The sequence below is a fragment of the Streptomyces sp. NPDC060232 genome, assembly GCF_042726555.1.
Classification (GTDB): Bacteria; Actinomycetota; Actinomycetes; order Streptomycetales; family Streptomycetaceae; genus Streptomyces.
In genome coordinates this window covers 1-55,543 of sequence record NZ_JBHXAG010000021.1, presented here as the reverse complement: position 1 = coordinate 55,543, position 55,543 = coordinate 1, and the positions used below count along the sequence as shown (strand labels likewise).

Here is a 55,543-nt window from a genome sequence, read left to right as displayed (position 1 = left end):
GGACCACACTTGGATGTTTCCACAGGATGGAATGATGATTTCGCCATACAGAATGTAGCTACCGTCGCGGGAGTCGGGCGGATAACTTCACGAGGACGTCCGCCACCAGGACAAACCACCTCTGACCGGCGGCGTCGGCCCCGACCCCAGCGCTGGGGCCGACGCCGACCGCCGGGTAGGCTGCTCCCTTGCCTGCCAGCACCGAAAGGACCGCGCCGTGCCGACGTCCAGCGCCAGCACCACCGACGCTTCCTCAAAGACCCCTGCCGCCAGCGGTGGCGTCCAGTCCCTTGAGCGCGCCTTCGATCTGCTCGAACGTATGGCCGACGCCGGGGGCGAGGTCGGCCTGAGCGAGCTGTCCGCCGCCAGCGGTCTGCCTCTGCCCACGATCCACCGCCTGATGCGCACGCTGGTGGCGTGCGGATACGTACGCCAGCAGCCCAACCGACGGTACTCCCTCGGCCCCCGCCTGATCCGCCTCGGCGAGTCCGCGTCGCGCCTCCTGGGGACCTGGGCCCGCCCCTACCTCGCCCGTCTGGTCGAGGAGACCGGCGAGACGGCGAACATGGCCCTGCTCGACGGGGACGAGATCGTCTACGTCGCCCAGGTGCCGTCCAAGCACTCGATGCGCATGTTCACCGAGGTCGGCCGCCGGGTGCTGCCGCACTCCACCGGTGTGGGCAAGGCGCTCCTGGCCCACACCCCGGCCGAGGAGGTACGGGCCCTCCTCGCGCGCACGGGCATGCCGGCGGCGACCGAGAAGACCATCACCACGCCCGAGGGCTTCCTGGAGGCGCTGGAGCAGGTCCGCAGGGTGGGCTACGCGGTCGACGACAACGAGCAGGAGATAGGAGTCCGCTGCCTCGCCGTGTCGGTGCCGAACTCGCCGACCGCCGCCGCGATCTCCATCTCCGGTCCGGCCGGCCGCGTCACCGAGGCCGTGGCCGAGTCCTTCGTCCCGATCCTCAAGAACGTCGCCGACGAGCTGTCGGTGGCCCTGTCCAACCAGACCCCCGCGTAGGACCGTCACACAGCCGTACGAAGGCCCCGGCCGCCCCTCGCTTCGAGGGTGCGGCCGGGGCCTTGTCGTACGCCCCCCGCACGGGCTGGGCACGGCGGTCCCGGTCCGGCGCTGGGCCGACTGCTGGTCCGCGATGGCGGGGCACGCCCCGGCGGGGCAGCGTGGTCGGCAACTGCCCCGCCTCCCCGCCCCGAGGTCCGCCCATGGCCCCGAAGCCCGTCACGGCGCCGAGCCCGCCCGATGCCCTGCCAGAGCCCGCCGCCGTCGCGGGGCGGCGGCGGGCTCTCGTCTGGCTGGCCCCCGTCGCCGCCGCGTACGCCGTCGCCCAGCTGCTCCTTGCCGTGCCGGGCACCGGACTCGGCTGGGACGAGACCGTGTACGTCAGCCAGGTCGCGCGCGAGGCTCCCGCCGCGTTCTTCAGCGCCCCGCGCGCCCGCGGAGTCACCCTCCTCGTCGCCCCCGTCACGGTCCTCACCCCGTCCGTCACGGCCCTGCGGATCTACCTGGCGCTGCTGTCGGCGGCGGCGCTCCTGCTCTCCCTGTGGGTATGGCGGCGACTGATCCCCGCGCCGGTCCTCGCCCTGGCCGGGGCCCTCTTCGCCGGCCTGTGGACGACCCTGTTCTACGGCCCGCAGGCCATGCCCAACCTCTGGGTGGCCTTCGGGGCGCTCCTCGCCGTCGGCTGCTTCCTGCGGGCCGCCCGCGACCCCGGTGACCGCATCGCGCTCGCCGGGCTCGTCGCCGGGATCTGCCTCGCCGCGCTCATGCGCCCCTCCGACGCGGTCTGGCTCGTCCTGCCCCTGGTGTGCGCCGTCCCGGCCGTGCGCGCCGGGCGGCGGCCCGCGCTGCTCGCGGCGCTCGCGGCGGGTGCGCTGCTCGGAGGCGGCGAGTGGGTCGTCGAGGCCGAGCTCCGCTACGGCGGCCTCCTCCCCCGGCTGCACCGCGCCGGCGAGATCCAGGGCGGCCTCGGCTGGAACCCGGCCTTCGGCCACCACCTGCGCGCCCTGGGCGGCCGTACGCTCTGCCGCCCGTGCGACGTGCCCTGGTCCCAGCCCGTCACCGCGCTGTGGTGGTTCGCGCTGCCGCTGCTCACCGCGGGCGGGCTCGTCACCGCGTACCGGACCAGGCGGCTGCGCCTGGTCCTCGTACCCGCGGCGGCCGCGCTGTCGCTTGCGGCGCCGTACCTGCTGCTGGTCGGGTACGCGGCGCCCCGCTTCCTGCTGCCCGCGTACGCCCTGCTGGCCCTGCCCGTCGCCCTGTGCCTGGCCCGGCTGTTCACCCGGGCCCGCACCCGCCCGTTCGCCCTCTGGACGCTCTGCCTGGCGCTGGCCGCGCACTTCGCGCTCCAGCTCGCAGTCACCGCCACGCTGGGCGCGCGCAGCCGGGCCAACCGGGCGGCGTTCACCGCCGTGGTCGCCGCACTGCACCGCCAGGGGGTGCGGCCGCCCTGCGTGGTCAGCGGCGAGGAGGCCGTCCGGGTGGCGTTCCGCGCCGGGTGCGCCTCGCGCCAGGTCTACGGGGGCCACGACGGCAGCATCACCCCCGACGGGCTCGCCGCTCTCGCCCGCACCCGCCCCACGGCGGTGCTGGTGGCGGGCGGGGCGGCGCCGCCCCCGTGGGCCCGGGGCTGGCGGCCGCTCCCCCTGCCCGACTTCCCGGGTCTGCGCGGCCACCTCGCCTACCTGGCTCCTTCGGCGCGGCCCGCCCAGGTCGACGAGCCGGCGTCACGCGGGAACTGACGCGGTGAGCCGGCCGTCGGCCATCGTCGCCGTACGGTCCACCCGCCCCAGGTGGGCGTGGTCGTGGGTGACCAGCACGGTGGCGGTGGAGCGCTCGCGCGTCAGGGTCACCAGCAGGTCCAGCACGGCCGCGCCGCGCTCGTGGTCGAGGGCGCTGGTGGGCTCGTCGACCAGCAGGACGGCGGGCTCGTTCATCAGCGCGCGGGCGATGTTGACGCGCTGGCGCTGACCGCCGGAGAGCTGGTGGGGACGCTTGTCAGCCTTGTCGGCCAGGCCCACCGCGTCCAGCAGCTCCAGCGCCCGCCGGCGCAGGGCCTTCGCCGGCCTGCCCGCGAGGTGCGCCATGACCTGGAGCTGCTCGGCGGCGGTCAGCGAGGCCGGCAGGTTCGGCTGCTGGAAGACGATGCCGATCTTCTCCCGGCGCAGGGCCGACTTCTCGGCGGGGCCCATCCGCGTGGTGTCCTCGCCCGCGACGACGACCCGGCCGCGGTCCGGGGTGACGAGGGTGGCGGCGACCGCGAGCAGGGAGGACTTGCCGGAGCCTGAGGGTCCGATGACCGCCGTCAGGGTCCCGGCGGGCACCTCCAGGCCGACCGCGTCGAGAGCGGTGAGCCGGCCCTCCCCGTCGGGGTAGGTGAGCGTGGCGTCGTGGACGAGGAGGGTCATCGGGCGCTCCCGAGGGCGGTCAGCGGGTCGACGGCGGTGATCCGCCGGATGGACAGTGCCGCGCCCAGCGCGCCGAGCGCGATCATGATCGCGGCGGGGAGGAGCACCGTGACGGCGTCGAGGACGAAGGGCACGTCACCGCCGCTGATCAGCGCGCCGAAGCCGGCGGCGAGCGCCGTGCCCAGCCCGGTGCCCACGGCGAGCATCACCACGGCCTGGCCGAGGGCGTCCCGCAGGAGGTACGGGGTGGAGGCGCCCAGGGCCTTCAGGACGGCGATGTCGCCGCTGCGCTGGATGGTCCACACCGTGAAGAACGCCCCTGTGACCAGGGCCGAGATGGCGAAGAGGAAGCCGCGCATCAGCTGCAGCGAGCCGTTCTCGGCCTGGTAGGAGCCGATGGCGCCCAGGGCCTCGTCGACGGTCTGCGCCCTGGTGGACGCGGCCCGGTCGGCGGCGGCGAGGTCCACGCCGCTGCCGGAGACGGCGACGACGGTGGCGAGGGTGTCACCGGAGGTGCCGGGGTTGCCGATGCGCTGCCAGTCGCCGAGGTCCATCCAGACGACCGGCGTGTGGCTATAGGCGGCGGTGCCGGCGACGGCGGCCACGGTCAGCTCCAGCGGCCCGATCCTGAGTGTGGCGCCGGCGGTGAGCCCGCCCAGCTCCTTGGCCGCCTTCTGTGCGAGGACCACCCGCCCCTGCGCCAGGCCGGCGTCCCGCGGCGCGAGGCCGCCGGCCGGGTCCACGCCGAAGACCGAGACCGCGGTGGTGCGCTCACCCGAGACGGCGTTGGCGGTGCGGATCCCGAGGGGCTCCGCCGACCGCACGCCGGGCTGGGCCCGCCAGGCCAGCCAGGCGGACTCGGGCACCTGCGAGTTGGTGAAGGACACCTTCTGGTCCCCGGCGGGCGCGGCGAAGGCCAGGTGTGAGGCGGGCAGGCCGGTGAGGGCCGAGATGTTCTCCCGGGCCAGGCCTGCGGTGAGCCCGGACAGCAGGCCGACCATCAGCGTGATCAGCAACACGACCGAGCCCATCAGGGCGAAGCGGCCCTTGGCGAACCGTAGATCTCTCCATGCGACGAACATGACCCCACCTTGGTCTTCCCTGTGGGGGCGGGGCATCGCGCCCCGGTAGCGACCTGCGCATCGAAGGGCGCACCCGGACATCGAACTTTCGGTTGACCGGGGCCGGCCGGGACCGCTCTACGCTGGTCGGGAGATGACTGCTGCTGCTCCCCCCGCCCCGCCCCGCGCCTGCGCGCCCCCCGCCGCGCCCGCCGCCCGCTCCCTGACGCCCGTGTCGAAGGTGCTGCGACTGTGCCTGCACGCCCTGCTCCTCGGGCTGCTCGCACTGGCCGCCGGCCGCGCCGTCGCCGACTCCGCACCCTGGGCCGGCTGGGTGGTCGTCGCCTGCGCGCTGCTCGCCGCCGTGTACGCAGCCGGCGTACGGACCCCCGCCGTGCACCGCTCCCAGCGGGCGGGCGCGGTGTGGCTGGCCGGGCTCGGGGCGGCCTGGGCGGGCCTGCTGGCGGTCTCCCCCGACGGGCTGTGGATCGCCTTCCCGCTGTACTTCCTGGAACTGCACCTGCTGCGGCTGCGCTGGGGTGTCGCGGCCGTCGCGGTGACCGCCTGCGCCGCCATCGGCGGCTTCCTCGCGCACAGCAGCGCGGCGACGCCGGGGGCCTTCCTGGGGCCGCTGCTCGGCGGGGCGGTGGCCGTGGCGACCGTACTGGGCTACCAGGCGCTGTACCGCGAGAGCGAACGCCGCCGGGAGCTGATCGAGGAGCTGATCACCACGCGGGCCGAGCTGGCCGCGGCCGAACGCGGCGCCGGGATCCTGGCCGAGAGGGAGCGCCTGGCCCGGGAGATCCACGACACCCTCGCGCAGGGCCTGTCCTCCATCCAGCTGCTGCTGCGGGCCGCCGAGCGGGCGCTGCCGGAGGGGGCCCCGGCCCTGCCGCACATCGCGCAGGCCCGTCAGGCCGCGCAGGACAACCTCGCCGAGGCGCGTCGCTTCGTACGGGCCCTCACGCCGCCGGACCTGGAGCACGGCTCGCTCGCTGCGGCGCTGGAGCGGCTGTGCGCGGGGGTGCCGGGCCCGCGGGTGCGGTTCTCGCTGAGCGGCCGGCCGCGGGTGCTGCCCACCCCGTACGAGGTGGCGCTGCTGCGGATCGCCCAGTCGGCGCTGGCCAACGTGGTGCGGCACGCCCGGGCCGGGCGCGCCGAGATCACACTGACCTTCATGGACGCCTCGGTGACGCTGGACATCGTCGACGACGGCGACGGCTTCGACCCCTCGTCGGCGGCGCCGCGCCCGGGCGTCGGCTCCGGCTCCGCCGACGGGGGCTTCGGACTGCCTGCGATGCGCTCGCGCGCGGAGTCGCTGGGCGGGCTGTTCACCGTGGAGTCCGACCCGGGCCAGGGCACCGCCGTGGCCGTGACCCTCCCGCTGCCGCTGGAACACCTGGAGCACACGGAACCCGTGGAGGCCCTGTGACCATCCGTCTTCTGCTCGCCGACGACCACCCCGTGGTCCGGGCGGGCCTGCGCGCGGTGCTGGACACCGAGGCGGACTTCGCGGTGGTGGCCGAGGCGGCGACCGCCGAGCGGGCGGTGGAGCTGGCCGCCCGCGAACCGGTGGACGTGGTGCTGATGGACCTGCAGTTCGGCGCGGGCATGCACGGCTCCGAGGCGACGGCCCTGATCACGGCTCGCTCCGGCGCCCCCCGGGTGCTGGTGCTGACCACCTACGACACGGACGCGGACATCCTCGCGGCGGTGGAGGCGGGCGCCTCGGGCTACCTGCTCAAGGACGCCCCGCCGGAGGAGCTGGCGGCCGCCGTACGGACGGCCGCCGCGGGCCAGTCGGCACTGGCCCCGGCGGTGGCGCTGCGCCTGATGGACCGGATGCGGACGCCGGCGGAGGCGCTGACGAAACGGGAGCTGGAGGTGCTGCAGCTGGTGGCGGACGGACTGTCGAACCAGCAGATCTCCAAGCGGCTCTTCCTCAGCCAGGCCACGGTCAAGTCCCACCTGGTGCACGTCTACGCGAAGCTGGGCGTCGAGTCCCGCACGGCGGCAGTGGCGGCGGCCGCCACCCGCCGCCTGATCCGCACTCCGTAGGCCGCCGGGGCCGGGCGCCCCCCGGGCTGTCCCCGGTGCGTGCCGAGGGGCCCCCTACGCCACCCAGTACGGCCGGTCCACCGACGGGGGCAGCGGGCCGCCGTCGTGGAAGGCGGTCGCGAGGCGGCGTACGCCCTCGTCCAGGCGGTCCGCGGGGAGGGTGTACGGGATGCGCAGGCGGTGTTCGAAGGTGCCCGGGTCCACGCCGAAGCGGGCGCCGCGGCCGATGTGCACTCCGGCGGCCGCGGCTCGTTCGGCCAGGGCGGAGCTGACCGGTTCGCCGAGGTCCACCCAGAGCGAGAGGCCGCCCGGCGGTACCTGCCAGGACCATTGCGGGCTGTGCCGCTGGAGGGAGTCCACCAGGGCCGTGCGCCGGCTCCGCAGCTCGGCGAGCCGTGCGGGCAGGGTGCGTTCCATGCCGGCCAGCAGCGGGAGCGCGACGAGCTGGTCGAGGACGGAGCCGGTCATGTCGGCGCTGACCCGTACGGCCGTCAGCTCGGTGATCATCTTCGCGGTGGCCCGGACCCAGCCGACGCGCAGGCCGCCCCAGTGGGTCTTGCTGAGCGAGCCGATGGTCACCACGTGGTCGGCGCCGCCGCGCGGGGCCAGGGAGGCCAGGGGGGCGGGGGCGGGGACGTCCAGGGCTATGTCGGCGACGGTCTCGTCGACGACCAGCCAGGTGCCGGTGCGCCGGGTCGCCGCGAGCAGCCGCAGCCGCTCCTCCTCGGGCATGAGGGCGCCCGTCGGGTTGTGGAAGTCGGGGATCACGTAGGCCAGCCTGGGCACGGTCTGGCGCAGCGTGGACTCGGCGATCTCCATGTCCCAGCCGGAGTCGGAGACGGCGATGGAACCGGTGCGCAGGCGGGCGTGGCGCAGGGCGTCCAGGGCGTTGGCGTAGGTGGGGTTCTCGGTGACGACCCGGTCCCCGGCGCGGCAGAGCAGGCTGACGACCAGGGTGAAGGCCTGCTGGGCACCGGAGGTGACGAGGATCTGCTCGGGGCGGGTGGGCAGGCCGCGCCGGGTGAAGCGGTCGGCGACGGCGGTACGCAGGTCGGGCAGGCCGAAGGGGTGGTAGCCGGGCGTGCGGGCGGCGTCGATCAGTCGTGGCGCGGCCCAGGTGAGGGCGTCGGCGAGGGCGCCGTCGGGGGCGCTCATGGCGGCGATGGCCAGGTCGATGCCGGGATCGCCGTCGGCGGTGTGGCCGTCGGCGCCGAGGAGGGCGTGGGCGCCGACGGGGCGGTGGCCTTCCGGGAGCTCGGTCCAGGTGCCGGAGCCGCGCCGGCTGCGGACGTAGCCGCTCTCGCGCAGCAGGTCGTAGGCGCCGGTGACGGTGGCCCGGCTGGCGCCGACGGCTTCGGCGAGTTCGCGTTCGGCGGGCAGGCGGACGTGCAGGGCGATGCGGCCGTCGAGGATCAGCGTGCGGACGGCGTCGGCGAGCGCCCGGTAGCCGGGTCGGGCCAGCACCCCGGCGGGGAGCAGCGCGGCAAGTTGGCGGCTGCCGATGGTTCTGTCCACTGTCTGGACCACTCGCCCGTTCGCCATGCCAACCTCCCCTGATTGGCTCTGACGGCCAGGCCAATCGAGGACCAGACTCGCGGTATCGGCCCCCGACGGGCAAGGAGACCCCCGAGATGCTGACCGACCGCGACGCGCGTGCGCTGCCGGCCGCCGCCGGGAACCGGATCGCCCGGCCGCTGCGGATCGGGGCCGCACCGGCCTCCGTACGGCGCACCCTGGCGCGCCGGCCGCAGGTCCGCGCTCAGGAGCGAGAATCGGTGGCATGTCAGCCACCACGCACTCCGGTTCACCCGTGATCGCCGGTCTCCTCCTGGCCGCCGGCGGTGGTCGCCGGCTCGGCGGCCGCCCCAAGGCCCTGCTGCCCTACCGCGGCCGGCCGCTGGTGGAGAACGCCGTGCGGGTGCTGCGGGAGGCGGGCTGCGGCCCGGTGCACGTGGTCCTCGGCGCCTCGGCGGCCGAGGTCCGCGAGCGCGCCGACCTGAGCGGCTGCGTGGTCGTGGACAACCCGGACTGGGCGGAGGGGATGGGTTCCTCGCTGCGGGTCGGCCTCGCCTCACTGGCCGGTACGGACGCCGGTGCGGCCCTGGTCTCGCTGGTCGACCAGCCGGGCATCGGCCCGGCGGCCGTGGCCCGGGTCCGGGCGGCCTACCGCTCCCCCGCGAGCCTGGTGGCGGCGTCGTACGGCGGGGAGCGCGGGCATCCCGTGCTGTTCGGGGCGGACCGCTGGGCGGACATCGCGGCGACGGCCACGGGCGACAAGGGCGCCCGGGTCCACCTGGCGCGCCACGCCGCAGAGCTCATGCTGGTGGAGTGCTCGGACGTCGCGGAGGCCTTTGACATCGACACGCCGCCCGACCTGGCCCGACTTCTCTGAGCACCGCGTGACGGCAGTGGCACCGAGGGCCACCGGAAAGTGGAATCTGTCGACTCGGAGAATCTCGACATCAACAAACCATTGAACTTCCACCATGAGGAAATTACTATCCACTGGTCAGAAGCGCCCTGAACCCACAGACGGCGCCCGCGACCGTATTTCGGAGCTCTCCACACCCGACGGCACTGCGTGCCGTCACGCGCGAGCATTCCCCGCGGCCGCCAGGCACCGCCGCTGAAGGAGTGACAGTTATGTCCGCACCAGCGCCGTCCCCGCTGGCCATCGTCGATGCCGAGCCCCTGCCGCGGCAGGACGAAGTCCTCACCGAAGCGGCCCTCACCTTCGTGGCCGAACTCCACCGGCGGTTCGGCCCCCGCCGCGCCGAGCTCCTCGCCCGCCGCGGCGAGCGCCGTGCCGAGATCGCCCGGACCTCCACCCTGGACTTCCTCCCGGACACCGCACAGGTCCGCGAGGGCGACTGGAAGGTGGCGCCGGCCCCGGCCGCACTGAACGACCGCCGTGTGGAGATCACCGGTCCGACGGACCGCAAGATGACCGTCAACGCCCTGAACTCGGGCGCCAAGGTCTGGCTCGCCGACTTCGAGGACGCCTCGGCCCCCACCTGGGAGAACGTCGTCCTCGGCCAGCTCAATCTGATCGACGCCTACGAGCGCCGCATCGACTTCACCGACGCGCGCACCGGCAAGTCGTACGCCCTGCGGCCCGCCGAGGAGCTCGCGACCGTCGTCATGCGCCCGCGCGGCTGGCACCTTCAGGAGCGCCACCTGCAGTTCGAGGGCGGCCCGGCCTCCGGCTCACTGGTGGACTTCGGCCTGTACTTCTTCCACAACGCCAAGCGCCTGATCGACCTCGGCAAGGGCCCGTACTTCTACCTGCCGAAGACGGAGTCGCACCTGGAGGCGCGCCTGTGGAACGACATCTTCGTCTTCTCCCAGGACTACGTCGGCATCCCGCAGGGCACCGTCCGCGCGACCGTCCTGATCGAGACGATCACCGCCGCGTACGAGATGGACGAGATCCTCTACGAGCTGCGCGACCACGCCGCGGGCCTGAACGCGGGCCGCTGGGACTACCTCTTCTCCATCGTGAAGAACTTCCGTGACGGCGGCGAGAAGTTCGTCCTGCCGGACCGCAACGCGGTGACGATGACCGCCCCCTTCATGCGCGCGTACACCGAACTGCTGGTCCGCACCTGCCACAAGCGCGGCGCCCACGCCATCGGCGGCATGGCGGCCTTCATCCCGTCCCGCAAGGACGCCGAGGCCAACAAGATCGCCTTCGCGAAGGTCAAGGCGGACAAGGACCGCGAGGCGGGCGACGGCTTCGACGGCTCCTGGGTCGCCCACCCCGACCTGGTCCCGATCGCCATGGCCTCCTTCGACGCCGTCCTCGGCGACAAGCCCCACCAGAAGGACCGGCTGCGCGAGGACGTCTCGGTGGCCCCGGGCGAGCTCATCGCGATCGACTCCCTCGACGCGAAGCCGACCTACGAGGGCCTGCGCAACGCGGTCCAGGTCGGCATCCGCTACATCGAGGCCTGGCTGCGCGGCCTCGGCGCCGTCGGCATCTTCGGCCTGATGGAGGACGCGGCCACCGCCGAGATCTCCCGCTCGCAGATCTGGCAGTGGATCAACGCCGGAGTCGTCTTCGAGAACGGCAAGACCGCCACGGCCGCACTGACCCGCGAGATGGCGGCCGAGGAACTGGCCGCCCTGCGCGCGGAGCTCGGCGAGGAGGCCTTCGCGGCCGGCAAGTGGCAGCAGGCCCACGACCTCTTCCTCAAGGTCTCCCTGGACGCCGACTACGCGGACTTCCTCACGCTCCCCGCGTACGACCAGCTCATCGGCTGACAGCCCGGATCCGGCCGACACGCACAGCGGCCCGACCCGGCCGGCTCCGCCCCCGCCGCCCACGGCACGGGGGCGGAGCCGTGTCCGCCCCGGCCTCGCCGCCCGCCGCCCGCGGTCAGCGCTTGCGCTTCACGCGCAGCCGCGCGTTCTCGATGAGCGCGCGGGCATGGTCCCTTCATCCATTCGAAGTCGTCCATCAACTCCAGGAGCTGGGCCGGGGCCGCCTCCAGGGCCTTGAACGCCGCCTGACCGAGGCGCGGGGCCAGCACCTGGACCTGGAACCGGCGTTGCCGTCGGGGTCCAGGAAGAGGGCGGAGAGGTTCTTCGGATAGGTGAGGGGCGCGTCGTCCCACTGGTCGGGGTAGTCGATCTGGCGCTGGTCGGGCGCTTGCGCGCCGGCCGGGAGTACCGCCCAGGCGAACCCCGAGCCGTGCGTCCCGAAGTCGATGGCAGCCACAACCCTGGACTTCATGCGTGGCGTCCCCTCGTCCTCCCCGGTGCCTGCGCTCGCCCGGAAGGTGGTCTTTGTTGCACAGGGCGCACGATCTCCGGACTGCCCGTCAGCCGATTTGCCCAGAAGGGGAGTTGGGGTGCACCTGCGGACCTCCGAACCGAACGACCGATCGTTCGTTACTGGTTCGTAACTTGCATGTACCTAGCGGTAACAAGCGGGTCCGTGTCACCTTTCCGATGCCACCGGCCGGCGGTACCCCCACTTTCCCAGCCACACGAACGGCAACGCCGCCGATGCGGTCGTTGCCGGCTTCGGCGTGGCCGAGCGCAGGAGTTCCGCAGTGATCGGATTCCGCAACGTCAGCAAGGACCGGGCCGCCAGCCGGGTGCGACGACTGGCCTGTGCCGCCGTGACCGTGCCGCTCGCCGCCGGCGCGCTGCTGGCCGGCGGTCCCGGGACCGCCGTCGCCGCCTCCGGGACCGGGCCCACCGCCGTGGTCTCCCTGGGCGACAGCTACATATCCGGCGAGGGCGGCCGATGGAAGGGCAACAGCCTGACCAACACCGGCAGCCGCAACGGCACCGACCGGGGCTGGGTCGGCGGCAGCACCTACGACCCCGCCAAGGTCTACGGGGCCACGGCCGGCGGCTGCCACCGGTCCGACTCCGCCGAGGTGCGCAGCGCCGGGGCGATCGCCGACGTCGCCGTGAACCTCGCCTGTTCCGGGGCCGTCTCGCAGAACGTGTTCCGCGCCTCCAACGGCGGCGTCTCCTACAAGGGCGAAGCCCCGCAGGCCGACCAGCTGGCCGCGGTGGCCGCGAGCCACGACGTCAAGGTCATCGCCCTGTCCATCGGCGGCAACGACCTGGGCTTCGCCGACATCATCAAGGACTGCGCCCTCGACTTCGTCATCTGGAACTCGTACTGCTACGACGACCAGCAGTACGGCGTCGACCAGAAGATCGACGCCGTCATGGCCGACGTCGGCAAGTCGGTCGACGAGATCCGGGCCGTGATGCGCACGGCCGGGTACGCCGACTCCTCCTACCGGATCGTGCTCCAGTCCTACCCGTCGCCGATCCCGCGCGGCGCCGAGAACCGGTACACGCAGAGCGACTGGAGCCGGCTCAACACGGGCGGCTGCCCCTTCTGGAACCGGGACTCGGACTGGGCGCGCGACTCGCTCGTGCCGCAGATCGCGAACCGCATCAAGGGCGTGGCCGCCGCCAAGGGCGTGCAGTTCCTGGACCTGCGGGACATGCTCCAGGGACGCGAGGTGTGCGCGAAGTCGAGCAAGCTGGTGAGCTCCACCGTCCCTGCCTCGGCGAAGACGAGCGAGTGGGCGCGCTGGATCGACAACAACGAGTCGCAGGGCCTGATCCAGGAGTCCATGCACCCCAACCACTACGGCCAGCTGGCCGCCGGCCGCTGCCTGGCCCTGGCCGTGGCACAGCCCGCGGCATCCGCCTCCAGCTGCAAGAACACGGCGGGCGGCGATCACACGGGGATGTCCCTGACGCCGGCGCCGTAGCACTCGACGGCGTGATCGAGCCGGCCGGGCCGGCGGGGACCTGATGCTCCGGCGGCCCTGACCCGGCGCGCCGTCACATACGTACGGGCGCACGGCGGTTCGCCCGTACCCGGACACGGCGGTGCGCCCGCCACACCCGCAGTGGGTGGCGGGCGCACCGCCGTCGTTCCTTCCGGGCCGTGCGGCCGGACCGGCCGCCCGACCTGCGCGCCGGGCCGGTCAGTGGACGGGCACCGGTTCGGGTGCGGCCCCCGAGGCCGCGCCCTTCCTGGCTCCGAGGTGGTTGAAGGCCAGGTTCAGCACGATGGCCACCACGCAGCCGGTGCTGATGCCGGAGTCGAGGACGACCAGCAGGTCCTTGGGGAAGGCGTGGTAGAAGTCCGGCGCGGCGATCGGGATCAGCCCGATGCCCACGGAGGCGGCGACGATCAGGGCGTTCTCGCCCTTCTCCATGGCCGCGCCGGCCAGGGTCTGGATGCCGCTGGCGGCCACCGAACCGAACAGGACGATGCCGGCGCCGCCGAGGACGGGCAGCGGCACCACTGCGATGACGGAGGCCGCCATCGGGCACAGTCCCAGCAGGATCAGGATGCCGCCGCCCGCGGCGACGACGAAGCGGCTGCGCACCTTGGTCATGGCGACCAGGCCGATGTTCTGTGCGAAGGCGCTGCACATGAACCCGTTGAAGAGCGGGCTGATCGCGCTGCCGAGGGTGTCGGCGCGCAGGCCTCCCGCGATGGCCTTCTCGTCCGCCGGCCGCCCGACGATCTTGCCCAGCGCCAGGATGTCGGCGGTGGACTCGGTCATGCAGACGAGCATGACGATGCACATCGAGACGATCGCGGCGGCCTGGAACTGCGGGGCGCCGAAGTGGAAGGGGGTCGGGAAGCCGACCAACGAGGCGTTCTCGACGGCGTCGAAGCTGGTCATTCCCAGCGGAAGCGCGATCAGGGTGCCCGCGACCAGGCCGAGCAGGATGGAGATCTGCTGGAGGAAGCCGCGCAGGAGCTTGCGCATGAGCAGGACGATCACCAGGGTGACGGCGGCCAGGCCGATGTTCTGCATCGAGCCGTAGTCGGCGGCGGTGCGGTTGCCGCCCTGCGACCAGTTGAAGGCCACGGGCAGGAGCGAGACGCCGATCAGGGTGATGACCGTGCCCGTGACGACGGGCGGGAAGAAGCGGACGAGCTTGCCGAAGTAGGGGGCGGCCAGGAAGCCGACGGCCCCGGCGACGATGATCGCTCCGAAGATGACGGGGAGGGCGTCCGCGCCCTCCCCCTTCCCTATCGCGATCATCGGGGTCACACCGGCGAAGGAGACACCGTTGACGAAGGGGAGTCTGGCGCCAACCTTCCAGAAACCGAGGGTCTGCAGGAGGGTGGCGAGCCCGGCGGTGAAGAGCGAGGCGCCCATCAGGAAGGCGGTCTCGGTGGCGGAGAGTCCGACCGCGGGGCCGACGATCATGGGCGGGGCGACGACACCCGCGTACATGGCGGCCACGTGTTGCAGGCCGCTGGTGAACATCTTCAGCGGAGGCAGGGTCTCGTCGACCGGGTGCTTCTCCTCCGGTACTGCGACTGCGTCTTTGCGAAACCTGGGCGGCTGGGCCACGGCTTCCTCCGGTCGGTTAACACGTCGGCAGGGACGTGGGTGTCATGGAGGTGGTGCGAAAGCGGTGCGAGTCGAGCGCGTGTGTGAAGTTGTGGGTGGAGCCGGTGGAGCCACTTCTTGCCCCACGGGGTGCAGAAACGATTCGCCCAATCGCCGCTTCCGCGCTGCGCCATGGCGCCGGTGGCACGAGTCACCGCTCCCGGGGACGCCTTCGGATTCCCTCGGGCGCCTCCCGGGAACGGCTGCCCACGGACCCCGCTCGGGTCCGCGGCGGCCGGCCGGGGGCCGTCCCCCCCGGCCGGACTCCCGGGGATCAGGCCTGCGCGATCCGCGCGAGGCGCTGGGCCTCTTCCCGCGTGGACACCGCGATGGCGTCCTCGTCGGCGAAGAGCAGCCGGTTGTTCTCGACGATCTGCTTGCCGTTGACGAACGAGGCCGTCACCGGGGCGGCCGCACCGAAGACCAGAGCGGTCACCGGGTCGGCGATCGAGGAGTGCAGGAGGGTGCTGAGGTTCCACAGGACCAGGTCGGCGCACTTGCCGACCTCCAGCGAACCGATGTTGTCGGCGCGGCCGAGGACCTGGGCGCCGCCGTACGTACCGAGGCGCAGGGCCTGGCGCGCGTTCAGGGCACGCTCGCGGTGGACCGGGTTCAGACGGTTGATCAGCAGCGCGTTGCGCAGCTCGGTGTGCAGCTCACCGGACTCGTTGGAGGCGGTGCCGTCCACGCCGAGGCCGACCGGTACGCCGGCGGCCAGCATGTCCGGGACGCGGGCGATGCCGGCGGCCAGACGGGCGTTGGAGGACGGGCAGTGCGCGACACCGGTCCTGGTGCGGGCGAACGCGGCGATGTCGGAGTCGTTCATGTGGACGCTGTGCGCCATCCACACGTCCTCGCCGAGCCAGCCGGTCGACTCGAAGTAGTCGGTCGGGCCCATGCCGAAGAGCTCGTGGCAGAACTTCTCCTCCTCGACGGTCTCGCTGCCGTGCGTGTGCATGCGCACGCCGAGGCGGCGGGCCAGCTCGGCGCCCTGCCTGAGCAGCTCGGTGGAGACCGAGAAGGGGGAGCAGGGGGCGACGGCGACCTGGATCATCGAGTCGAAGGAGGCGTCGTGGAACTTCTTGACGGTCGCCTCGGTGTCGGCCAGCGCGCCTTCGAGGGTCTCGACGGCGTGGTCCGGCGGCAGGCCGCCGTCCTTCTCGCTGCGGTCCATGGAGCCGCGGGCGAGGGTGAAGCGGACGCCCATCTCGGACGCGGCGCGGATGATCGAGCCGGACAGGTCGCCGGAGCCCTTGGGGAAGACGTAGTGGTGGTCCATCGCGGTGGTCACACCGCCCTTGGCCATCGCGGCGAGGGAGCCCTGCGCGGCCGTGTACGTCATCTGCTCGTCGATGCGCGCCCACGTCGGGTACAGCGCGACGAGCCAGTTGAAGAGGTTGTGGTCGGTGGCCAGGCCACGCGTGATCCACTGGTAGAAGTGGTGGTGCGTGTTGACCAGACCGGGGGTCACGAGGTGCCCGGTGCCGTCGATCCGGCGGACCACGTTGTCGAGGTTCTCGGGGGCCCTGCCCGCACCGATGAACTCGATCTTGTTGCCTGCGATGACGACGTGGCCCGAGGCGTACTCGGTGTCATGGGCGTCGACGGTCGCGATCGCACAGTTCTCGATGACGATGCGCGGGGCCGCGCTGTCATGGGCTGCCGATGCTGCCATGGGACTTCCTCGTGCTTTCAGTGGCGGTGCGGGCACGGCAGGACCCAGGGGATTTGAGTGCCGGAGCCGGGCCTTGGCAGCTGACAGTACTGCCGCCCCGTGTGGTGCGTCCGGGTGCCGATTCAGGAAGTGGGGTCGTGTCGCGCGGTCCCGGGGCCACTGCGGAGAGCCCCGGGACGCGCGTGCCGCGCTCTAGAGGTTGGTCATGTCCACCGGGATGCGCGCGTCGGCGCCGTCCCGCAGGATCGTGGCCTCGATCAGACCGTACGGACGGTCCGCGGCGAAGTACACCTCGTTGTCGTTCTTGAGGCCGAAGGGCTCCAGGTCGACGAGGAAGTGGTGCTTGTTCGGGAGCGAGAAGCGGACCTCGTCGATCTCCGAACGGTGGTTGATGATGCGCGAACCCATCTGGTAGAGGGTCTGCTGCAGCGACAGGGAGTAGGTCTCCGCGAAGGCCTGCAGCATGTGCTTGCGGGTCTCGGCGTAGGACTTCTCCCAGTTGGGCATCCGCTGCTCGTCGTCCGACCAGTTGAAGCGCCAGCGGCTCGACACCTGGGTGGCCAGGATGCGGTCGTACGCCTCCTGCAGGGTCGTGTACTTGTCCTTCACGTAACCCCAGAACTCGGAGTTCGTGGAGTTCATGACGACCAGGTCCTTGAGGCCGGAGATGACCTCCCAGCTCTGGCCGTCGTAGGTGATCTGGGTGACGCGGGTCTCCTGGCCCTGGCGGACGAAGGAGTGCTTCACCTCGTCGGCGCCGATGAACTTGGAGTTGGCGTCGGACGTGGCGATCCGGTCCCAGCCGTACTCCTCGATCCGGATGCGCGCACGCTGGATCGGCTCCTGGCTGTTCACGAACCAGCGGGCCAGGTGGATGCCGAACTGCTCGGCGGACTCGATGCCGTACTCCTTGGCGAAGGCGTACACCGTGTTCTTGGTGGTGTCCGTCGGCAGGACGTTGGCGTTCGAGCCGGAGTAGTGGACGTCGTCCATGTCGCCGGAGAGGGCGACCGAGACGTTCAGGTCCTTGATGTGGTGGGTGTCGCCGTCCCGCGTGATCTTGACGACGCGGTTCTCTGCTTTGCCGTACTGGTTCTGGCCCAGAATCGTGGCCATGCTAGCTCCCTCGGTAAACGGAGTAGCCGAACGGGTTGAGCAGCAGCGGTACGTGGTAGTGCTCGCCCGGGTTCACCGCGAACGTGATGGTGACCTCGGGGAAGAACGTAACGCTGTCCCTTACGCGGGGGGCGTCCTGCTGCGCCTCGGCTTGCTTCTCTGCGCTGTGCTTGTTCGAGAAGTACGTCTCGGTCTCGAAGTCGAGACGTACGTGGGTGGTGCCCTCCGGCAGCGCCGGCAGGTCCTTGCAGCGCCCGTCCGCATCGGTGGCGGATCCGCCCAGGGCCGCCCACTCGCCGCCCCGTCCCGTACGGGCCGACAGGGAGATGGCGACACCCTCGGCGGGCCTGCCGATGCTGGTGTCCAGGATGTGCGTGGACACCGACGCGGTGGTCTCGGTGCTCATGGCCGGTCTCACTCTCCTTCTACGAGGCGGGTCAGGCGGATCCGGTTGATCTTGACGAGCTCGCCGCGGGCGTTTTCCCGCTCCTGCTCCGGCGAGTTGCCGATCCGGACCTTGACCGCGTCCCGCATGAACTCACCGCTCGCACCGGTGGCGCAGATGAGGAAGACGTGGCCGAACTTCTCCTGGTAGGCCAGGTTCAGTTCGAGGAGTTCGGTCCTGAGCTCCTCGGAGGCACCGGCCATACCGCGCTGCTCGCGGGCGGAGGTCGGGTCTCCCGGCTTCGGCCGGCCGATCGGCGCGTGGCCTGCCATCGCTTCGGCCAGGTCCTGCGCGGTGAGCTCCGCCATGGCGGCCTCGTTCGCGGCGAACAGGGACTCGGCGGTGGCGAAGGGGCGCTGGGCGAGCATCCTGCTCCCCCACGCCGAGCTGGCGCACACTTCGTGCAGCTCGGCCGCGGCCGCACTGTCGTCCAAGGTGTTGATCCGGGTGAGACCCGGGGTCGGACTCGAAGTCACGGTAGGCCTCCGTGGCCTGTTGTTGCTTTGACGGGCTGCGCATAGCTAACGCCCTCCACAACACGGCGTCAACACTTTGTTGAAGATTCCCGTACACAAAAGCCGCCGCCCGGATGAATCGGGCGGCGGCTCGTCACCGTGGGTCAGGCGTTGTTCACGCTTGGCTGTTCTTGCTGGGGTTTTCCCTGTTCAAGTAGTTGTAGACCGTGAAGCGGCTTACCCCCAGCGCGCCCGCGACCGTTTCCACACCGTGCCGCACGGAGAAGGCGCCGCGCGCCTCCAGTATCCGCACGACGTCCTGCTTGGACTTCCGGTCGAGCTGCGACAGCGGTACGCCGTGCCGGCGCTCCAGCGCGGCCAGGATGTGGTCCAGCGAGTCCGAGAGCTGGGGCAGGCGCACCGCGAGCAGGTCCTGACCCTCCCAGCTGAGCACGACATCGTCGGGCGTGGCCTGGGCCGGGTCCATCAGCTCGCCGCCCATGGCGTCCACCAGCGGCTTGACCGCGGTGACGAAAGGGTGGTCGCGGGGCTCGGTCATGACACCTCCTCGCCGATCACGTTGACCTGGAGGGTGACCCGCGTGGCCCCGGCCTCCAGGGAGTCGCGCAGCAGCGCGGCCACCGCGGACAGCACCCGGCCGGCCTCACCCTCCGCGGTGTTGCCGAAGGGGCCGACGTCCACCGCCTCCAGCTGGGCCTTCTGGATGACCTCGCGGGCCGCCACGGCGTGGTCGGGGGCCTCTTCGAGATCGAAGGGCTCGGTCGTGAACTCCACTCTCAATCGCACGCCGTCAAGCTACCGCGCTGTCTCGATTTTCCGGGAGTCCGCACTTGACATCCGCGCGGAACCCCATGCAGTCTTCCATCAAGCAGAAAATAACTTCCGCAATACGGAAGGAGCGCACACCCCTCATGGGATACACGGACCAGCGCTTCGATGTGAACCTGTCGATCCTCTTCACGGAACTCCCGCTCCTGGAGCGCCCCGCGGCCGCCGCCGCGGCGGGCTTCACGGCGGTCGAGCTGTGGTGGCCCTGGATCGAGACCCCCACCCCCGCCCAGGAGGAGCTCGACGCCCTCAAGAAGGCCCTTGAGGACGCCGGCACCCAGCTGGTGGGCCTGAACTTCTATGCCGGCCGGCTGCCGGGCCCGGACCGCGGCGCGGTCTCGGTACCCGGTGAGGAGTCGGAGCGCTTCAACGCCAACATCAACGTGGCCGCGGACTTCGCCGCCTCGGTGGGCTGCAAGGCGCTGAACGCCCTCTACGGCAACCGCGTCGAAGGCGTGGACCCGGCCGTCCAGGACGAACTGGCCCTCAAGAACCTGGCCGTGGCCGCGCAGGCCGCCGACCGCGTGGGAGCGATCCTTTTGATCGAGACCCTCAACAAGCCCGAGTCGCCGCTCTACCCGCTGGTGAGCGCCCCGGCCGGCATCGAGGTGGTGGACAAGGTGAACGAGGCCACCGGCCTCGGAAACGCCAAGTTCCTGCTCGACCTGTACCACCTGGCGATGAACGGTGAGGACCTCTTCGAGGTCATCGAAAAGTACGCCGCCAAGACCGGGCACGTCCAGATCGCGGACAAGCCGGGACGAGGCGCCCCGGGCACCGGCGAGCTGCCCCTTGCGGAGCTGCTCGACCAGCTGAAGAAGGCCGGATACGAGGGCTACGTAGGCCTCGAATACAAGGCAGCCGACGCTGCCGCCTCCTTCGCATGGCTGCCGGCCGAGGCCCGCGCCGCCCAGTAGGGGGACGAAGTCCGGGCGATCAGCCAGGCACCTCACGCACTTTTCGTACGAAGCATCAAGAGAAGGACCCTCATCATGAGCAACCCCGCCGCGCTCCCGTCGATTGCCTGGATCGGTCTCGGAATCATGGGCTCCCCCATGGCCGAGAACCTGCTGAAGGCCGGCTACTCGGTCACCGGCTTCACCCTGGAGCAGGACAAGCTGGACCGCCTGGCCGCCGCCGGCGGCACCGCGGTCGGCTCGATCGCCGAAGCCGTCAAGGACGCCGACGTGATCATCACGATGGTGCCCGCCTCCCCGCAGGTCGAGGCCATCAACTACGGCCCCGAGGGCATCCTTGAGAACGCCAAGGCCGGCGCGCTGATCGTCGACATGTCGTCGATCACCCCGCAGACCTCCGTGGACCTGGCGAAGAACGCCGCCGAGAAGGGCATCCGCGTCCTCGACGCCCCGGTGTCCGGCGGCGAGGCCGGTGCCATCGAGGCCGTCCTGTCGATCATGGTGGGTGGCGAGCAGGCCGACTTCGACGCGGCCCTGCCGATCCTCGAAGCCCTCGGCAAGACCATCGTCCTGTGCGGCCCGCACGGCTCCGGCCAGACGGTGAAGGCCGCCAACCAGCTCATCGTCGCGGTGAACATCCAGGCGTGCGCCGAGGCCGTCGTCTTCCTCGAGAAGTCGGGCGTGGACCTCACCGCCGCCCTGGACGTCCTGGGCGGCGGTCTGGCCGGCTCCACGGTCCTGACCCGCAAGAAGGACAACTTCCTGAACCGCGACTTCAAGCCCGGCTTCCGGATCGACCTGCACCACAAGGACATGGGCATCGTCACCGACGCCGCCCGCAACGTCGGTGCGGCCCTCCCGGTCGGCGCGGTCGTCGCCCAGCTGGTCGCCTCGCTGCGCGCCCAGGGCGACGGCGGCCTGGACCACTCGGCCCTGCTGCGCGCCGTCGAGCGCCTCTCCGGCACCCAGGTCTGAGGTCCCCCGCCGGGCCCCCACGGGGCCCGGACCGCCCCCTCGCGCAGGGGGCGCCGAGTCTCCGGACGGTGCCGGTGCTGACACCTGTCCTGTCGCGCCCAAGCGCCGGCGCCGTCCGGGTCATCTCACCCCACAACTTCGTTCAACAAACTGTTGACGTTTAGTTCTCGCCGAATTTAGGCTGTTCCGCATGACGGAAGACGCTTTCCGTCAGCAGTTACCCGTACGGAAGGTCACCATGTCGAAGCGCACGCTGACGACCGAGTCCGGCGCCCCGGTCGCCGACAACCAGAACTCCGCCACCGCCGGCGTCGGTGGCCCGCTCCTGATCCAGGACCAGCAGCTCCTGGAGAAGCTCGCCCGCTTCAACCGTGAGCGCATCCCGGAGCGTGTGGTGCACGCCCGCGGCTCGGCCGCGTACGGCTACTTCGAGGTGACCGACGACGTCACCGCGTACACCAGCGCCGCCTTCCTGAACACGGTCGGCAAGAAGACCGAGACCTTCCTGCGGTTCTCCACCGTCGCCGACTCCCTCGGCGGCGCGGACGCGGTGCGCGACCCCCGCGGCTTCGCCCTGAAGTTCTACACCGAAGAGGGCAACTACGACCTCGTCGGCAACAACACCCCGGTGTTCTTCATCAAGGACCCGATCAAGTTCCCCGACTTCATCCACTCCCAGAAGCGCGACCCCTTCACGGGCAAGCAGGAGCCGGACAACGTCTGGGACTTCTGGGCGCATGCCCCCGAGGCCACGCACCAGATCACCTGGCTGATGGGTGACCGCGGCATCCCGGCGTCGTACCGCCACATGAACGGCTACGGCTCCCACACCTACCAGTGGACGAACGAGCAGGGCGAGGCCTTCTTCGTCAAGTACCACTTCAAGACCAACCAGGGCATCCGCTGCCTCTCCGGCGAGCAGGCCGCCGAGCTCGTCGGCAAGGACGCCAACTCGCACCAGACCGACCTGCTCCAGGCGATCGAGCGCGGCGTGAACCCGAGCTGGACCCTCTACGTCCAGATCATGCCGGCCGCCGAGGCCGCGGACTACCGCTTCAACCCGTTCGACCTCACCAAGGTGTGGCCGCACGCCGACTACCCGCTGCAGCGCGTGGGCCGCCTGGTCCTCGACCGCAACCCGGACAACGTCTTCGCCGAGGTCGAGCAGTCCGCCTTCTCCCCGAACAACTTCGTCCCGGGCATCACCGCCTCGCCGGACAAGATGCTCCAGGGCCGCCTGTTCGCGTACGCCGACGCCCAGCGCTACCGCCTCGGTGTCAACCACACCCAGCTGCCGGTCAACGCCCCCAAGGCGACGAAGGCCGACAACTACGGCCGCGACGGCGTCATGGCGCTGCGCAACGGCTCGCGCCACGACAAGAACTACGAGCCCAACTCGTACCAGGGCCCGGCCGAGACCGGTCTGGCGCTGGGCGCCCCGAGGGCCGTCTCCGGCTACACGGGCACCCACGAGGCCCCGGCCCACACCAAGGACGACGACTTCTTCCAGGCCGGTGAGCTCTACCGCCTGATGTCGGAGGCCGAGAAGGAGCGTCTGGTGGCGAACATCGCCGGCGGCCTGTCCCAGGTCACCCTGGAGGACGTCATCGAGAAGAACCTGGCTCACTTCCACGCCGCCGACGCCGACTACGGCCGTCGCGTCGAGGAGGCCGTGCGCGCCCTGCGCGACGCCTGAGCCACACAGGTGTACCGGGGGCCTGACGGGAGGTCAGGCCCCGGGTGCTGAGCCCGACCCGTGGACCCGGATGAGGGGTGGTACGCGGTGAGGGCAGACTGCGCCAGCGATGCGGCTGGCGCCGCGTGAGGACCGTGGCGGGCGTGCGAGCCAGTGCGGTGGTCATGGGTTCCGAGGCCCGTCTCTTGACCTGAGGGAGACGGTGCCGGAGTTCTCGTCGCCCGCCCGCCACGGTCCCAGCCGCTCCCCTTTCTTCCAGGGCTGCGCACAGAGCCCCTGAGAGAAGGGGATCTCCTCAAGATCTCCTCCCCACACACTCCGCCCGGTGGTGCGAACGTCCTGTCGCGCCAGCCTCGCACCGTCGGGCGGTAACAACCAGAGCGCCGAGTCACGGACGGTCCCGTGACTCGGCGCTTTGTCGTGCCCGCCCTACCAGGCGGTGTGGTCGCCGGGTTCGGTGTCCAGGGCGCCGCGGTCGAACAGCGGTGTACGAGACCGCGCGTCGCGCCGTAGGCGAGGGCCGGCAGGATCGTCGACGCCGTGATCAGCTCCGGCAGCGCAGCGCCGGGCAGCACGACCACCCGGTGCGCGAGGGGCCGCGCGTCGCGCGACACCGCGTGGACGAGCCGTGCGCAGGAGACCACCACCACGATCCCGGAGCCGAAGCAGGCGAACGAGATCGCGAACACCGGGCAGGAGCCCAGCGTGCGCTTCAGCTCCTGCCCGTGCCCCCCACCCCCCGAGCCCCGACGTCAACGCCGGTGCGGCTGTCGCCCCGGTGCGGCTGTGGCCGTCCGGCCCGCCCGTCGATGCCTGCGGCACCCCGGCGGCAGCTGGGGTGCCGGGACGCTTCGGCCCGGCCGCCGGCGGCCGACGCACGCGAGGGAGCCCCGAACGGACGCGGAACGCGCCGCGACCCCCGCCCTCCTCACGGGGGACGGGGGTCGCGGTGTACGGCCGGAGCCGTGGATCAGACCTGCAGGGCCTTGATCGCGGTGGGGGCGTGACCGGGCTCGGTCGCGAGCTCCTCGAACTCGGTGACGTCGCTCATGTCGACGGTCTTGCTCATCGAGATGTTGGTGACGCGCTCCAGGATGGCCTCGACGACGACCGGGACCTGGAACTCCTGGGCCAGCTTCTTGGCCTGCTCGAAGGCGGCACCCAGCTCGTTCGGGTCGGTGACGCGGATGGCCTTGACGCCCAGGCCCTCGGCGACCTTGACGTGGTCGACGCCGTAGACGCCGATCTCCGGGGTGTTGATGTTCTCGAACTCGAGGTTGACCTCGAAGTTGATGCCGAGACCGCCCTGCGCCTGACGGATCAGGCCCAGGTAGGCGTTGTTCACGAGGACGTGGACGTAGGGGACCTTGTGCTGGGCGGCGACCGCCAGCTCCTCGATCATGAACTGGAAGTCGTAGTCGCCCGAGAGCGCGACGATCGGGGTCTGCGGGTCCGCGGTGGCGGCACCGATGGCGGCCGGGATGGTCCAGCCGAGCGGGCCGGCCTGGCCGCAGTTGATCCAGTGGCGCGGCTTGTAGACGTGCAGCATCTGCGCGCCGGCGATCTGGGAGAGGCCGATGGTGGTGACGTAGCGGGTCTCGGGACCGAACGCCTTGTTCATCTCCTCGTAGACGCGCTGCGGCTTCATGGGGATGTTGTCGAAGTGCGTGCGGCGCTGCAGGGTGGCCTTGCGCTCCTGCGCGGAGGCGGCCCAGGCGGAGAAGTCCGGCAGCCTGCCCTCGGCCTTGAGCTCCTTGGCGACCTCGATGAACAGCTCCAGCGCGGCCTTGGCGTCGGAGGCGATGCCGAAGTCCGGGGCGAAGATCTTGCCGATCTGGGTGGGCTCGATGTCGACGTGGACGAACTTGCGGTCGCCCCGGTACGCGTCCAGGTTGTAGCCGGTGTGGCGGTTGGCCCAGCGGTTGCCGATGCCGAGGACGACGTCCGACTCCAGGAACGTCGCGTTGCCGTAGCGGTGCGAGGTCTGGACGCCGACCATGCCGGCCGCCAGCTCGTGGTCGTCCGGGATGACGCCCCAGCCCATGAGGGTGGAGATGACCGGGATGCCGGTCAGCTCGGCGAACTCGACGAGCAGGTCGCAGGCGTCGGCGTTGATGATGCCGCCGCCGGCGACGATCAGCGGGCGCTCGGACTCCAGCAGGAAACCCAGGGCCTTCTCGGCCTGGGCGCGGCTGGCCTGCGGCTTGTAGACCGGCAGCGGCTGGTAGGTCGCCGGGTCGAACTCGATCTCGGTCAGCTGGACGTCGATCGGCAGGTCGATGAGGACCGGACCGGGACGGCCTGAGCGCATGAGGTGGAAGGCCTGCTGGAACACGCCGGGAACCTGCGCCGCCTCCAGGACCGTCGTGGCGGCCTTGGTGACCGGCTTGGCGATCGAGGCGATGTCGACGGCCTGGAAGTCCTCCTTGTGGAGCTTCGAGACCGGGGCCTGACCGGTGATGCACAGGATCGGGATGGAGTCCGCGATGGCGGAGTACAGGCCGGTGATCATGTCGGTGCCGGCCGGGCCCGAAGTGCCGATGCAGACGCCGATGTTGCCCGCCTTGGCGCGCGTGTACCCCTCCGCCATGTGCGAGGCGCCCTCGACGTGGCGGGCGAGCGTGTGGTTGATGCCGCCCACGTTCTTGAGCTCGCGGTAGAAGGGGTTGATCGCAGCACCGGGAACACCGAACGCTTGTTCGACACCCTCAAGCTTGAGGATCTCAACTGCAGCAGCGGCGGCTGTCATACGAGGCATCAGGTTCTCCTGCGGGTCTGGCGGTCAGGCTTTTCCGTCATACGGAAGTTTTGTTCTGCTATACGGAACAAGCTATGCGGCGTCTTCTCCGCCGTCAAGGCGGCTGGGGGCCCAGGAAGCCGTCAAAAGCCGCATCCCGCTCGACGACTTGTACAAATCACCGATCCGTCGGCGGGAACGGGGCGGAATTGGCGCGCGCGCTCGCCCCCGCGGTCGCCGGTGGTGGAGCATGGACCTACGCAGGGCGACGGAGGGGGTCAGGGGTCATGGCGGAAGCGGTACCGGTGCGCTGCCCGGCGTGCCTGCGCGAGAACGGCTACACCGCGCCGGTCTTCCCCTGCGCCTGCGGGAGCCCGGTCAATCCCCCGCTGGACCTGTCGACGCCACCGGTGCTGCTGACCCACCGCACGTGGTCGGACAGCTGGGTGGCGGTGCGGTGCACGACGTGCGGGCGGGAGAGCGAGTGGCCGCACCCCGAGCTGGGCTGCGGGTCGTGCGGCACGGTGGTGCGGCTCCCGGTGCACCCGCCGGAGCGGCCAGAGGCCGTTCCGGGACCGGGTGCCGTGGCCGGTGCCGCGGTGGATCCCGCGGACCCGTCGGGCCCGCGCGGCGCCGCGTCGGCCGGCGCCCGGGCGGAGGCTGCGGCCGGCGCCCCGGGCGACGGACGTACGGGCAGGCCCGGGGGCGGGGGCCCGGCGGCGGCGCGGCCCGACGTGAACCCTGCGCACATACCGCCGCCTGCGACCACGGCGGTGCCCCGGCCCGCCTTCCGGCCGGTGACCATCCGCACGGCCCGGGACGCGGTGGCCACCGCCGCGCTGTACCTGCGCTGGCTCGGCTTCCAGGACGTACGGCAGCCCGACGGGCGTCCGATCCCGTCGGCCGCGGTGGACCTGCGGGCACCAGGGCTGGTGGCGCAGGTGGACCCGACCACCGCGCCCGCCGGGCTGCGGGCCGTGGAGTGCGTCTGGCTCAACGGACTCACCGCTTCCGCGACCAGCGTCTACTTCTCACTCGCCGGGTACACGCAGGACGCCCGCGGCCGCGCGGACGAACTCGGCATACCGCTGTTCGTCATGGACCTCACCGGCATGCCGCAGCCGGTCAACGGCCCGGCGGACGAACTGGTCGGATCGGGAGCCTGACCGGCCAGACACCCCCTGACCACCCTTTAGGCTCGTGGCACTACCCGCTGCCTGCCGAGGAGAGTCCCGTGAGCCTGTACGACATCCCGCTGACCACCCTGTCCGACGAGCCCACCAGCCTGGCGGCGCACAAGGGCAAGGCGATCCTCCTGGTGAACACCGCGTCGCAGTGCGGGCTCACTCCCCAGTACTCGGGACTGGCCCGCCTGCAGTTCACGTACGAGGAGAAGGGCTTCACGGTCATCGGCGTGCCCTGCAACCAGTTCGGCGGGCAGGAGCCCGGCAACGCCGACGACATCCAGACCTTCTGCGCGGCGGGCTTCGGCGTCACCTTCCCGATGCTGGAGAAGTCCGAGGTCAACGGCGAGAACCGGCACCCCCTGTACCAGGAGCTGGTGAAGACCCCGGACGCGGAGGGCGAGGCGGGGGACATCCAGTGGAACTTCGAGAAGTTCCTGATCTCCCCCGCCGGTGAGGTCGTGGCGCGTTTCCGTCCGCGCACCGAGCCGGAGGCGCCCGAGGTCATCGCCGCGATCGAGGCGCACCTGCCCGCGTAGGGACGCGTACGGGGCGGGCGGACGGACGCGCGGGCTCGCGCACCGCTGCCCCGGCCCCGCCGACCGACCGGCCTTGCTGCCCCGTCGGCCCGGCCGCACGCCTCAGCCCAGATCGGCCTCCCGGTACTCCTCGGCGGAGCCGACCGCCGTGAGCTCCCGCAGCTCCACCCGCCGGATCTTGCCGGACACCGTCTTCGGCAGTGCGGCGAACTCGATGCACCGGATCCTCTTGTACGGGGACAGCACGGCGCGCGAGTGTGCGAACAGCACCCGGGCGGTCTCCGGCCCGGGCTCCCATCCGGCCGCGAGGGTGACGTACGCCTTCGGTACCGCCAGCCGCAGCTCGTCCGGGGCGGGAACGACGGCGGCCTCGGCGACCGCCTCGTGCTCCAGCAGGGCGCTCTCCAGCTCGAACGGGCTGATCTTGTAGTCGGAGGCCTTGAAGACGTCGTCGGAGCGCCCGACATAGGTGAGGTACCCGTCGGCGTCGCGGGCGGCGATGTCGCCGGTCCGGTAGAGCCCGTCCGCCATGGCCTCGGCGGTGCGCTCCGGGTCGTCCCGGTAGCCGGCCATCACCCCGGCGGGCCGGACGCGCAGGTCCACGCACAGTTCGCCCTCGTCCGCGGACTCCTTGCCGGTGGCCGGGTCCAGCAGGACGATCTCGTAGCCGGGCGCCGGCCGGCCCATCGAGCCCGGCTTGACGGGGACTCCGGGGAAGTTGCCGACCTGCAGGGTGGTCTCGGTCTGGCCGAAGCCGTCGCGGATGGTGACCCCCCAGGCCTCGCGGACCTTCTCGATGACCTCGGGGTTGAGCGGCTCGCCGGCGGCGACGGCCTCGCGCGGGGGCCTGGCCAGCCGGGTGAGGTCGGACTGGATCAGCATCCGCCACACGGTGGGCGGGGCGCAGAAGCTGGTCACGCCGTGCCGGTCCATCTCGGCCATCAGCCGCTCGGCGTCGAAGCGGACGTAGTTGTGGACGAAGACGGTCGCGCCGGCGTTCCAGGGGGCGAAGAGGTTGGACCAGGCGTGCTTGGCCCAGCCGGGCGAGGCGATGTTGAGGTGCACGTCGCCGGGGCGCAGTCCGAGCCAGTACATGGTGGAGAGGTGCCCGATGGGGTACGAGGCGTGGGTGTGCTCGACGAGCTTGGGGCGGTCGGTGGTGCCGGAGGTGAAGTAGAGCATCAGGGGGTCGGTGGCGAGGGTCTCGCCGTCGGGGGTGAAGCCGCCGACGGTGTCCGGGGCGTCGGCGAGCCGCAGCCAGCCGGCGGGGACCTGGTCGACCTTGTCCCCGGCTGCGATCCGGGTGTAGTCGCCCGGCACCTCGTCGAACTTGGCCGTGTCCTCGATCCGCGCGACGACGTGGCGCACGTGGCCGCGCTCGACCCGGTCGCGCAGATCGGCCGGGCCGAGGAGGGGGGTGGCGGGGATGACGACGGCGCGCAGTTTCATCGCACCGAGCATCACCTCCCACAGCTCGCGCTGGTTGCCGAGCATGACGAGGATCCGGTCGCCGGGCGCGACTCCCTGGCCGCGCAGCCAGGAGGCGGTCGCGTCGGACCGTACGGCGAGCTGCGCGAAGGAGAGGGCCTCGCTGGTGCCGTCCTCCTCGACGATGCGCAGGGCGTCGGCGTCGTTGCCGGCGGCGATGTGGTCGAACCAGTCGAGGGCCCAGTTGAAGCGGTGGGGGCGGGGCCAGGTGAATCCGGTGTGGGCGGCTTCGTGGTCGCCGCGCCGCTCCAGCAGGAAGTCCCGCGCGGCGAGGAACTGGGCGGTGGGGTCGGCGGCGTCGCCGGTGGCGCTGCTGCGGGCACTTTCGGTCGTCATGGCAGGTATCGTGCCGCGTTCTGTGTACGGACCACCAGGGCTGCGTCAGCCGTGAGTTGACCGTTCGCGGGGGCTTCGGCGGGCGGCCGGGCGGCGACTCGGCGCGACGGGGCGGCTCAGCGGCGGATCGGTGCGAACCGTACGGTGGACGGGGCGGTCTCGGCGGGCAGCCCGCCCATCTCGGCGATCAGCTTCTCCCCCTCGGCGACGATCTCCTCCTGCGCCGCCTTCGGCACCGGGTCGAACAGCTCCACGGTGAGCACCCCGCCCTCCAGCCTCCACAGCCCGGCCAGGAAGCCGTCGACGAGCAGGGTGCAGTGCGCCTGGTTCCCCGTCCAGCTGCGCCCCTTGACCTCGGGCGGGACCACACGGGTGCGGTCGGCGTGCGACAGCAGGAGGTTGTCGAACTCCGGGAGGAAGCGGGGCGGCGCCGGGGTGTCGGCATCGGGGCGGGGGGCGCCGGGCAGGTCGAAGAGCTCCACGCCGTTCTCGTCGCGGAAGACGGCCAGCCCCGGCCGCAGCCGTTCGAAGGCCTCGCGCAGCCGGGTCACCCCGGCCCAGGTCTGCATGTCCTTGACGGATGCGGGCCCGAACGCGGTGAGGTAGCGCAGCACGAGGTCGTCCACGGGCTGCGCCGTCCCGGCAGGCTCGCCGAGCCACTTCTCGACGGTGGTGAGCCGTACCTGCCCGCTGCGCCCCCACACCCCGCGGGGCGTGACCTGGACCAGCGGCAGCAGGCAGCGTGCGGCGACGGACAGGGCCTGCGGGTCGGCTTCGGGCCACTCCTGGAGCAGGTCCTCGCGCATCTCGGCCATGGTGCGCGGCTCGGCCTCGACGAAGGCGCGGGCCCGCTGCGCCAGCCGGTCCAGGTCCACGCCGTCGAGGCCTCCGCGGAAGTAGTTGACCTCGCGGTCCCGGGCGGGCTGGACGAGGGGCCGCAGGGTCAGGGCGTCGTGCGCTGTGTGCGTGTGGATCGTGGACCGCATGGTGACCATGCGTACGACGTCGCGGGACTCCATGAGCCCGGCCAGTTCGGCGGGCTCGAAGCCGGCGAGGCGGGCGTGCAGCTGGAAGTACGGGGGCTTGACGTTCTGCGCCTGCAGCCCGAGGAGGTGGGCTACGGCGTCCCGCGCGGACATCTCGGCACGGCTCAGCAGCAGCTGGCGGGCGAGCGTGGCACGGTTGAGCGCGCGGGTGTCGAGTACGGGATGTGTCGTCCTGGAGGCCATGAAGGCAAGCTAGCCCTCCTTGCGGACACCTTCTGTCCGCAACTCCACATCCAGGGTCGGCGGGAACTCGACCGTGCCCCGCACATCCCGCACAAACCGCTATTGGGGGACTCTGGGGAGTCCCTGGAGAGAAGAGATGCGGACAATCTCCTCGTCCTGCCCTTTAAGAGCCCCCGGCCTGGCTTTTTGGCATCCAACGAGCGGTGGGGAGGATCGACTGGCCTCACGGGCCTGTCGGCCCCACGCCGGAGCAACGCGGGTTACCGATCGGCGGCGTCTGCCAAACCTGACGGCGCCGGGCCACATCACGGACAGCGAGAACAGCCGCTGCACTCAGCGGGGCCCAAGGCCAGCCAGGCCGAAGCCGCCCACCACGGCCTCCCCGCTGGGACGACTACACCCACGCCACCGTTGCCGGCGGCCCATGAACAGGCGGCCGTGCCGGGACCGCCGGCATCCGGGAGGGGCGTGGCACCCGCCGCACACCGACACATTGCGCAGCCCGCCCCGACGCCTGGACCGCGCCCTGACCGGCGACGATTCGGCTTCGGAGGCCGGATTGGCCGGGAAGAGTCCGGGGAGAATGCACATCCCGAGCCCACAGGGATTCGAATGACCCCGAGCGTGGATTTCGCCCCGTTATGCGAATATCCGGGAACTATACGACCGGATTCAGGCCACCTGACCCGATCGAGCCTCGTTCGAACCCGCCTGGGCTGATGCGGCCGAGCGGCTCCTCCCGATTGATGCAAAGCCCAACACTCGCCCGGCAGGGATGAACTGGGCGCCGCGGCCACGCCGCCGCCACCTGCCGATGAGGCCCGCCCAAGGTTCGATTGACGGCCTCTCGGATTGATGTGAGGGATTGCCGCTCCTCTCGTGAAGAACTGCTTGACGGATCAACGGAGAAAGGGGTGACCGATGGCAGATGCGGGGTCGAAAGGCCCATGTCAACCTGCCGCTGTGACGGCCGGGTTGAGCGGATGCGGCCCCATGGCAGGCGTCCGGGGGAGCGAAGATCCGGTGATAGCATCCCGGCATCTGTGATCTTGATCCGTTTTCACGCAGATACCGATTGTGATCGGCGTCACGTTCTCCGCATAACAGCAGGTGAACCGTGCTGATCAGCCGTGCTGCGGGGCCTCGCGAGGTGTATCTGCAGCCGTCCGCATGTCATGCGCCGGGAAAGGTTTCCATGAATCGAGACGCACTTGTGTGGTGCTTGGTTGCGGTGGCGGCGATATCCGTCGTCGCGGTCGTGGCACTCGTCGCCCGCAACAGAGCGCTGGAGGCGAAGAAGGAGCACACCGAGGCCGAACTGAGGCACCAGCTGCTCGCGGCGGACAGCCACCTGCACTCGTCACGCGCCGAGCTGCAGGCCTTCCGGAACGAGCAGGACGCCAGGCTCCGCGAGGCCAAGGAAGCGGCGGAGGAGAACACCAAGTCCGTCCTCAAGGGCGCCGCCAGTCTCCTGCAGAGCCTCGCCGCCGAGCAGACGACGCTGCTGGACGCCATCCAGCGCAAGTACGGTGGACACGCCGTCCTCAGCGACCTGTTGGACGTCAACCACGCCAACGCCCAGATGGCGCGCAAGGCCCAGGGCATCGCCGTCATGTGCGGTGCGCCGCTCGGCCGGCGCAACCGGCCCGCCAGCGTCTACGACGTGGTGCGCAGCGCCCAGGGCCAGATCCGCAACTTCCACCGGGTCGCGATCATGCAGCAGACCGGTCTCGCCCTCAAGGCGTCCGCGGTCGCGCCCGTCGCGCTCGCCGTGGCGGAACTGCTCGACAACGCCGCCAGCTTCTCGCAGCACGACGCGCCGATCGAGGTGACGTTCCAGCGCGTCCAGAACAACCTGTGCATCGTCATCGACGACGCCGGCGTCAGCATGAACGACGAGGACCGGCAGCGGGCGACCGCGCTGCTCTCCGGGGAAATCACTCCCCGCCTGTCGCAGCTCGGCACCCAGCCCAAGTTCGGCTTCCCGGTCATCGGACTGATCGCACGTCAGCACGGCTTCAAGGTGGACGTCACCGGAGTCTCCCGGTACGGCGGCGTCAGGGCCGTCGTCCTCTTGCCCGAGGAGCTGTGGACCATGGAGGAGATACCGCCCGTCCAGGAGGCTCCGGTCAGCAACATCCGGCGCACCTCCGAGAATCGGCCCCACAGTGCGCCCCACAGTGCGCCCCAGAGCACGCCGCAGAGCGCCCCGTCGCGCACGATGCACGGTCTGCCCAAGCGCGGCGCGCGCCAGGCGCCCATCGCCAGCGTCCCCGATCCCGACCCCCGCCCCGACACCAGCTGGGCGGCGCCACGGAGCCCGGAAGAGACGGGCCGCGCTTCCGGGCGCAGCCTGGGGGCCTTCCAACGCGGCACGCTCTCCGGCCGCAACCTTGACGCCACCTCGTTCGAAGGGCCCGAAGACGCATGACCGCAGACCTGTCGTGGATGCTAGAGGACATCGTGGACAACGTGCCCCGGGCACGTCACGCCGTCCTGCTGTCCGCGGACGGCCTCCCTCGCGGTGCGACGGAAGGCCTGGCCGAGAACGATGTGCGCACCATCTCCGCCGCCATGGCCGGAATGCAGTCGCTCAGCCGGGCGACGGCCCACTTCGCCGGACCGGAGAAGGACCGGCAGTGGAACCAGACCATCATCGAGTTCTCGCACGGCTGGAACTTCCTGATCGGGGCGGGGCAGGGCTCGTACCTCGCCGCCGCGGCCGCGCCTGATGTGGACATGCAGCAGATCTCCTTCCGCATGCACCGCCTCGTAGCCCGGCTGGGCAACAACCTCACCTCGCCGCCGCGGGTGGGCCACGAGGACGCCGGAGGGGCGCGGGGGAACGAGCCCCGGCAGCAGAGCCCCGGTGACGCGAAGTTCGTCCTCGGCGAGCTCGACCGGGCGGTGTCCGAGGTCAAGGGCGCCCGGCACGCGGTGCTGCTGGGGTCGGACGGCCTTCCCCGCGGGGCGACCACCGGAATGAGCCGCGATCTGGCGGACACCATCTCCGCGGCCATGACGGGCATCCACGCCTACAGCCGGGTCACCTCCCAGTTCGCGGGGGTCGCCGAGGACGCGGAATGGCGTCAGACGGTCATCGAGTTCCAGCACGGCTGGATCTTCCTGCTGGCCGCCGGTCCCGACGCCTTCCTGGCGGCCGCCGCCGAACAGGCATGTGACATTGAGGAGTTCACCACCCGGCTGCACTCGGTGGTTCCCAGACTGACCGCGACGGCGACACCGGCGAAGGGGACAGGACATGCCTGAGAGGTCCGGACAGGACGAAGAGCTGGAACTGACGTCTCCGTTAGTCCCCCTCTTCGTGATCACGAACGGACGAGCGCTGCCCCCGGACCACGAGTACGAGCACACGACGCTCGTGACGGCGACGGGGGCGGAGAACGGACAGGTCGCGGCACGCACGCTGGCGCCGGAAGCGGGGCGGGTCATGGACCTGGTCGCGGACGGATTCCTGTCCGTGGCCGAGGTGGCGGGGCACACGCACCTGCCCTTGGGCGTCGTCCGCATCCTGCTGGCGCAGCTGGAGGAAGACGGCCTCATCCTCGCGAGGACACCGATACCGCGCGCCGAACGTGTCGACAGAGAACTGGTCAGTGCCGTGCTCGAAGGCCTGAAGAATCGATTCGGAGCGTAAACGCGTGTACCTGGATCCAGATGTCTCCCACGCGGTGAAGATCCTCATTGTGGGGCACTTCGGGGTCGGCAAGACCACCTGCATCGGCAGCCTCTCCGAGATCGAGCCCCTGCGGACCGAGGAAGAGATCACCGAGGCCAGCGTGGGCTTCGATGACCTGTCGGGCACGCCCGACAAGACGACCACCACCGTCGCCATGGACTTCGGCCGGCTGACCCTCAGCGACACCCTGGTGCTCTACCTCTTCGGTACGCCCGGCCAGGAACGTTTCAAGGAGATGTGGGAGGAGCTCTCCCGGGGCGCCCTGGGCGCACTCGTCCTGGTCGATCCGGAGCGGCTGCACGAGTCCTTCCCCGTCCTGGACCTCGTCGAGCGCTTCGGCCTGACGTACGCCATCGCCGTGAACCACTTCGAGGGCACCACGCACTACCCGCTCGACGAGGTGCGCGAAGCGCTGAACCTCACCGACGAGACCCCTGTCGTGGAGTGCGACGTACGGGATGAGAACTCCTCGGCGCAGGCCCTCATCACCCTCGTGAAACACCTCATGTCCCAACTCGGCTAGGAGCGCAGGAATGCAACAGCCACGTGAACCGATGGAGATACCCCCCGGCTGCCCCGCGCACGGGAACGTCCAGATGTACGGTCCCTCGTTCGGAGCCGACCCCGACAGCCATTACGCGCAGCTGCGCCACTACGGACCCAGTGCGCCCGTGGACATCGCCCCCGACGTCCAGGCCGAGCTCGTCACCAGCTACGACGCCGCCCTGTACGTCCTGCAGAACCCCGCCTCCTTCGTGCGCGACTCCCGCCGCTGGAACGCCCTCAACGAAGGGCGCGTCCCGGCCGGCAGCCCGGCCCTGCCCATGATGGGCTACCGTCCCAACGCCCTCTTCAGCGACGGCGCGGCGCACGCCCGGCTGCGCGGGGCGGTGACCGACAGCCTCGCGACCGTCAACGAGCACCAGCTCATCCGGCAGACGCAGCAGTCCGCCAACTACCTGATCAGCCAGTTCAGTACCGACATCCGCGGCCAGGCGGAGCTGATGGCCGAATACGCCCAGCCGCTGCCCCTGCTGGTCTTCAGCGAACTGTTCGGCTGCCCGCCCGAGATCGGCGACCGTGTGATCGCCGGGATCAGCGGCATCTTCGAGGGGACCCCCGGGGCCGACGAGGTGCTCGGCGGGGCGCTCACAGAGCTGATCGCCCTCAAGCGGCGCCGTCCGAAGGACGACCTGACGACGCGTCTGATGGAGCACCCGGCCCAGCTGAGCGACGAGGAGGTCCTGCACCAGCTCGTCACCCTGCTCTCCGGCGGCACCGCGCCGCTGGCCGCGGCCATCGGCACCAGCAGCGCCCTGTACCTCGGGGAGGACTGGCAGGTCGGCCTCCCGGTCGAGGACGCGGTCTCCCAGACCCTCTGGAACTACGCGCCGATCGCCAACTACGCGGCCCACTACCCGACGCACGACGTCGAGCTCGGCGACAGGGTGGTCCGGGCCAACGACCCGGTCCTCATCTCGTTCGCCGCTGCCAACACGGACCCGAAGCTGACCGAACACCGCGAACAGCTCAGCGCCAAGGCACACCTGGCGTTCGGGGCGGGCCCGCACGCCTGTCCCGCCAAGGACCCGGCTTTCATGATCACCGTGACGGCCGTGGAGACGCTGCTCAACCAGCTCCTCGACGTGGAGATGCGCGTCCCGTTCAAGGCGCTCACCTGGGCTCCGAGCCCGTGGAGCCGCACCCTGGTCACCCTCCCGATCCGCTTCACCCCGAAGGCCGCCCCCCAGGCGTCCAAGCCGACCGGATCGAACGCGGGCCAGGCCTCGCAGCAGCAGGCGGCGGTCTCCTCGCCCGCCGCCGGCCCCTCGCGCACGAGCACTGGTGCCGCGCCACAGCCCAAGGGCGGCCTGTTCAGCCGCTTTCTGGCCTGGACCAGGGGCGAGTGAGCCGAGTGTGATTCTAGTAACCTCCTGCGTACTCAGTGGTAGTGGATGCTCTAACGATCATGTGGGTAGGCATGGCGGCTGGTTCTCAGAAAGGAGCCGCCGTCATGGGGGTTACCGCAACTCCGTCGTACGACCGCCGGGCGTCCGCCTCCCTCTTCTCCCGTCTGCGGACGGCAAGAGGGCAGGCCGACCCCTTCCCGATATACGCCGAGCTCCTCGCGCGGGGTGAGGTGGTCCCCGCCCCCTGGGGCGGCTTCGCCGTGACCGGCTTCGCCGCCTGCGACCAGGTCCTGCGCAGTCGTCAATGGCTGGAGCCCGACCGGGAATGGCGGGAGCGCCAGGGGCCCGGGACACGCTGGAACGCGCCCTCCTCGCGCGAGATGAGCAATACCCTCGCCGCGCTCAACGCCCCGGACCACACCAGGGTGCGCCGGGCGGCGGGCACGTTCGACCGGTCCACCGTCGAGCGCATCGGCCACAATGTGGAACGGACCGCGGATCGGCTCCTCGACGCCTTCACCGAGCGAATACGCACCGGCGAGGCGGACTTCTCGGAGCTCGTCTGCGAGGAGCTGCCGGTCGCCACCATAGGTGACTGGCTCGGGCTGCCGCGGGCCGACTGGTCCACGCTCCGCCAGTTGACGCACGATCAGGTCTTCACCCAGGAGCTGCTGCCGTCGGCCAGCCAGCTGGCCCTGTCCGACACGGCCACCGCCGAACTCCGGGCCTATTTCATGGAGCTGGTGCGCGACCGGCGCTCCCACCCCGGGAACGACCCCGTCACCGGATGGATCCGGACGTGGGACACGATCGAACCCGACCGGGACAAGGCCGACGAGGCGGTCTACTTCCTGGTGCTGTTCGTCCTGCTGGCCGCCCTGGAGACCACAGCGACCCTCCTCTCGACGATGACGTTGCGGCTCGTCGAGAGCCCCGAGCGCTGGGACATGGTCGCGGACAACCCGGACCTCGTACCCGGGTTCGTTGAAGAAACGCTTCGCCACGACCCGCCCACCCACGTGATCAGCCGGGTCGCCCCGGAGGACACCGTGCTGGGAGGCTTCGAGATCCGCCGCGACGAGATGGTCCACCTCATGGTCGCCGCGGCGCACCGGGACCCGGCCAGGCACGGCGACCCGGACCGGTTCGACCCCGGCCGCGTGCCCGGCCACCTCGCCTTCAGCGGCGGCATCCACTACTGCCTCGGCGCGCCACTGGCCCGCCTCGAAGCCCAGACCCTGCTCCGCCGGCTGATCCGGCGCCTTCCCCGTCTCACTCTCGTACGCCCCCCGTCGATGGCGCCGCGTGTGGCGTTCCGGCGCCTCCTGAACCTGGACGTGGCACTCGCATGACCGAATGGACCCCCTCCCCCGTGCGCACCCGGACCGCGCCCAAGGCGATCCGTGCCGAGCAGGACGGCCCCGTCCTGCACGTCCGCCTCAACCCCTGGGGGCAGGACGACACGCTGGACACCGCGGTCCTCGACGACCTCATCGCCCTGCTCGACGACCTCCACGAGAGACCCGACGTCCGGATCCTGACGCTGTCGTCGCTGGGTCCGGACTTCTGCCTGGGTGCCGACCGCGACGAGTACCGGGAGGCGCTGGCCGACGATCCGTCGGGGGCGGGCCTGCGGCGCGTCGCCGACAAGGCGCACCGCCTGTGCCAGGCCCTGGAGAACACCCACGCGGTCACCATCGCCCGGCTACACGGGCGGGTCATCGGCGCGGGCCTGGCCCTCGCCGCCTTCTGCGATCTGCGCGCCGGTGCCGACACCAGCCGCTTTCGCATGCCGGAGGTCGGCATCGGGCTACCGCCGGCGTGGGGCGGGGCGATGGGACGCCTGGTCTCCGAGGCCGGCGCCTCCAGGATTCGCGAGCTCATGCTCACCTGCGACGTCTTCGACGCCGACACCGCCCACCGTATCGGTCTGCTTCACCGGACCGCCCCGCTCGACCAGCTGGACAAGGTGATCGACTCCTGGACCAGGCCCCTCGTCCGACGCTCGCCCGAAGCACTCGTCCTGACCAAACGGATGCTGGCCGGCTACGCACGGGCGGACAGGACGGCAGACGTCTCCGTGCTCGACTCCCATCTCCTGGCAGCTGCTCTCCACCAGCACGCAAGGGGCTGACCCCTCCCAGGCGGATGCGGGCGCCCGGCCCGCCACGGGCCGCCGAGACAGGGGACGGCCGGGCGCCTGGCCCGTACGACGGGCACGGTCCGCGCGGCGAGGTGCCTGACCACTCGCGATCGGATCGGACACCTCGCGCCGGGCCCGCAGCCCCAGCGGCCGGTACTCCGGCTGGACCTCGGTGTCGTCCCGTTCCCCCAGGTCGTGGATCGCGTTCCGGCGCGACCGCGACCAGGGCGTCGCCGAGGCGGCCGGCGTGCGCAGGAGGCGGGGTCCGACGCCGCGATGCCGATCGGCGGCGGTACTCCGGGCAGGTCCCACAGTCTGGCGTCCTCGATGTCGAAGTGGGTGCCGTGGTGGTCGACGCGGTCGCCGGCCAGGAGGGAGCGGACGATGCCCACCGCCTCTTCGAGCCCTTCCAGGCGTACGCGGGCGGCCGGCCGGCCCGGGCCGACGACGTGCTCGTTCAGGTTCTCGCCGGAGCTGGGCCCGACCAGGCCGGAAGCGTCCCTGCCACAGGAGCTGCACGCTGCCACCGCGCCCAGAACCTGCCGGCTCGCGACGGCACAGGCATGCGGACGGCTTTCCGGGGGAGCCGCACCGTAGGAAGGCGGTGCACCGTAGGAAGGCGGTGAGCGGCCATGGCACACGTGACCGTGGAGGGAGCCGAGGTCGTCGTGCGGCTGGGGCTGCGCGAGGGCCTGACCACACGGCGGCGGCAGGTACGCGTACCCGTGTCGGCGCTGCGCGAGGTACGGGTGGAGAAGAGCTGGTGGCGCGTGCTGCGCGGCCGGGCCGGTCACGGCACGTGGTCCCCGGGACGGTGCTCGGGGGTGCGCAGCAGGCCCGACGGCGAGGACTTCGTCGCGGTGAAGGCCGAGAGCACCGTGCTCTGCCTGGAGCTGGACGCCGGGGCGCCCTACCGCCGGGTGGCGGTGTCCGTGCCCGATCCGGAGCGGGCCGAGCGTGCGGTGCGCGCGGCCATGCCCGAGAGCGAAGCTCCCGAGCCGCCGGACCCTCCGGCGGGCCCTCCTTCGGATCCGCCGCAGCACCGGCCGCCGCTCCAGCACGAGGGCGGTACGGCAGACGACCACGGCAGGCCCCCGGGAGTCACCTCGCGGACCGGCAGCGGGCCGGGGCAGCCGCCGCTCGACGACGCACGGGCACTGCGTGCCAACGCGGACCGGGTGCGGCGTGAGCACGTCCTCCGCCGCCCACACCGCCCGGACGGCCGCGAAGACACCTAGTGCCGCGTCAGGCAACGTTCGCCCCGTCGCGACGCCCGGCACGCACTCTCGCCGCACCGGCCGAAAGCCACGTACGTCCCGTACGAGCGCTTCCGGCCGGCACGCCGAGAGCACGCACCGGACGCCGCTCCTGACGGGCAGACGTCGCCTGGCGCGGCACTAGCTAGTTGAGAGAGCTGACCAGCTCGAAGCTCAGTACGCCGGTCCACACCGGTCTGACCATGCTGATCACCGCCTCGGCGCGCCTGGTCCCCGTCGCCCCCGGGGTCTGCCCGTCCGGCCGCGCCGGCAACGGCCGCCGCCGACGCGGCGGCGACCGCGTTTGGGCGGCGCCGGAGGGGTAGCCGCAGTGCAGGGACCGGCACGCACGGAAGGAGTGTGAGCGGTCATGAGCGGCGCCAGCACCAAAGGCGATGGAACCAGGGGCGACGGCACCACGGGCGACGGCACGCGGGGCGCGGGCCGTACGCCGGGCCGGGAGCGCGACGAGCGGATCCGCGGACGGTCGCCGGAGCCGGAGCGGATGAGGACCGGCGGCCGGCCGCGCACCCCCGACGAGATCGCGCACGAACGGGGCCGGGAGGACGCGACCATGCGGGACGTGATGCGGGAGCTGGACGAGCAGGACCTGGACGACATGCGGGACGACCGCTGAGGGTCCCGCCCGCGTGGCCCTGCCCACCCAGGGCGGCCCGTCAGCACCCGTCAGCAGATGCGCGGCAGCTGCTCGCCGAGCGGCAGGTCGACCACCCGTGTGCCGCCGAGGGCCGTACGGGCCACCACCATGCCCGGGTGGTCTTCCACCGCCTCGCCGATCACGGCCGCGCCGCGGCCCAGCGGGTGGGCGCGCATGGCGTCCAGTACGGCGTCGGCGTGCTCGCGCGGTACGAACGCGACCAGCTTGCCCTCGTTCGCGACGTACAGCGGATCGAGGCCGAGGATCGCGCAGGCGTTGGCGACGGCCGCGGGGACCGGGACACCCCGCTCCTGGATCACGACACCGGTACCCGAGGCGGCCGCGATCTCGTTCAGCGAGGCGGCGAGACCGCCCCGGGTGGGGTCGCGCAGGACGTGCAGGTCGGGGGTGACGGCGAGCATGCTCTGTACGAGACCGCCGAGGGCCGCGCAGTCGCTCTCGACGTCCACGCCGAACTCCAGGCCCTCCCGGACGCTCATGATCGCCACTCCGTGGAGTCCGATCTCACCGCTGACGATCACGACGTCCCCCGGCACGACCCGCTGGGGACGCAGGTCCACACCGTCGGGGATGATCCCGATGCCGGCGGTGTTGATGTAGACGCCGTCGCCGTGGCCCGACTCGACGACCTTGGTGTCGCCGGTCGCGATCTCCACGCCCGCCGTCCGTGCGGCGGCGCCCATGGTCTCGGCGACCCGCGCCACCACGGACATCTCCACGCCCTCCTCCAGGATGAAGCCGCAGGACAGGTACGCCGCGCGCGCTCCGCTCATGGCCAGGTCGTTGACGGTGCCGTTGACCGCGAGGTCGCCGATGCCGCCGCCCGGGAAGAACAGCGGGCGCACCACGTACGAGTCGGTGGAGAAGGCCAGCCGGACGCCCCCGAGACAGACGGCCGCCGAGTCTCCCAGCTGGGCCAGTACGTCACCGCCGAAGGCGGGGGCGAACAGGTGCTGGACCAGCTCGGCGGAGAGTGCGCCACCGCCTCCGTGGCCCATCACCACGCGCGGGCGGTCGCGCAGCGGCGCCGGGCAGGTCCAGCCCGTGATGTCGAGGGTGGTACCGGCGTCAGACAACGGGGCTCGCCTCCTGCGGGGTGGTCGCGGCGACCGGCACGGTCTTCAGCTCCAGCCGCCGGTAGAGGTAGTACGCGGCGCAGGCCCCCTCGCTGGAGACCATGGTGGCGCCGAGCGGGCTGCGCGGGGTGCACAGGGTGCCGAAGGCCTCGCACTCGTGCGGTTTCAGCAGCCCCTGGAGCACCTCGCCGCTACGGCACTCCGCCGGCTCCTCGGTGTTGATGCCGTCGACCGAGAAGCGGTGTTCGGCGTCGAAGTCGCGGTAGCGGGCGGACAGCCGCCACCCGCTGTCCGGGATGACGCCGATGCCGCGCCACGCCCGGTCGGTGACCTCGAAGACGTCCTCCAGCATGGCGAGGGCCGCCGGGTTGCCCTCCGGGCGGACGGCGCGCGCGTAGGCGTTGTCGACGGTGTGCTCGCCGCGTTCCAGCTGCCGCACGGCCCGGCGCACGCCCTCCAGGATGTCCAGCGGCTCGAATCCCGTGACGACGATGGGTACGCGGTGGCGGGCGGCCAGTTCGGGGTACTCGCTCACGCCCATCACGCTGCAGACGTGCCCGGCGGCCAGGAAGCCCTGGACGCGGCAGCTCGGCGACCGCATGATCGCCTCGATGGCCGGGGGCACCCGGACGTGGGAGACCAGCAGGCTGAAGTTGCGGATGCCGAGCCTCTTCGCCTGGTGGACCGTCATGGCGTTGGGCGGCGCGGTGGTCTCGAAGCCGATGCCGAAGAACACCACCTGGCGCTGCGGGTTCTCCTGGGCGATGCGCAGCGCGTCGAGCGGGGAGTAGACGACGCGTACGTCGCCGCCCTCGCTGCGCACCTGGAACAGGTCGCGGCCGGTGCCGGGCACCCGGAGCATGTCCCCGAAGGAGCAGAAGATCACGTCGGGTCGGGAGGCGATCTCCAGCGCCTTGTCGATGACCTCCAGCGGGGTGACGCACACCGGGCAGCCCGGTCCGTGGATCAACTCGACCTGGTCGGGCAGGAGTTGGTCGATGCCGTGCCGGATGATGGTGTGGGTCTGGCCGCCGCACACCTCCATCAGGGCCCACGGGCGGGTGACGGTGGCGTGGATGTCGTCGAGCAGCCGGCGCGCGAGGGCGGGGTCCTGGAACTCTTCGATGTACTTCACTGCCGGCCTTCCTGGGCTACCTCGGGTGTGGTGACCTCTCCCGCGTCCGGCCCGTCGGCGAAGGGCCAGGGGGTGTCGGCGCCGGCCTGGAGGGCCGCCTGCTCCCACGGGTCGCCGAACTCCTCCTGGAGCATGCCGAGTTCCTCGAAGAGCGCGAGGGTCTGCCGGGCCGACTCCTCGTCGAGGCGCTGGAGGGCGAACCCGACGTGGACGATGGCGTACTCGCCGACCTGGAGGTCGGGCAGGTACTCCAGGCACACCTCCTTCTGCACGCCGCCGAAGTCGACGGTAGCCATGCGGGTGCCGTCCTTCTCCCCGATGTCAAGCACTCTGCCGGGTACCGCCAGGCACATGGGCTTCTCCTTGCTGTGGGTGGTGCTCCGGGGTGGCGGCCGCCGCCACCATGAGCTGGCCGAGGGACAACCCGCCGTCGTTCGGGGGGACCCGGCCGTGACGCAGGACGGTGAACCCCGATGCCCGCAGGGTGCGGGCACACGCCGAGGACAGCAGGGTGTTGGCGAAGACGCCGCCGGTCAGCGCGACGGTGTCCAGGCCGTGCCGCTCGCGCGCGAGCCCGCAGAGCTCGGCGACGAGGGCGGTGACGCAGGCGTGGAAGCCGGCGGCGATCAGCCCCGGGTCGGTGCCCGCGCGTACGTCGGCCACGACGGCCGCGAGCATCGGCGCCGGGTCTGCGACGACCGGTGCGGATGGAACCTGTACGGAGGGGGCCGGTACGGATGCGCCCGGCCCGGCGGTGGCGGGGCCTGCGGTGGACGGGCCTGCGGCGGGGTGTGGCGGGACGCGCAGCCCGAAGGCGTAGTCGGGACCCGTTCCGCTCGCGCCGAGGGCCGCCGCCTCCAGTTCGATCGCCGCCTGGGCCTCGTAGCCGGCGTGGTGGCAGACGCCTGCCAGCGAGGACACGGCGTCGAAGAGCCGCCCCATGCTGGAGGTCGGGACACAGTTCAGGCCGCGCTCCAACTGGCGCTCCAGTACGCGTAGTTCATCGTCCTGGCAGGCGGCGACACAGGGCAGGTCCGGGGTGCGGGCCAGGCCGGCCGCCCGCAGATGGGCCAGGGCCATCCGGTAGGGGCGGTGCACGGCGGCGTCACCGCCCGGCAGCGGCACGTAGCCGAGGTGGGCGAAGCGCGCATACCCGGCATAGTCGGCGAGGAGGACCTCGCCGCCCCACACCGCGCCGTCGTCGCCGTAGCCGGTGCCGTCGAAGGCGACGCCGATCACCGGGCGTTCGCCGTCCAGGCCGTGTTCCGCCATGGCTGAGGCGATGTGCGCGTGGTGGTGCTGGACGCGGACGAGCGGCCGGGATCCGGCGGCGCGCCGCGCCCACTGGGCGGAGCGGTAGCCCGGGTGCCGGTCCGCCGCGACGAGGCCGGGGCTGACGCCGGTGATGGACTCCAGCTGGCGCTCGGCGCGTTCGAGGGCGTACTGGGTGGCGAGGTCGCCCATGTCGCCGATGTGGGCGGACAGCCAGGCCCGGCGGCCCTCGCCGAGGCAGAAGGTGTTCTTCAGGTCTCCGCCCGCGGCGAGGGTCGCGGGGACCGGCACCGGCAGGTCCATCGGCAGCGGGGCGTAGCCGCGGGCGCGGCGTACGGTCAGCGTCTCGCCGTCGCAGACCCGCACCACGGAGTCGTCGCACGGCACGTGGATGGGGCGGTCGTGGGTGAGCCAGGCGTCGGCGAGGCCGGCGAGCCGCTCCAGGGCCTCGCCGTCGTCGGTGACGATGGGCTCTCCCGCGAGGTTCCCGCTGGTCATGACGAGCAGCCGGGGGCCCGGCGGGTCGCCGGGCAGCCCGAGGAGCAGGTGGTGGACGGGGGTGTACGGGAGCATCACGCCGAGGTCGGGACAGCGCGGGGCCACGCCGTCGGCGAGTACGGCGCCGGGCGCGCCGGCGGGGCCTGCGGGGGCCGTCCCGGCGCGGCCGTCGCGGCGGCGCAGCAGCACGATGGGCCGTACGCCGCCTTGCAGCAGGGCGCGTTCCTCGGGGCCGATGTGCGCGAGCCGCTCGGCGTCGCCGATGCAGCGGGCCATCAGGGCGAAGGGCTTGTCGCCGCGGGCCTTGCGGCGGCGCAGCTCGGCCACGGCGCCCGGGTGGGTGGCGTCGCAGGCGAGGTGGTAGCCGCCGAGCCCCTTGACGGCGAGGATCGCCCCGGCCGTGAGGAGCCGGCGGGCCGCGGCGATCGGATCGGCGCCGCCGTCGGTGCTCTCGCGGGGAGGCCGCCCGGTGAGCAGGGCCAGCCGGGGGCCGCAGGCCGGGCAGGCGACCGGCTGTGCGTGGAAGCGGCGGTCGGCGGGGTCGCCGTACTCGCGGGCGCAGTCGGGGCACATGGGGAAGCGGGCCATGGTGGTGTGCGCGCGGTCGTAGGGCAGCCCGGTGACGATGGTGAACCGCGGCCCGCAGTGGGTGCAGGTGATGAACGGGTGCCGGTGGCGCCGGTCGGCCGGATCGGCGAGTTCGGCGAGGCAGTCGGCGCAGGTGGCCACGTCCGGGGAGACGAGCGTCCGGGCGGGGCCGCCGCTCCGCGAGGCGATGATCGTGAATCCGGCGCCGCCCGCGACGGGGACCTCGTGGTGGTCGACGGCGTCCACGACGGCCAGTGGCGGCGCGTCCGCCGCGAGGTGCTCGCAGAACCGCGAGACGGCGGCCGGGGCGCCTTCGACCTCCGCGACGACGCCCTCGGGGGTGTTGGTGACGTGCCCGGCGAGGCCGAGTCCGATCGCGCGCGTGTAGACGTAGGGGCGGAAGCCGACGCCCTGGACCACGCCGCGGACGGTGACCCTGCGGCGCTGCACCGGCTCCATCAGCGGGTCTGCGCGGCGGGCTGGACGTGCGGGGGCCGGCGGTCGTGGCCGTGGCCGGGCTCGGCGCCGTGGGCGGGGGCGCGGTCGTGCTCGGCGCCGTGGGCGGGAGCGCGGTCGTGCTCGGCGCCGTGGGCGGGAGCGCGGTCGTGCTCGGCGCCGTGGGCGGGAGCGCGGTCGTGCGTGGGGCCGGGCCCGTGGTGGTGATGCTGGTCGGAGCCGTGATCGTGGCCGTGATCGTGCAGGTGACCGTGGCCGTCATCGTGGCCCTGCCCGTGCTCGTGGCCGTGACCGTCATCGTGCCCGTGCCCGTGATGGTGGCCGGTCTCCTGCTGCCGACGGGCCATCACCGGGGTGTGCGTCCCGGTTCCCGTCCCCGCCGCCAGCGCCCGGTCCAGCAGGAGGCCCAGGCCCTCGCCCTTGCGGGCCGAGGTCATGACGATCTCCACGCCGGGATTGACCCGCTCGACGTTGGCGCGGAAGGCGGCCTCGTCGAATTCGACGGCCTGCGCGATGTCGGTCTTGGTGACGACCACCAGCTGCGCCAGCCCGAAGGCGGTCGGGTACTTCAGCGGCTTGTCCTCGCCCTCGGTCACCGAGGCGAGCACCACCCGCAGCGACTCCCCCAGGTCATAGCCGGCCGGGCAGACCAGATTGCCCACGTTCTCCACGAAGAGCAACCGGGTGTCCTCGGGCAGCCAGCCGTCCAGGTGCCGGCCGAGCATCCCGGCCTCCAGGTGGCACAGCCCGTCCGTGAGCACCTGCTTGACGGGTACGCCCGAACGGGCCAGCCGCAGCGCGTCGTTCTCGGTGGCCAGGTCCGCCGTGAGCGCGGCGACCGGTACCGACCGTTCACGCGCCAGGAGCAGTTCGCGCTCCAGGAGCGCGGTCTTCCCGCTGCCGGGGCTGGAGAGCAGGTTGACCACCGTCGTTCCGCGGGCGGTGAGTTCGTCGCGCAGGGCCTGGGCGACGCCGTCGTTCTTGGCGAGTACCGCCTGCCGCAGATCGACCACTCGGCACATGGTTCAGGCCTCCTAGGGAATCGGTTCGCGGGTACGGGCGCCGGCGGTGCCGTCTTCCCAGCGGACGCTGAGGATCTCCAGCTCGCGCCCCGACAGCAGTTCGACATCCGTGGCCCGTCCGCAGCCGGGGCAGCACAGCTCGGGGGGCATCCCGACGGCCCAGCTGCCGGGGCAGGTCCCGCAGCGGGCGCGGGCCGCCACGGACTCGGTGATGAGCTCCGCGCCGTCGAGAACGGTTCCGGCGCAGGCCAGTTCGAAGCAGAAGGCCAGCGCGTCGGGCACCACGCCCGCCAGCTCGCCCACCTGGAGCCGTACGGACGTGACGGCGTGCGCGCCGCCCGCCCTGGCGGCTTCCTCCACCTGGCCCACGACGGCCATGGCGATCGACATCTCGTGCATCGGACTCCGTCCTGCCGGGCTCATTACACCGGTGGGACGGGGGTGCGGCGGTCGGGCACGCCGGTGCGCCGCACCCCCCGTACGCCGTTCGGCGGAGGGGGTGCGGCGGCTGGGGATCACATCCGGCGCATGCGCAGGTAGCGCCTGATGTCGGGGAAGACCTGCATGACGGCGGCGAGGGTGGCGAGGGCAGCGAGGGCGGCCCCGCTGATGACGGCCTTCTTCATGGGGTTCTCCTCAGTTCGCGGCAAGGTGCGCCGGCTTCGTCGGGGGCCGGAGGGTCGAGCAGGTCCAGGGCCATGCGGACGGCTTCGGGTACGGCGGCGGCGACGGGGGCGCTCAGCCCGATCCCCTCCTCGACGCAGGCCGGTTCGCAGCCGAGGACCAGCGTGCGCCGCGGCGGGGTGGCGCCGGTTCCGGCGCACAGGGCGTCCAGGAGCGCGAGGACGGTGTCGGGCGACATGTGGTGGCCGTCGAGGACGGGCCCCTCGCCGGGGCCGGCGGCCTGCGGGCCGTCGCCCGCGGCCGTGCTCGCGCCCGCCTCCGCCTCGATGAGGTAGAGCGTGCCCGGGGCGCCGCCACGGGCGGTGGCGTCGACCAGCACGAGGGTGTCGTAGCCGTCGAGGAGCTGGTAGGCGAGGTGGACCCCGCGGACGCCGAAGTCCACCACCTCCACCCCGTCGGGCAGCCGGTGCGCGGACAGGGCCCGTACGGTCTCCACGCCGAAGCCGTCGTCGCCGAGGAAGACGTTGCCGATGCCGGCGATCAGGACCTTGGGGTTCACGCGTCCTCCAGCAGGGTGACCTCGTCGGGCTGGAAGTAGAGGAAGCGGCCCTGTTCGCGCCGGATGTCCGCGCCGGGGTCGTCCTCGACCGTGACGGCGAGGTGCACTCCCCCGTCGACGTCGTGGAGCACGGCTTCGACCAGGGCCGCGCGGCCGTGGAGGAAGAGGTCCTGGGCGTCGGTGCGGCGCGGTCCGGGGCGGAGCAGGACACGGCTGCCCGGGCCGACGGGGGCGCCGTCGACGGTGATCCGGTCGCGGGCCGGGTCGGCGGTGTCCGCGCCGGCCGGGTCCCACCAGGGGGTGTCCGGCCTGAACACCGCTTCCTCGGCGGGGATTTCGGTGATCTGCTCCGGTCCGTCCGGGCCGGTGACCTCCCGCAGGGAGCGTACGGCGCCGTGCAGGCGCTCCAGCACCTCGGGGGGCAGGGAGTCGGCGAGGTCGATGACGGCGGCCGCCCGGGCGTCGGTGCCGCGCGCCTCGCGCTTCTCCTGGTCGGTCAGGGCCGCCGTGCGCAGGGCGAGGATCTCGTCGATCTCCGTGGCGTCGTACATGGCGCCCGCGCTCTCGGGCGCGATGGCCGGGTGGTCCTCCAGGATGATCGGGGAGGACAGGACCACGTCGGCGCCGCCCGCCTCGCCCGCGAGCACCGGCCAGGTGTGGAGGTTCTCGCAGGCGGCTACGGCCTCCCGGGCCCACTCGGGCGGGTCGGTCATGGACAGGAAGGAGCCGGAGTCGAGGCCCAGCAGGAGGTGGGCGGCGACCAGCGAGCGGGGCAGGGCCGCCCCCCGGTCGGCGGCGACGGCATCGGATCCCACTGCGGCTCCGGACCCGGCTCCGGGGGTCCACGGGCTGTTGTTCTCCACGACGGCCGTGAGTCTGAACACCCGGTAGGCGCCGTCGAGTTCCACGGCGCGCAGCCGCAGCAGGCCCTCGATCTCCTCCGTGCGGCGGACCAGCCGGCCCGCCGTCCGCCCGTCGGCACCGAGGACGGTCTCGATGTCGTCGCGGGCGGGGCGGGTGAAGGGGAGGGTGATGCCCTCACCGGTCAACTCCGCCACCGGGAGGGTCAGTTCGACGCGCTCTTCGGTTCCTTCGTCCCAGGGTACGAGGACCCGGTCGGGCAGGTGCAGCTCGTCGACCTCGGCGAAGCCCCCGCCGTCCAGGGCCTGCTGGACGGTACGCCGCTGCGCGTGCAGGAAGCGCAGCTCCAGAGCGAGCGTCGCGTCGCCCTTCGGCTCCATCAGGACCTCGGTCTGCTGGAAGGCGTGCTCGCCGTGGGCGGGGCCCCACGCGGGGGGTACGAGGACCCCGAACTGCCAGCGCAGCCGGTTCTTGGCCGCGGAGGCACGGTACGGGTAGAGGACGTACCCCTCCAGGAGGACGGCCTCGGCCACCTGTCGGGCGGCGGCGAAGCGCGGGTCCGCGGTGGCCCTCGTCGCCACGGCGGACCCGGTCGCGGTCACGGAGCCGTCGGTCGCGGTCACGGAGCCGTCCTCTCGGTGAGGCGCGGGCGCAGCGCGTGCAGCCGGACGGCCCCGGGCGGGGGCGGCTGCGCGGGATCGGCCGCGTCCAGCAGGGCGCGTACGGTCGCCTCCCAGGAGGCGAGGGCGTGGCGGGAGCGGTAGGCGAGCAGCTCGGCCATGGTGTCGCGGGGCAGCCGCAGCCAGCCGCAGCCGGGGAAGTGCTGCTCGACCATCTCGCGCCAGACGGCCACGGGCATCCGGTACGAGGCTTCGCGGTCCCAGGGCACCGGCTCGACCCGGAAGCCGGCTTCGCCGGTGAAGGCGGTGCCGGAGAACAGCATCAGCAGCGGTACTTCGCCGTCCTGGAGTGCTTCGAAGTAGCGGGTCCCGGCGATGTCCATGTCGTAGGTGCAGGGCACGACGAGGTCCGTCTCGGTCTCCCCGGTGAAGCCGGGCACCATGACCGGCACCTGGGCGAACTGCACGGGCTGGAGCGTGGTGCCCCACCGGGAGCGTTCACCGAACAGGTCCGCGAGGCCCTCCGCCTCGGCGGGGCCGTAGCCGCGCCGGGCCGGTTCGATGCGGATCTGGCAGCGCAGGGCGAGGGCGTGCACGCGGGTGTCCGGGTCGGCGGTGATCCGCAGCCGCAAGACGAGCGTGGGGCCGGCGGCGTACGGGTCGGCCCGCACGCCGGTGCAGGAGAAGTCGAAGCCCGTCATGACCGGTCCCCCGCGGGCGCGACGGGCTTGGCCCGCCGTTCGACGTCGTCGAAGAAGGCACCGAGTGCGGCCCGCGCCTCGGCCCCTCCGTCGAAGCCCTGCCACAGCATCCGCATCCGGCCCACCAGTTCGTAGCAGGCGTCGATGGGCACCAGGTAGCAGCCGGAGCGGCCCTCCCAGCGGTGCACGAGCAGCGCTTCGGTGTCGGGTTCGAGCAGGGCGGCCAGCGGCCCGCCGTCGAGGACCTGCTGCCAGGTCTGCGGATCGAGTTCGCTCTCGGTCGCCCCGGCCGGGCTGGGGTAGAGCGCGACGAGCCGGTCCAGCGCGGCGTTGCGGAAGAAGAAGGCGACGCCGACGGGGATCTGGAGCCGTTCCCACACCCCGTCGTCGAGCCGGTGCTCCGGGTCGGCCAGGTAGCGGTCGGGGACCGCCCGGTAGCGGCCGGTCCGGGTGCCGGGGCGGTCGAAGAGCAGGGAGCAGGCGGTGCAGGCGCAGACCAGTGTCCGCTTCTCGGTCTCCACCAGGTGGCGGTGCCCGGCCGGCACCGCCACCCCGCACAGCTCGCAGGTCTCGGGCCGGGGCGGGCGCGGGCCGGCGAAACGGCGTAGCCCGCGCGGTCCCTGCGGACGGGCGGCGGGCCCGCTCACGACACCCGCGCCGGGCTGTGCGGCCGGGTGCCGATCTGCAGCAGCGCGGGCTGCGGGTCCGGGGCGGGCTCCATCTCCACGCTCGTCACCTCGGGGGCGAAGCAGGCGAGGGTGTCCTCCAGCGTCCGCCGGGCGCTTTCCGCTCCGCCGGGGCCGCAGCCGCAGCCGGTGGGGGCGGCCGCGGGGCGCAGCCGCAGGACACCGGTGGCCTCGTCGAAGCCGCGCAGCTCCACCGGGTCGGGCGCGCCGGCCAGGGCGCGGGCGATCCGGGTGTGCACGTCCTCGGGGTGCAGGCCGTGCAGGGAGAGCAGGCTCGCCACGAGTTCGTCGTCCGCGGCGGCCGCCAGCGGGCCGTCCCCCAGCTTCGCCGCGATCCGGGCGAGTCCGGCGCCGTAGAACTCCATGAGTACCCGCACGAGTTCCTCGGCGGCCTCGCACGCCTCGCGGTTCCCGGTGGCGGCCAGCCGGTCGAGTACCTCCTCGACGCGGCGGCCCGCCTCCCGGGCGTCGACGGCCGCGCTCATCCGCCCAGTCCGCTCAGGCCGGTGGGGACGTGCATGGTCTTCACGGTCTTGCCGCCGCCGACGTACATGTGGACGCCGCAGGGCAGACAGGGGTCGAAGCTGCGCACGGCGCGCATGATGTCGATGCCCTTGAAGTTCTCCGGGGTGTTCTCCTCGAAGATCGGGGTGTTCTGCACGGCGTCCTCGTACGGTCCGGGCGTGCCGAAGGTGTCGCGGGTGCTGGCGTTCCACGGAGTCGGCGGGTAGGGGTGGTAGTTGGCGATCTTGCCGTCGCGGATGACCATGTGGTGCGAGAGGACGCCCCGTACGGCCTCGGTGAAGCCGACGCCGATGGACTCGTCCGGCACCTCGAACTTCTCCCAGGTCTGGGTGCGGCCGGCGCGGACCTCGGCGAGGCCCTTCTCGGCGCAGTGCAGGGCGATACCGGCCGCGTACGCCTGGAAGTACGTGCGGGCGCGGTTGCGCTCCAGCGCGTTGCTCCACTTCGGGATCTTCCACTCGAAGCGGGTCTCGGGCTTGGTCATCGTGCGGGGCAGGTTGATGACGACGCTGTGCCCGGTGGCCTGGACGTAGCCGACGTCGACGAGGCCGGAGAGGGCCGTGGACCACAGGCGGGCGATGGGGCCGCCGCCGGTGTCGAGGGCGAGGTGGTCCTTGCCGTCGAACCAGCGGGGCGACATCACCCAGCTGTACTTGTCGTCGAAGTTGCGCTTCTGCGGGGCCGGGATGGTGTGCTGGTTCCACGGGTGGCGGGGGTCGACGGGGTTGCCGAGCGGGTCGTGCGTGACGAACTGCTCCTTGCCCTCCCAGTCGTCGTAGTACGAGCTGCCGAGCAGGATGCGGATGCCAAGGTTGATCTGCGTGAGGTCGTTGGTGACGAGTTTGCCGTCGACGACGACGCCCGGGGTGACGAACATCTTCCGTCCCCAGTCGGTCATGTTGGCGTAGGTGAAGTCGCAGTGCTCGGGGTCGTTGAGGGCGCCCCAGCAGCCGAGCAGCACCCGGCGGCGGCCGACCTCCTCGTAGCCGGGCAGGGCTTCGTAGAAGAAGTCGAAGAGGTCGTCGTGGAGCGGGACGACGCGCTTCATGAACTCGACGTACCGCATGAGGCGGCTCATGTAGTCCGTGAAGAGCTGGACGGAGGCGACGGTGCCGACGCCGCCCGGGTAGAGCGTGGAGGGGTGCACGTGGCGCCCCTCCATCAGGCAGAACATCTCGCGCGTGTACCGGCTGACCTGGAGGGCCTCTCGGTAGAACTCGCCCTCGATGGGGTTGAGGGAGCGCATGATGTCGGCGATGGTGCGGTAGCCGTGGTCGCCGGCGTGGGGGGCCTCGGTGCGCTCGGCCAGTTCCAGGACGCCGGGGTTGGTCTCGCGGACCATCTTCTCGCAGTAGTCGACCCCGACCAGGTTCTCCTGGAAGATGTTGTGGTCGAACATGTACTCCGCGGACTCGCCCAGGTTGATGATCCACTCGCCGAGGTGCGGCGGCTTCACGCCGTAGGCCATGTTCTGCGCGTAGACGGAGCAGGTGGCGTGGTTGTCGCCGCAGATGCCGCAGATGCGGCTGGTGATGAAGTGCGCGTCGCGGGGGTCCTTCCCGCGCATGAAGACGCTGTAGCCGCGGAAGACCGACGAGGTGCTGTAGCACTCCGCGACCCGCTTCTGCTTGAAGTCGATCTTCGTGTGGATGCCGAGACTGCCGACGATCCGGGTGATCGGATCCCAGGCCATCTCCACCAGGCCGCTGCCGTCGCCGGCCGCCTTCGTGTTCGCTGCCATCGTGTCTGCCGTGACCCTTCTTCGGTGCGTTCGGGGCGTGTCTGCGGGGAGGGTGGGGGGAGCAGGGCCGTCACCAGGGCGGGCGGTAGCCCGTGGTGAGGCTGCGGCCGGCCCGCCGCCACTTCGGCTCCTCGTCCACGGTGTGGGCGGTGACCGACCGGAGCTTGCGGACCAGGGCCCCGTACGCCCCGCTCGCGGTGACGGAGACCTTCGCGCCGGGGGGCTCGTCCATGAAGGGCATGAACTTGTCGGGGAAGCCCGGCATGGTGCAGGCGATGCAGATGCCGCCGACGTTGGGGCAGCCGCCGATGCCGTTCATCCAGCCGCGCTTGGGGACGTTGCACTTCACGACGGGTCCCCAGCAGCCCAGTTTGACCAGGCACTTCGGGGAGTCGTAGGTGTTGGCGAACTGGCCCTGCTCGTAGTAGCCGGCGCGGTCGCAGCCCTCGTGCACGGTCGCGCCGAACAGCCAGGTGGGGCGCAGCTTGTCGTCGAGGGGGATCATCGGGGCCGAGCCCGCCGCCTGGTAGAGCAGGTAGGTCAGGGTCTCGGAGAAGTTGTCCGGCTGGATGGGGCAGCCGGGCACGCACACGATGGGGATGCCGGCCTGCGACTTCCACTCCCAGCCCAGGTAGTCGGGCACGCCCATGGCACCGGTCGGGTTGCCCTCCATCGCGTGGATGCCGCCGTACGTGGCGCAGGTGCCGATGGCGACGACGGCGAGGGCCTTGGGGGCCAGCCGGTCGATCCACTCGCTGGTGGTGATGGGCTGTCCGGTGGCCGGGTCGTCGCCGAACCCGCACCAGTAGCCCTCGGGCTTGATGGACTCGTTGGGGATCGAGCCCTCGACGACCAGGACGAACGGGTCGATCTCGCCGCGCTCGCCCTTGAAGAACCACTCGATGAAGGTGTCCGCGCCGCCGACCGGACCGCATTCGAAGTCGATCAGGGGCCAGTGCACGGCGATCTTGGGGAGACCCGGCAGAGCGCCGGTGACGATCTCCTCGATGCTCGGCTGCATCGCCGCCGTCAGGGACACGGAGTCGCCGTCGCAGCTCAGACCCGCGTTGATCCAGAGGATGTGGATGACGGGGTCTTCGACCGGGTCCTTCGTCACTGCGGCCATGCGCTGCCTCCTCGGGGAGGGGATCTGGGTGTGAGGGGGTCGGGAGGCGGTCTGCCTCAGCCCCACGTTTCTTGCTAACAGCTGCCGGGGCCGGGCGCCGCGTCTGGTACGGCCAGTCCAGTGACGCCGCGCCGGTCGGCGGCGGCGCGGGTGAGGTGGGGCGGGGTGCTAGCGGGGCGCTCCTTGCGTACGAAGGCGCGGCGCAGGGCGTGGTAGGAGGCATCCGGGTCGAAGAAGGTCCGCCGCATCCGCGCCAGCTCGGCGGCCCGGTAGGCGGCCAGCGGGCGGCGCGCCTCGTGGAGCTCGCGGGCGGCCTTCTTCGCGGCGATCCGGGACCCGGTGGCGGGCAGGGCGGCGAGCCGGACCGCGAGGTGCTGCGTCTCGCCGGGGAAGTCCCCGGGTGCGCAGGAGACCGTGCGGTCGACCAGTCCCAGCCGGTGCGCGGCGGCGGCCCCCAGCGGCAGCGCCTCGGAGGTGAGGCGCACCGCCAGGCTGGAGCCGACACGGCACGGCAGGGTGTATGTCCAGTACTCGGAGCCGTACAGCCCCATCAGGCGGTAGTGCGGGTTCAGGACGACGCCGGAGCGGCACCAGACCTCGTCGGCGGCGAGGGCGAGCATGGCGCCGCCGGCGGCGGCGTTGCCGCCGAGGGCGCTGACCACGAGGCGGTCGGTGGTGGTGAGCACGGCCTCGACCAGGTCGTCCATGGCGTTGATGTTGGCCCAGGACTCCTCGGCGGGGTCGTCGGCGGCCTCGATGACGCCCAGGTGGATGCCGTTGGAGAAGAAGTCGCGGCCGCCGCCCAGGACCAGGACGGTGGTGGGGCGGGCGCAGGCGGTCCGGTACGCCTCCAGCAGGCGGCGGCAGTGCGAGGTGCTCATCGCGCCGCCGGGGAAGGAGAACGTCAGGAAGCCGGTCTGGCCCTCCTCGTGGTAACCGATGTCGGACCAGGTGGGGCGGTTCGGGCCGCTGTCCGGCGGGGCGGGGAGTTCGGGGAGCGGGGGCAGCCGGTCCGCGAGGGCGAGCGTGGCGGGGAGCCTGGGGGTGGGCGGCGCGTCCGGCGTCCGGGGGGCGCGCAGCTCCGGGATCCAGACGGCCCCGTCGGCCGTGGCCCGGCAGACGGCGCCGGCCCGGGTGGCGAGCAGTTCGCCGGGGCGGCCGCGCAGGTCGTCCTCGCGGTGTCCGCCGTGCAGGTACCACTCGCCTCCGAGCAGGTGGTCGCGTACGCCGGGCTGCGAGTCGGCGGCGCGCAGGACCCGCAGGACGCGCTCGGTGGTGTCCGCCTCCCAGTCGATACGGCGCTCGTCCTGGCGCATGAGCGGCCGGGCCAGGCCGCCTTCCTGGGGGCGCGGGACGTACGCCCCGGAGGCGAAGCGCTCCACGGCGAGCAGGACGGCCTCCAGCGCGGCGTCGGCGATCTCGCCGCGGTAGAGGTCGCTCTTGCCGACGGGTGGCACCGGGCAGTCGGCGGTGGCCCAGACGTCTCCGGCGTCCATCTCGGCGTTGGCCTGGAGGACCGTGACGCCCCATCGGGTCTCGCCGCCTTGGACGGCGCGGTCGAGGGAGGAGGGGCCCCGGTCGCCGACGGGTCCCGGGTGGACGACGAGGCAGGTGTACGCGGCCCAGACCTCCTCGGGGATGGCGGTGCGCAGCATCGGTGCGAGGACGAGGTCGGGGTGGTGCCGGCGTACGGTGTCGGCCAGCGGGGCGCCGGGCGCGGCCAGTTCGACCGCCACCCGGTGGCCGTGGTCGCGCAGTTCGGCGTGGACTCGCTGGGTGAGGCTGTTGAACGCGCTCGCGACGAGCAGGACGTACACGTGGTCTCCCGGCGGCGGCCCGGAGCCGCCGCGGTCGCGGTGCCCGGCCTGGTCGGCGGCTGGTGACCGGAGCGACCGGCCGCCTGCGATGCTCGGCCACGGCGGGGCGGCCGCGGCCGAGGCCGTGCGGCGTTGTCACTCGAAAGCGCGGCGTGGGCGCCCGCTCGGCCCATCCGCTCCCGCGGCGGGTGGCAGTCCGGGTCGCGTCCCGGGCCCGGATCTTCGCCCTTCCGCTCCCGCGGCGGGTAGCAGCCCGGAGCACGCCCCGGACCCGGATCTTCGCCCTGCCGGGCCGGTGTGCTGGGGCGCTGCCCCAGACCCCGCGCCTCAAACGCCGGCGGGGCTGGAGTGGTGCGGGCCGGTCGCGGGGCCGGGCAGGGGTGTCTCCTCGGCTCGCGCGTGACTAGCCTTCTCGGTTGTGCTCGGTGGTTGCGCGCTCGTCCTGCGGGGACACCCCTCCCCGT

At 72.0% G+C, this 55,543-nt stretch carries 51 protein-coding genes and 1 pseudogene; 22 read left to right on the top strand and 30 right to left on the bottom strand.

The annotated features are described in order from the left end of the window. Positions 1-217 precede the first annotated feature (217 nt). Both ACFWFZ_RS26650 and ACFWFZ_RS26645 read left to right on the top strand, forming a co-directional pair. Positions 218-1,021 (top strand): IclR family transcriptional regulator, encoded by an 804-nt coding sequence (locus ACFWFZ_RS26650; protein ID WP_387125504.1) that lies wholly within the window; start codon positions 218-220, stop codon positions 1,019-1,021. A gap of 203 nt (positions 1,022-1,224) precedes the next feature. After that, positions 1,225-2,760: a hypothetical protein gene (locus ACFWFZ_RS26645; protein WP_387125503.1), complete on the top strand. Its 1,536-nt coding sequence runs from the start codon at positions 1,225-1,227 to the stop codon at positions 2,758-2,760. Here the strand turns inward: ACFWFZ_RS26645 and ACFWFZ_RS26640 are convergent. Then, positions 2,746-3,426: an ABC transporter ATP-binding protein gene (locus ACFWFZ_RS26640; protein ID WP_387125502.1), complete on the bottom strand. Its 681-nt coding sequence runs from the start codon at positions 3,424-3,426 to the stop codon at positions 2,746-2,748. The two genes, ACFWFZ_RS26645 and ACFWFZ_RS26640, sit on opposite strands and share 15 nt — an antisense overlap. Continuing rightward, positions 3,423-4,508 (bottom strand): ABC transporter permease, encoded by a 1,086-nt coding sequence (locus ACFWFZ_RS26635; protein ID WP_387125501.1) that lies wholly within the window; start codon positions 4,506-4,508, stop codon positions 3,423-3,425. The genes ACFWFZ_RS26640 and ACFWFZ_RS26635 overlap by 4 nt, the downstream gene beginning before the upstream one ends. Positions 4,509-4,641: 133 nt before the next feature. Between ACFWFZ_RS26635 and ACFWFZ_RS26630 the strand changes: the two genes are divergently transcribed. Then, positions 4,642-5,919, top strand: a complete 1,278-nt coding sequence (locus ACFWFZ_RS26630) for a sensor histidine kinase (RefSeq protein ID WP_387125500.1) — start codon at positions 4,642-4,644, stop codon at positions 5,917-5,919. Continuing rightward, positions 5,916-6,545, top strand: a complete 630-nt coding sequence (locus tag ACFWFZ_RS26625; protein WP_387125499.1) for a response regulator — start codon at positions 5,916-5,918, stop codon at positions 6,543-6,545. Before ACFWFZ_RS26630 ends, ACFWFZ_RS26625 begins: the two co-directional genes overlap by 4 nt. Positions 6,546-6,599: 54 nt before the next feature. Here the strand turns inward: ACFWFZ_RS26625 and ACFWFZ_RS26620 are convergent, their stop codons facing one another. After that, positions 6,600-8,087, bottom strand: a complete 1,488-nt coding sequence (locus ACFWFZ_RS26620) for a PLP-dependent aminotransferase family protein (RefSeq protein WP_387125498.1) — start codon at positions 8,085-8,087, stop codon at positions 6,600-6,602. A 238-nt stretch (positions 8,088-8,325) separates the two neighbouring features. On the opposite strand from ACFWFZ_RS26620, the gene ACFWFZ_RS26615 reads away from it, so the two are divergent. After that, positions 8,326-8,937, top strand: coding sequence for an NTP transferase domain-containing protein (locus ACFWFZ_RS26615; protein WP_387125497.1), 612 nt, complete (start codon positions 8,326-8,328; stop codon positions 8,935-8,937). Positions 8,938-9,188: 251 nt separating this feature from the next. After that, positions 9,189-10,808, top strand: coding sequence for a malate synthase A (gene aceB / locus ACFWFZ_RS26610; protein WP_387125496.1), 1,620 nt, complete (start codon positions 9,189-9,191; stop codon positions 10,806-10,808). 196 nt (positions 10,809-11,004) lie between these two features. Here aceB and ACFWFZ_RS26605 read toward each other — a convergent pair whose 3' ends face one another. Next, on the bottom strand, positions 11,005-11,280 hold the full coding sequence (locus ACFWFZ_RS26605) for a hypothetical protein (protein ID WP_387125495.1): 276 nt from the start codon (positions 11,278-11,280) through the stop codon (positions 11,005-11,007). Between the two features lie 322 nt (positions 11,281-11,602). On the opposite strand from ACFWFZ_RS26605, the gene ACFWFZ_RS26600 reads away from it, so the two are divergent. Then, positions 11,603-12,793, top strand: coding sequence for a hypothetical protein (locus ACFWFZ_RS26600; RefSeq protein WP_387125494.1), 1,191 nt, complete (start codon positions 11,603-11,605; stop codon positions 12,791-12,793). 219 nt (positions 12,794-13,012) lie between these two features. On the opposite strand, the gene ACFWFZ_RS26595 is transcribed toward ACFWFZ_RS26600, so the two are convergent. The 7 genes from ACFWFZ_RS26595 to ACFWFZ_RS26565 all read right to left on the bottom strand — a co-directional run bounded on the left by ACFWFZ_RS26595 (position 13,013) and on the right by ACFWFZ_RS26565 (position 18,941). Further along, positions 13,013-14,404, bottom strand: a complete 1,392-nt coding sequence (locus tag ACFWFZ_RS26595; RefSeq protein ID WP_387125493.1) for a nucleobase:cation symporter-2 family protein — start codon at positions 14,402-14,404, stop codon at positions 13,013-13,015. Positions 14,405-14,717: 313 nt separating this feature from the next. Beyond that, positions 14,718-16,118, bottom strand: coding sequence for an 8-oxoguanine deaminase (locus ACFWFZ_RS26590; protein ID WP_387125492.1), 1,401 nt, complete (start codon positions 16,116-16,118; stop codon positions 14,718-14,720). Positions 16,119-16,310: 192 nt separating this feature from the next. Beyond that, positions 16,311-17,234, bottom strand: coding sequence for a factor-independent urate hydroxylase (gene pucL / locus ACFWFZ_RS26585; RefSeq protein WP_387125491.1), 924 nt, complete (start codon positions 17,232-17,234; stop codon positions 16,311-16,313). 1 nt (position 17,235) lies between these two features. After that, positions 17,236-17,640 (bottom strand): hydroxyisourate hydrolase, encoded by a 405-nt coding sequence (gene uraH / locus ACFWFZ_RS26580; RefSeq protein ID WP_387125490.1) that lies wholly within the window; start codon positions 17,638-17,640, stop codon positions 17,236-17,238. Between the two features lie 8 nt (positions 17,641-17,648). Next, positions 17,649-18,155, bottom strand: coding sequence for a 2-oxo-4-hydroxy-4-carboxy-5-ureidoimidazoline decarboxylase (gene uraD, locus ACFWFZ_RS26575; RefSeq protein WP_387125489.1), 507 nt, complete (start codon positions 18,153-18,155; stop codon positions 17,649-17,651). Between the two features lie 154 nt (positions 18,156-18,309). Beyond that, positions 18,310-18,693: a helix-turn-helix domain-containing protein gene (locus ACFWFZ_RS26570; protein WP_030822351.1), complete on the bottom strand. Its 384-nt coding sequence runs from the start codon at positions 18,691-18,693 to the stop codon at positions 18,310-18,312. Further along, a complete protein-coding gene (locus tag ACFWFZ_RS26565) occupies positions 18,690-18,941 on the bottom strand; it encodes a hypothetical protein (RefSeq protein ID WP_387125488.1) in 252 nt (83 codons plus the stop codon). The genes ACFWFZ_RS26570 and ACFWFZ_RS26565 overlap by 4 nt, the downstream gene beginning before the upstream one ends. 125 nt (positions 18,942-19,066) lie before the next feature. Here ACFWFZ_RS26565 and ACFWFZ_RS26560 point away from each other — a divergent pair, with 125 nt between their 5' ends. The 3 genes from ACFWFZ_RS26560 (at position 19,067) to ACFWFZ_RS26550 (ending at position 22,571) form a co-directional block, all read left to right on the top strand. Beyond that, positions 19,067-19,900, top strand: a complete 834-nt coding sequence (locus ACFWFZ_RS26560) for a TIM barrel protein (protein ID WP_387125487.1) — start codon at positions 19,067-19,069, stop codon at positions 19,898-19,900. A gap of 75 nt (positions 19,901-19,975) precedes the next feature. Further along, the gene (locus tag ACFWFZ_RS26555) at positions 19,976-20,875 is read left to right on the top strand and encodes a 2-hydroxy-3-oxopropionate reductase (RefSeq protein WP_387125486.1); all 900 of its coding nucleotides are present in this window, start codon (positions 19,976-19,978) and stop codon (positions 20,873-20,875) included. Positions 20,876-21,113: 238 nt separating this feature from the next. Beyond that, complete coding sequence (locus tag ACFWFZ_RS26550) at positions 21,114-22,571, top strand: catalase (RefSeq protein WP_387125580.1); 1,458 nt, start codon at positions 21,114-21,116, stop codon at positions 22,569-22,571. 970 nt (positions 22,572-23,541) lie between these two features. Here the strand turns inward: ACFWFZ_RS26550 and gcl are convergent. After that, positions 23,542-25,329 carry a glyoxylate carboligase gene (gcl, locus tag ACFWFZ_RS26545; protein WP_387125485.1) on the bottom strand — a complete coding sequence of 596 codons (1,788 nt, stop codon included), beginning with the start codon at positions 25,327-25,329 and terminating at the stop codon, positions 23,542-23,544. A 266-nt stretch (positions 25,330-25,595) separates the two neighbouring features. On the opposite strand from gcl, the gene ACFWFZ_RS26540 reads away from it, so the two are divergent. After that, positions 25,596-26,474: a hypothetical protein gene (locus ACFWFZ_RS26540; RefSeq protein WP_387125484.1), complete on the top strand. Its 879-nt coding sequence runs from the start codon at positions 25,596-25,598 to the stop codon at positions 26,472-26,474. 68 nt (positions 26,475-26,542) lie between these two features. Then, entirely contained in the window at positions 26,543-27,031 is a 489-nt protein-coding gene (locus ACFWFZ_RS26535) for a glutathione peroxidase (protein ID WP_387125483.1), read from the top strand. Positions 27,032-27,133: 102 nt separating this feature from the next. On the opposite strand, the gene ACFWFZ_RS26530 is transcribed toward ACFWFZ_RS26535, so the two are convergent. Both ACFWFZ_RS26530 and ACFWFZ_RS26525 read right to left on the bottom strand, forming a co-directional pair. Beyond that, positions 27,134-28,855 (bottom strand): AMP-binding protein, encoded by a 1,722-nt coding sequence (locus ACFWFZ_RS26530; RefSeq protein ID WP_387125482.1) that lies wholly within the window; start codon positions 28,853-28,855, stop codon positions 27,134-27,136. A gap of 116 nt (positions 28,856-28,971) precedes the next feature. Further along, positions 28,972-30,084 carry a winged helix DNA-binding domain-containing protein gene (locus ACFWFZ_RS26525; RefSeq protein ID WP_387125481.1) on the bottom strand — a complete coding sequence of 371 codons (1,113 nt, stop codon included), beginning with the start codon at positions 30,082-30,084 and terminating at the stop codon, positions 28,972-28,974. A gap of 1,195 nt (positions 30,085-31,279) precedes the next feature. Between ACFWFZ_RS26525 and ACFWFZ_RS26520 the strand changes: the two genes are divergently transcribed. The 7 genes from ACFWFZ_RS26520 to ACFWFZ_RS26490 all read left to right on the top strand — a co-directional run bounded on the left by ACFWFZ_RS26520 (position 31,280) and on the right by ACFWFZ_RS26490 (position 37,828). Next, complete coding sequence (locus ACFWFZ_RS26520; RefSeq protein ID WP_387125480.1) at positions 31,280-32,515, top strand: ATP-binding protein; 1,236 nt, start codon at positions 31,280-31,282, stop codon at positions 32,513-32,515. Continuing rightward, positions 32,512-33,354, top strand: a complete 843-nt coding sequence (locus ACFWFZ_RS26515) for a roadblock/LC7 domain-containing protein (protein ID WP_387125479.1) — start codon at positions 32,512-32,514, stop codon at positions 33,352-33,354. The genes ACFWFZ_RS26520 and ACFWFZ_RS26515 overlap by 4 nt, the downstream gene beginning before the upstream one ends. Beyond that, the gene (locus tag ACFWFZ_RS26510) at positions 33,347-33,742 is read left to right on the top strand and encodes a DUF742 domain-containing protein (protein WP_387125478.1); all 396 of its coding nucleotides are present in this window, start codon (positions 33,347-33,349) and stop codon (positions 33,740-33,742) included. Before ACFWFZ_RS26515 ends, ACFWFZ_RS26510 begins: the two co-directional genes overlap by 8 nt. Positions 33,743-33,746: 4 nt before the next feature. Continuing rightward, positions 33,747-34,307 (top strand): ATP/GTP-binding protein, encoded by a 561-nt coding sequence (locus ACFWFZ_RS26505; protein ID WP_030237619.1) that lies wholly within the window; start codon positions 33,747-33,749, stop codon positions 34,305-34,307. 10 nt (positions 34,308-34,317) lie between these two features. Continuing rightward, the gene (locus tag ACFWFZ_RS26500) at positions 34,318-35,694 is read left to right on the top strand and encodes a cytochrome P450 (protein WP_387125477.1); all 1,377 of its coding nucleotides are present in this window, start codon (positions 34,318-34,320) and stop codon (positions 35,692-35,694) included. A gap of 104 nt (positions 35,695-35,798) precedes the next feature. Beyond that, positions 35,799-37,046 carry a cytochrome P450 gene (locus ACFWFZ_RS26495; RefSeq protein ID WP_387125476.1) on the top strand — a complete coding sequence of 416 codons (1,248 nt, stop codon included), beginning with the start codon at positions 35,799-35,801 and terminating at the stop codon, positions 37,044-37,046. Further along, entirely contained in the window at positions 37,043-37,828 is a 786-nt protein-coding gene (locus tag ACFWFZ_RS26490) for an enoyl-CoA hydratase/isomerase family protein (RefSeq protein WP_387125475.1), read from the top strand. Before ACFWFZ_RS26495 ends, ACFWFZ_RS26490 begins: the two co-directional genes overlap by 4 nt. Here the strand turns inward: ACFWFZ_RS26490 and ACFWFZ_RS26485 are convergent. After that, positions 37,741-38,229: a hypothetical protein gene (locus tag ACFWFZ_RS26485; protein ID WP_387125579.1), complete on the bottom strand. Its 489-nt coding sequence runs from the start codon at positions 38,227-38,229 to the stop codon at positions 37,741-37,743. The two genes, ACFWFZ_RS26490 and ACFWFZ_RS26485, sit on opposite strands and share 88 nt — an antisense overlap. 240 nt (positions 38,230-38,469) lie before the next feature. Here ACFWFZ_RS26485 and ACFWFZ_RS26480 point away from each other — a divergent pair, with 240 nt between their 5' ends. The 3 genes from ACFWFZ_RS26480 (at position 38,470) to ACFWFZ_RS26470 (ending at position 39,730) form a co-directional block, all read left to right on the top strand. Further along, the gene (locus ACFWFZ_RS26480) at positions 38,470-39,075 is read left to right on the top strand and encodes a hypothetical protein (protein ID WP_387125474.1); all 606 of its coding nucleotides are present in this window, start codon (positions 38,470-38,472) and stop codon (positions 39,073-39,075) included. 167 nt (positions 39,076-39,242) lie between these two features. After that, on the top strand, positions 39,243-39,419 hold the full coding sequence (locus tag ACFWFZ_RS26475) for a hypothetical protein (RefSeq protein ID WP_387125473.1): 177 nt from the start codon (positions 39,243-39,245) through the stop codon (positions 39,417-39,419). A 44-nt stretch (positions 39,420-39,463) separates the two neighbouring features. Then, positions 39,464-39,730: a hypothetical protein gene (locus ACFWFZ_RS26470; RefSeq protein WP_387125472.1), complete on the top strand. Its 267-nt coding sequence runs from the start codon at positions 39,464-39,466 to the stop codon at positions 39,728-39,730. 50 nt (positions 39,731-39,780) lie between these two features. Here the strand turns inward: ACFWFZ_RS26470 and hypE are convergent, their stop codons facing one another. From hypE to ACFWFZ_RS26395, 15 genes and pseudogenes are all read right to left on the bottom strand, one after another. Continuing rightward, positions 39,781-40,770 (bottom strand): hydrogenase expression/formation protein HypE, encoded by a 990-nt coding sequence (gene hypE / locus ACFWFZ_RS26465; protein ID WP_387125578.1) that lies wholly within the window; start codon positions 40,768-40,770, stop codon positions 39,781-39,783. Positions 40,771-40,840: 70 nt separating this feature from the next. Next, on the bottom strand, positions 40,841-41,983 hold the full coding sequence (gene hypD / locus ACFWFZ_RS26460) for a hydrogenase formation protein HypD (RefSeq protein ID WP_387125471.1): 1,143 nt from the start codon (positions 41,981-41,983) through the stop codon (positions 40,841-40,843). Continuing rightward, a complete protein-coding gene (locus ACFWFZ_RS26455) occupies positions 41,980-42,336 on the bottom strand; it encodes a HypC/HybG/HupF family hydrogenase formation chaperone (RefSeq protein ID WP_387125470.1) in 357 nt (118 codons plus the stop codon). The genes hypD and ACFWFZ_RS26455 overlap by 4 nt, the downstream gene beginning before the upstream one ends. Then, positions 42,305-44,800: a carbamoyltransferase HypF gene (gene hypF / locus ACFWFZ_RS26450; protein ID WP_387125469.1), complete on the bottom strand. Its 2,496-nt coding sequence runs from the start codon at positions 44,798-44,800 to the stop codon at positions 42,305-42,307. Before hypF ends, ACFWFZ_RS26455 begins: the two co-directional genes overlap by 32 nt. A 197-nt stretch (positions 44,801-44,997) precedes the next feature. Further along, positions 44,998-45,819, bottom strand: a pseudogene (hypB, locus tag ACFWFZ_RS26445) (hydrogenase nickel incorporation protein HypB); the annotation flags it as partial. Positions 45,820-45,831: 12 nt separating this feature from the next. Beyond that, positions 45,832-46,218: a hydrogenase maturation nickel metallochaperone HypA gene (locus ACFWFZ_RS26440; RefSeq protein ID WP_387125468.1), complete on the bottom strand. Its 387-nt coding sequence runs from the start codon at positions 46,216-46,218 to the stop codon at positions 45,832-45,834. Positions 46,219-46,334: 116 nt separating this feature from the next. After that, complete coding sequence (locus ACFWFZ_RS26435; RefSeq protein WP_387125467.1) at positions 46,335-46,445, bottom strand: DUF6893 family small protein; 111 nt, start codon at positions 46,443-46,445, stop codon at positions 46,335-46,337. After that, positions 46,442-47,002, bottom strand: coding sequence for a hydrogenase maturation protease (locus ACFWFZ_RS26430; protein ID WP_387125466.1), 561 nt, complete (start codon positions 47,000-47,002; stop codon positions 46,442-46,444). The genes ACFWFZ_RS26435 and ACFWFZ_RS26430 overlap by 4 nt, the downstream gene beginning before the upstream one ends. Further along, positions 46,999-48,465 (bottom strand): hypothetical protein, encoded by a 1,467-nt coding sequence (locus tag ACFWFZ_RS26425; protein ID WP_387125577.1) that lies wholly within the window; start codon positions 48,463-48,465, stop codon positions 46,999-47,001. Before ACFWFZ_RS26425 ends, ACFWFZ_RS26430 begins: the two co-directional genes overlap by 4 nt. A gap of 17 nt (positions 48,466-48,482) precedes the next feature. Beyond that, positions 48,483-49,184 (bottom strand): DUF6084 family protein, encoded by a 702-nt coding sequence (locus tag ACFWFZ_RS26420; RefSeq protein ID WP_387125465.1) that lies wholly within the window; start codon positions 49,182-49,184, stop codon positions 48,483-48,485. Next, positions 49,181-49,831, bottom strand: a complete 651-nt coding sequence (locus ACFWFZ_RS26415; protein WP_387125464.1) for a DUF5947 family protein — start codon at positions 49,829-49,831, stop codon at positions 49,181-49,183. The genes ACFWFZ_RS26420 and ACFWFZ_RS26415 overlap by 4 nt, the downstream gene beginning before the upstream one ends. Beyond that, entirely contained in the window at positions 49,828-50,355 is a 528-nt protein-coding gene (locus ACFWFZ_RS26410) for a hypothetical protein (protein WP_387125463.1), read from the bottom strand. The genes ACFWFZ_RS26415 and ACFWFZ_RS26410 overlap by 4 nt, the downstream gene beginning before the upstream one ends. Further along, positions 50,352-52,136 carry a nickel-dependent hydrogenase large subunit gene (locus tag ACFWFZ_RS26405; protein WP_387125462.1) on the bottom strand — a complete coding sequence of 595 codons (1,785 nt, stop codon included), beginning with the start codon at positions 52,134-52,136 and terminating at the stop codon, positions 50,352-50,354. Before ACFWFZ_RS26405 ends, ACFWFZ_RS26410 begins: the two co-directional genes overlap by 4 nt. A 70-nt stretch (positions 52,137-52,206) precedes the next feature. Beyond that, a complete protein-coding gene (locus tag ACFWFZ_RS26400) occupies positions 52,207-53,262 on the bottom strand; it encodes a hydrogenase expression protein HypE (protein ID WP_387125461.1) in 1,056 nt (351 codons plus the stop codon). A 74-nt stretch (positions 53,263-53,336) separates the two neighbouring features. Beyond that, on the bottom strand, positions 53,337-55,079 hold the full coding sequence (locus ACFWFZ_RS26395) for an enoyl-CoA hydratase-related protein (protein WP_387125460.1): 1,743 nt from the start codon (positions 55,077-55,079) through the stop codon (positions 53,337-53,339). Between the last annotated feature and the right edge of the window lie 464 nt (positions 55,080-55,543).

What these genes read in the sequence shown, in the direction of transcription:
- ACFWFZ_RS26645 (WP_387125503.1), top strand. Translation starts at nt 1,225, where the DNA reads ATGGCCCCGAAGCCCGTCACGGCGCCGAGCCCGCCCGATGCCCTGCCA.
- ACFWFZ_RS26640 (WP_387125502.1), bottom strand. Translation starts at nt 3,426, where the DNA reads ATGACCCTCCTCGTCCACGACGCCACGCTCACCTACCCCGACGGGGAG.
- ACFWFZ_RS26635 (WP_387125501.1), bottom strand. Translation starts at nt 4,508, where the DNA reads ATGTTCGTCGCATGGAGAGATCTACGGTTCGCCAAGGGCCGCTTCGCC.
- ACFWFZ_RS26630 (WP_387125500.1), top strand. Translation starts at nt 4,642, where the DNA reads ATGACTGCTGCTGCTCCCCCCGCCCCGCCCCGCGCCTGCGCGCCCCCC.
- ACFWFZ_RS26620 (WP_387125498.1), bottom strand. Translation starts at nt 8,087, where the DNA reads ATGGCGAACGGGCGAGTGGTCCAGACAGTGGACAGAACCATCGGCAGC.
- ACFWFZ_RS26615 (WP_387125497.1), top strand. Translation starts at nt 8,326, where the DNA reads ATGTCAGCCACCACGCACTCCGGTTCACCCGTGATCGCCGGTCTCCTC.
- aceB (WP_387125496.1), top strand. Translation starts at nt 9,189, where the DNA reads ATGTCCGCACCAGCGCCGTCCCCGCTGGCCATCGTCGATGCCGAGCCC.
- ACFWFZ_RS26605 (WP_387125495.1), bottom strand. Translation starts at nt 11,280, where the DNA reads ATGAAGTCCAGGGTTGTGGCTGCCATCGACTTCGGGACGCACGGCTCG.
- ACFWFZ_RS26590 (WP_387125492.1), bottom strand. Translation starts at nt 16,118, where the DNA reads ATGGCAGCATCGGCAGCCCATGACAGCGCGGCCCCGCGCATCGTCATC.
- pucL (WP_387125491.1), bottom strand. Translation starts at nt 17,234, where the DNA reads ATGGCCACGATTCTGGGCCAGAACCAGTACGGCAAAGCAGAGAACCGC.
- uraH (WP_387125490.1), bottom strand. Translation starts at nt 17,640, where the DNA reads ATGAGCACCGAGACCACCGCGTCGGTGTCCACGCACATCCTGGACACC.
- ACFWFZ_RS26570 (WP_030822351.1), bottom strand. Translation starts at nt 18,693, where the DNA reads ATGACCGAGCCCCGCGACCACCCTTTCGTCACCGCGGTCAAGCCGCTG.
- ACFWFZ_RS26560 (WP_387125487.1), top strand. Translation starts at nt 19,067, where the DNA reads ATGGGATACACGGACCAGCGCTTCGATGTGAACCTGTCGATCCTCTTC.
- ACFWFZ_RS26555 (WP_387125486.1), top strand. Translation starts at nt 19,976, where the DNA reads ATGAGCAACCCCGCCGCGCTCCCGTCGATTGCCTGGATCGGTCTCGGA.
- ACFWFZ_RS26550 (WP_387125580.1), top strand. Translation starts at nt 21,114, where the DNA reads ATGTCGAAGCGCACGCTGACGACCGAGTCCGGCGCCCCGGTCGCCGAC.
- gcl (WP_387125485.1), bottom strand. Translation starts at nt 25,329, where the DNA reads ATGCCTCGTATGACAGCCGCCGCTGCTGCAGTTGAGATCCTCAAGCTT.
- ACFWFZ_RS26540 (WP_387125484.1), top strand. Translation starts at nt 25,596, where the DNA reads ATGGCGGAAGCGGTACCGGTGCGCTGCCCGGCGTGCCTGCGCGAGAAC.
- ACFWFZ_RS26530 (WP_387125482.1), bottom strand. Translation starts at nt 28,855, where the DNA reads ATGACGACCGAAAGTGCCCGCAGCAGCGCCACCGGCGACGCCGCCGAC.
- ACFWFZ_RS26525 (WP_387125481.1), bottom strand. Translation starts at nt 30,084, where the DNA reads ATGGCCTCCAGGACGACACATCCCGTACTCGACACCCGCGCGCTCAAC.
- ACFWFZ_RS26520 (WP_387125480.1), top strand. Translation starts at nt 31,280, where the DNA reads ATGAATCGAGACGCACTTGTGTGGTGCTTGGTTGCGGTGGCGGCGATA.
- ACFWFZ_RS26515 (WP_387125479.1), top strand. Translation starts at nt 32,512, where the DNA reads ATGACCGCAGACCTGTCGTGGATGCTAGAGGACATCGTGGACAACGTG.
- ACFWFZ_RS26510 (WP_387125478.1), top strand. Translation starts at nt 33,347, where the DNA reads ATGCCTGAGAGGTCCGGACAGGACGAAGAGCTGGAACTGACGTCTCCG.
- ACFWFZ_RS26500 (WP_387125477.1), top strand. Translation starts at nt 34,318, where the DNA reads ATGCAACAGCCACGTGAACCGATGGAGATACCCCCCGGCTGCCCCGCG.
- ACFWFZ_RS26495 (WP_387125476.1), top strand. Translation starts at nt 35,799, where the DNA reads ATGGGGGTTACCGCAACTCCGTCGTACGACCGCCGGGCGTCCGCCTCC.
- ACFWFZ_RS26490 (WP_387125475.1), top strand. Translation starts at nt 37,043, where the DNA reads ATGACCGAATGGACCCCCTCCCCCGTGCGCACCCGGACCGCGCCCAAG.
- ACFWFZ_RS26480 (WP_387125474.1), top strand. Translation starts at nt 38,470, where the DNA reads ATGGCACACGTGACCGTGGAGGGAGCCGAGGTCGTCGTGCGGCTGGGG.
- ACFWFZ_RS26470 (WP_387125472.1), top strand. Translation starts at nt 39,464, where the DNA reads ATGAGCGGCGCCAGCACCAAAGGCGATGGAACCAGGGGCGACGGCACC.
- hypE (WP_387125578.1), bottom strand. Translation starts at nt 40,770, where the DNA reads ATGGGCCACGGAGGCGGTGGCGCACTCTCCGCCGAGCTGGTCCAGCAC.
- ACFWFZ_RS26455 (WP_387125470.1), bottom strand. Translation starts at nt 42,336, where the DNA reads ATGTGCCTGGCGGTACCCGGCAGAGTGCTTGACATCGGGGAGAAGGAC.
- hypF (WP_387125469.1), bottom strand. Translation starts at nt 44,800, where the DNA reads ATGGAGCCGGTGCAGCGCCGCAGGGTCACCGTCCGCGGCGTGGTCCAG.
- ACFWFZ_RS26440 (WP_387125468.1), bottom strand. Translation starts at nt 46,218, where the DNA reads ATGCACGAGATGTCGATCGCCATGGCCGTCGTGGGCCAGGTGGAGGAA.
- ACFWFZ_RS26435 (WP_387125467.1), bottom strand. Translation starts at nt 46,445, where the DNA reads ATGAAGAAGGCCGTCATCAGCGGGGCCGCCCTCGCTGCCCTCGCCACC.
- ACFWFZ_RS26420 (WP_387125465.1), bottom strand. Translation starts at nt 49,184, where the DNA reads ATGACGGGCTTCGACTTCTCCTGCACCGGCGTGCGGGCCGACCCGTAC.
- ACFWFZ_RS26410 (WP_387125463.1), bottom strand. Translation starts at nt 50,355, where the DNA reads ATGAGCGCGGCCGTCGACGCCCGGGAGGCGGGCCGCCGCGTCGAGGAG.
- ACFWFZ_RS26405 (WP_387125462.1), bottom strand. Translation starts at nt 52,136, where the DNA reads ATGGCAGCGAACACGAAGGCGGCCGGCGACGGCAGCGGCCTGGTGGAG.
- ACFWFZ_RS26400 (WP_387125461.1), bottom strand. Translation starts at nt 53,262, where the DNA reads ATGGCCGCAGTGACGAAGGACCCGGTCGAAGACCCCGTCATCCACATC.